The following is a 57,285-nucleotide window of genomic DNA, read 5'->3' as shown; positions in this document are numbered from 1 at the left end:
AATTGGTAGCGATACGGCGTTTCGCCGCTGACGTAGAGCCCGTCGAGTTTGAGTTGGCGAAGGCTCCAGACGCTTGAGGCCAGATCGCCGACTACCGCGTCGACCTCGTCGGTGGCCAGCGCCTGCAAGGTCGAGCTGACATTGGGCATGGGGACCAGATTGAGGTCAGGATGGTGGGTGCGCAGCAGTTCATGGGGGGCGTAGTTTTCCACGACGGCAACTTTCAGGCCGTAAAGGTCTTCCAGCTTGTGCGGCTGTGCACCTTTCACATGGGCCAGGATGACGATCGGAAAGTCCAGATAGGGCCGCGTGAACGCGAGGTAACTCTGCCGTTCGGGCGTCGACATGACGCCGGGCAAGAGGTCCAGCTTGCCTTGTTTGGCCTGTTCCAGAACTTCGGTCCAGCTCACAGGCTCAATCGGCGTGACCTTGATTGCCAGGCGATCACGCACGATGTTGATGTAGTCAGCGGCAAGGCCTTGATAGCGACCTTGTTCATCGCGAAATTCAAACGGTGGCCAGGAAGCGTCGACACCCAGGCGCAGTTCCGGGTGAGCAGCAAGCCAGGCACGTTCTTCGTCGGTCAGAGTCAGCGCGCCAGCCGTTGTGGTCCAGGTCATCAGCAATAGCAAAAGCATGGCCGGCAGTCTGGGCATAACGGTCTCGTTATGGCTTGGGGGGAATGTTTCGAGTGTAGACGGGCTATGCGGCGGGAGCGAAGCGGAGGGGATTTAATCTACAGAAAGCAAAACCCCCGGCAGGGCCGGGGGTTTTGTGATCACTCGTCGAGGAAGGAGCGCAAATGCTCGCTTCTCGTCGGGTGGCGCAGCTTGCGCAGCGCCTTGGCTTCGATCTGACGAATCCGCTCACGGGTAACGTCGAACTGCTTACCAACCTCCTCGAGGGTGTGGTCGGTATTCATGTCGATACCGAAGCGCATGCGCAGAACCTTGGCTTCACGGGCAGTGAGGCCGGAGAGAACTTCGCGAGTCGCTTCTTTAAGGCTCTCAACGGTAGCAACATCGATTGGCGACTGCATGGTCGAGTCTTCGATGAAGTCACCCAGATGGGAGTCTTCGTCATCACCGATCGGGGTTTCCATGGAGATCGGCTCTTTAGCGATCTTCAATACCTTGCGGATCTTGTCCTCAGGCATTTCCATGCGTTCGCCCAGCTCTTCCGGGGTCGGTTCGCGACCCATCTCCTGCAACATCTGGCGGGAAATGCGGTTGAGCTTGTTGATCGTCTCGATCATGTGCACCGGAATACGGATGGTGCGGGCCTGGTCGGCGATCGAGCGAGTGATCGCCTGACGGATCCACCAGGTGGCATAAGTCGAGAATTTGTAGCCGCGGCGGTATTCGAACTTATCTACCGCTTTCATCAAACCGATGTTGCCTTCCTGGATCAGATCGAGGAATTGCAGGCCACGGTTGGTGTACTTCTTGGCGATCGAGATCACCAGACGCAAGTTGGCTTCGACCATCTCTTTCTTCGCGCGGCGGGCTTTGGCCTCACCGATCGACATACGACGGTTGATGTCCTTGATCTCGGCAATCTTCAAGCCGGTTTCGGCTTCAAGTGCGGTCAGCTTCTGCTGGCAGCGAACGATGTCGGCCTGCAGGCGACCAATGGCTTCAGCGTATTTGCTTTTGCCCTTGGCCAGTGCTTCGGTCCAGCTTTCGTCAACTTCGTTGCCCGGGAACTGGCGCAGGAAGTCGGCACGCGGCATGCGTGCATCACGAACGCAAAGTTGCATGATCGCGCGCTCTTGCTGACGCAGACGATCCAGGGCGCTACGTACGCGCTCAACCAGGCCTTCGAATTGCTTCGGAACCAGTTTGATCGGCATGAACAGCTCAGCCAGCGCCAACATCTCGGCAATGGCCTGCTTGTTTTCACGACCGTGCTTTTTCAGCGCCTTGCGGGTGATTTCCATCTGATCGGCCACAGCGCCAAAACGCTGTGCTGCGATGACCGGATCCGGACCGCTTTCGGCTTCTTCTTCGTCGTCACTGGCTTCAGCGTCGTCGTCATCGGTGTCGTCATCCGCTTTCACGGCTTTCGGGTCGACAGGCGGCGGCACTTCTGCAGCAGGCGGCGCAATGCCGTCGTCCGGGTCGATATAACCGCTCAGGACGTCGGACAGGCGGCCACCTTCGGTGGTGACGCGAGTGTATTCGGAGAGAATGTGGTCAACCGTGCCAGGGAAGTGCGCAATTGCGCCCATCACTTCACGGATGCCCTCTTCAATACGTTTGGCGATTTCGATTTCGCCTTCACGTGTGAGGAGCTCTACGGTACCCATTTCGCGCATGTACATGCGCACTGGGTCGGTAGTGCGACCAATGTCGGTCTCAACCGCTGCCAACGCTGCCGCCGCTTCTTCTGCGGCTGCTTCGTCGGTATCGGCGTCGGCCAGCATAAGGGAATCCTTATCTGGCGCAACCTCGAATACGTTGATCCCCATGTCATTGATCATGCGGATGATGTCTTCCACCTGTTCCGGATCTGAAATATCCTCCGGCAGGTGGTCGTTGACCTCCGCGTAAGTCAGGTAACCCTGCTCACGACCAAGGGTGATCAACTCTTTGATACGAGACTGCTGTTGCGCTTTTCCGGACATAACACCCTATCCACTGAAGGTCTTGGCGGGCAAAAAACAAGCCGAGGATTATACCTTAGCTATGACCTCACGCGCCACTTGAGGTCGGGTTTGATGCGGAAACATTCCGTTTTAGTAGGTCGCGCATCTGATTTGCTATTTGATTCGCTTCCTCGGCAGTCAATCCTGGCTGCCGTGCTTTCTTGATGAGGTCGTCGAGGGTCTGCGTGTGCTGACCCGCTGATAACCTAGTAATGGTGTCTAAAAACTGTTGTTCAAGGTTGTCACCTTCAATTAACCACTCCTTTTCCGCGAGTGCTTTAAGCAGGCGTCCTTGCTCGGTTCCATGCCAGCGGGCCATTAGCTGGATAGAGTTTAGCTTAGGATTTTTTTGCACGGCCTCGATCAGGGCTATTAGCAGTTGCGCATAAGTGTTGCTTTCATTTGCAAAGTGGTCGGCGGTCTCAACTTTGCCGGCCAGTTGCGGGTGATGGATTAGTGTGCGCAACGCAATCAAGGTGGGGGCCTCGACAGCAATCGGGGTGCGGGGTGGACTTCGCTCGTCGCGTTTGCCTTTCTTGTCCCAGGGTTTGTTATCCCATTTCTTGCCGCCGCTGCCCGGTTTTTTCGGCGTCCACTCCTGCTGAGGCACATAGGCCTCTTGCGGTTGGTGGTAGTCGGAATAGTCCGGCATGGCGTCGTAATCGATGCCGGGGTCGTAGGCGGGAGGCGCATCCTGTGGTGCGCTGTGCACCAGCTGACTGACGGCTTCGCTGTTCAGGCCGGTAATTTCGGTCAGGCGCTGGCGCATCAGAGTGCGCAGGTTGGCCCCCGGGACTTTGTCGATCAGCGGCGCGGCGAGGGTGGCCATGTGGGCCTTGCCTTCGAGCGAGCGCGGATCGGACTCCTCGATCAACTGCTGAAAAAAATAGTCTGCCAATGGCTGGGCGTGTTGATTGATCCGCGCGCGAAAGGCGTCGGTGCCTTCAGAGCGGATCAGTGTGTCCGGGTCTTCGCCTTCGGGCAGGAACAGGAAGCGCGCACGCCGTCCGTCTTGCAGGCTCGTAAGCGTTGACTCCAGGGCGCGCCACGCGGCATTGCGGCCAGCCTGGTCGCCGTCGAAGCAGAACAGCACGTTGGGCACCACGCGAAACAGCCGCTTCAAGTGTTCTTCGCTGGTGGCGGTGCCGAGTGTGGCGACGGCATTGCGCAGGCCTTGCTGGGCCAGGGCGATGACGTCCATGTAGCCTTCGACGACGATGATCTCGTCGAGATTGCGGTTATTCTTGCGTGCTTCATACAGGCCGTAGAGTTCCTGGCCTTTATGAAATACCGGGGTTTCCGGTGAGTTCAGGTATTTCGGTTTGTCGTCGCCCAGTACTCGGCCACCAAACGCGATGATGCGCCCGCGGCTGTCGCGAATCGGGAACATCACGCGGTCGCGAAAGCGATCGTAGCGTTTGCCGGTTTCGGCGTTCTCGATCAGCAGGCCGGCGTCGATCATGGCTTTTTGTTGCAGGGTGTCGCTGCTCAGGTGCTTGAACAGATTATCCCAGCCCGGAGGTGCGAAGCCGAGGCCGAAATCGCGGGCGATCTCTCCGGTCAGGCCGCGACCCTTCAAGTAGTCGACAGCTGCTTTTCGCGCCGGATGGCTTTTCAGTGCCTGGCGGTAGAAATCAGCAGCGGCGGTCAGCAGTGGGTAGAGCGGCGAGTCGGTCGGTTGTCGCGGTTTATGCGGGCGACCGCTTTCCTCGCGGGGGATTTCCATGCCGGCGGCTTTGGCCAGTTCTTCGACAGCCTGGGGAAAATCCAGGTTGTCGTGGTCCATGATGAAGCCGAGGGCGTTGCCACCAGCGCCGCAGCCAAAGCAGTAATAAAACTGTTTGTCCGGGCTGACGCTGAAGGAGGGGGTTTTTTCTTTGTGAAACGGGCAGCAGGCGGTGTAGTTCTTGCCGGCTTTTTTCATTTGCAGGCGCGAGCTGACCACATCGACGATGTCGGTGCGGTTCAGAAGGTCGTCAATAAAGCTCTGGGGAATTAGCCCGGCCATGGCGTTCTCGTCATCACTGCGCTGAAAATCTAACCCGCGCGAAAGGCGGCCTGATGCTAGTCATTATGTTGAGGCGCGGAGGATGTGCGGCTCGACCAGGTATCGTCTGCGTATTCGCTGTCGGGAAGTGTATCTGCCGAAAATCCGCTGGCGTTAGTGCTCATCGGTATTCGACTGTTTGAAAGTGTTGCGCTGAGTCCGCATTGGCCAATGGGAGGCCTCGGATAGCTCAAAAGTGGGCACGCAAAATCGTGCCTTGGGCTGATCGTCGTGAGAGGAATCAGTAAAAGGTTGTGCTCGTCAGTAGCCTTGGAAGGCTCGTCAGAAGAGACGTGCACCGCTGGCAAAAGAGCCAGGTCTGACGTGTGAAGCAGGTTTGTCTCGGTCGCGTCTGCGGCTTTGACAGTGAAGCATCAAGCGATATCCGCAAATGCCATAAGCCCGGCTGAGGGCCGGGCTTGGCAGAAGCTTGCTACGAACGTCTGCGTATTAGTACAGACGAACGGCGCGGCGCTGCTCGCGCTGAACTTTCTTGGCGTGACGCTTAACAGCGGCTGCTGCTTTACGCTTACGCTCAGAAGTCGGCTTCTCGTAAAATTCGCGGCTACGAACTTCAGCCAGAACACCGGCTTTTTCGCAGGAGCGCTTGAAACGACGCAGAGCTACGTCGAAGGGTTCGTTCTCTTTAACTTTGACGGCTGGCATCCAGAGCTACCTTCATTCATTACCGGGGTCAACATCCTCGCGGCAAAAGTGCACTTGAAGACGTCGGTTTTTAAGGGTTGCGGATGTTAACCCCTCATCGCTCGGAATGCAAAGCCTCTGATCGAAAACCGCTGGTCGGGGCATCACGTGGCGACTATTATGCGCGCCTTCGAATTTAGCCTAAACAAGGCGCAAACCCATGCTAGTACTGGGATTAGAAACCTCCTGCGACGAAACCGGCGTCGCACTTTACGACAGTGAAAAAGGCCTGTTGGCCGATGCACTGTTCAGCCAGATCGACCTGCATCGCGCCTATGGTGGCGTGGTGCCGGAGCTGGCCTCGCGTGACCACGTCAAACGTATGCTGCCCTTGATTCGTCAGGTGTTGGCTGAAGCCGACTGCGTGCCGACCGAGATCGATGCCATCGCCTACACCGCGGGTCCTGGCCTGGTCGGGGCTTTGCTGGTGGGGGCTTCCTGCGCTCAGGCGCTGGCGTTTGCCTGGGGTATTCCAGCCTTGGGTGTGCACCACATGGAAGGCCACTTGCTGGCGCCGATGCTGGAGCCGCAACCGCCCGAATTTCCGTTCGTCGCTTTGTTGGTGTCCGGTGGTCATACCCAGCTGGTTCGAGTCGATGGCATCGGTCAATACGAGTTGTTGGGCGAGACGCTGGATGATGCTGCCGGTGAGGCGTTCGACAAGACGGCGAAGATGATGGGCCTCAATTACCCTGGTGGTCCGGAAATCGCACGATTGGCCGCGCAAGGCGTCGCCGGACGTTTCGTGTTCCCGCGTCCGATGTGTGATCGACCGGGTCTGGACTTCAGTTTCAGCGGCTTGAAAACCTTTGCCTTGAACACGTGGCAGCAGTGCGTCAGCGCTGGGGACGACGGCGAGCAAACACGCAGCGACATCTCGCTGGCCTTCCAGCAGGCAGTGGTGGAGACTCTGACCATCAAGTGCAAGCGTGCCCTGAAGCAGGCGGGCCTCAAGCGTCTGGTGATCGCTGGCGGCGTCAGTGCAAACAAGGCTTTGCGTGTGTCCCTGGAGAAAATGCTTGGCGACATGAAGGGCGACGTTTACTACGCACGTCCGGAGTTCTGCACCGATAACGGCGCGATGATCGCTTTTGCCGGGTGTCAGCGGTTACAGGCCGGTCAGCAGGAAAGTCTGGCGATCAGCGTGCAGGCGCGTTGGCCGATGGAGCAGTTGTCACCTGTGTAAAGACGGGTGAGCTAGGTTCGCACTCGGCAAGAGTATTTAAAAATGCCGTTCGCGCCCGGCAAACAGGTCGCGTAGATTGCCGCGATGGCGCCAGACGATCAGTGCTGTCAGTGCGCTCATGGGCAGCAATGCTCCCGGCTCCTGCCAGGCCAGCAGTGGCAGGGTCAGGGGCGTGGCGATCAGGGCGGCCAGCGAGCTGGTGCGTGTGAGGTAGAAGGTCAATAGCCATGCGCCGATAGCCAGAAGCGCCGCCGGAGGGTAAAGCCCCAGCAGCATGCCGGCAGCCGTTGCTACACCTTTGCCACCGCGAAAGCGGAAGTACAACGGATACAGATGGCCGATCACGGCATAGACGCCGACCCAGGCCTGTTGCTGTACCGAGAGGCCCGCAAGCCCTGCAATCAACACGGGTAGCAGGCCTTTGCAGAGGTCGCCGAGCAAGGTCAGGACGGCGAGTTTTTTGCCGGCCAGGCGTAACATGTTGGTGGCGCCGGCATTGCCCGAGCCACTCATTCGCGGATCGGGGTTACCGGTCAGGCGGCTGAGCAAAATGGCAAAGGACAGAGAGCCAAGCAGGTAGGCGAGGATCGCCAGTAACCAAAACATGCTAACTATTCCGGGCGAGGACGCCCTGATTCTAACGGCGCATTGCGCCCTTGTCGTGCTGCGGAGAAGAGTGCTTGGACAGAGTGTTTATCGAGGGCCTGGAAGTCGACACGGTGATCGGTGCCTACGACTGGGAGCGTGGCATCCGTCAGTGCCTGCGTCTTGATCTGAATTTCGCCTGGGACAATCGCCCGGCAGCGGCGGGTGATGACCTGGCCCTGGCGCTCGACTACGCCAGTGTGACAGCACGTATTCAGGCGTTTGCCGAGCAGGCGCAGTACCAACTGGTTGAAACCTTTGCCGAGCGTCTGGCCGAAGTCTTGATGAGCGAATTCAAGATTACCTGGCTGCGCCTCAAGCTGACCAAGCCGGGGGCTATCCCGGCTGCAACGGGCGTAGGCGTGGAGATCGAGCGCGGATGTCGCTAACTCAGGTATTTCTTGGGCTCGGCAGCAATGTCGAGCGCGAAGCTCATTTGCAGGCGGGGCTGGAAGCGCTTGCCGGTTTTCTGGTGGATATACGCTGTTCGGCGGTGTTCGAAAGTCAGCCGGTGGGGATCAAGAGCGGGCCTTTTTTCAATTTCGTGGTGTCGGCGTTTACCGATCTGCCGTTGATGGAACTGGACCGTCGGTTGAAGTTTATCGAGGCCGACAATGGTCGTTATGCCCCCGATCGCAAGGGCTTGCCGTTGGATATCGACGTGCTGCTGTATGGCGATCTGGTGGGTAATTTCGACGGATTGATCCTGCCTCGAGCGGAAATCCTGAAAAATGCCTTTGTGCTGTGGCCGTTGTCGCTTATAGCGCCGGACAGGGTGCATCCGGGTGTAGGTAAAAGTTTTGCCTCTCTGTGGAGTGAGGCGAAGATTGATCAGGTATTGGCGCCGGTTGCGTTTGAGTGGCGCGGTGAGCAGTTGACCCCTTCGAATCTGCTGTGACCTTGATGACGCCATTGCGGGCAAGCCTTGCTCCTACAGTATTGTGTCGTACGCCATTTACGCGCTCGGCATAGGTCTCGTAGGAGCAAGGCTTGCCCGCGATGCTTTTCAAGCAGACGCCGCCTCTTTGTAGGCCTTCAGCGCCTTGAGCCGTTCGCGCTTGAGCGCCTCGCCCAGCTCCGGGCCTTTGAATCCCTGCTCCAGCAATGGCTGAACCGCCACGGTGCGTGCGGCGGTCGCTGCGCCTCGCAAATAATCCGCTTGTGGATAACTTCTCTGTTCAAGACCTTTCCGGCCACGGGCATCCATTTCGCAGGCGTTGATGAATTCTTCAAAGCGCTGTGGCCGTCGGTAAACGTCGAAGCTCTGCAGCAATTCCAGCAATGTCGACGGCTTCAGTTCCAGTGCGCGGTGACCATGGGTGTGGTATTCGCCTACCAGCAACGCCAGCTCCTGGCAGTCGCGCGGGGCCTTGAAGCGCTCGTTGACCGCTTTGATCAGCCGCAGGCCCTTGTGCTCGTGAGCGATGTGTCTGGGCCACTGGCTCTCAGGTGTCAGGCCTTTGCCCAGATCATGCAGCAGGCAGGCCCAGCGCACGGTCAGCGGCTGCTTGTGCAGCGCGGCCTGTTCGAGAACGCTCAGGGTGTGGACGCCGCTGTCGATTTCCGGGTGGTGGGCTTCGGGTTGTGGCACACCGAACAGCGCGTCAATCTCGGGGATCAAGACTTTCAGGGCGCCACAGTCACGCAGAACCTGGATGAATACGCGCGGCTGATCTTCCATCAGGGCGCGGGAAATTTCTTTCCAGCTGCGCTCTGCGGTCAGCGCCTCAAGCTCGCCTGACTCGCTGAGCTGGCGCATCAGTTCCAGGGTCTCCGGGGCTACCGTGAACCCGAGCCCGGCATAACGCGCGGCGAAACGGGCAACACGCAGTACACGGAGAGGATCTTCGGCGAACGCGGGGGAAACGTGGCGAAGCAGGCGTGCTTCAAGGTCGCGCTGGCCATGATACGGATCGGTCAATCGACCGTGATCGTCTTCGGCCATGGCATTGATCGTCAGATCGCGACGAATCAGGTCTTCTTCCAGGGTGACTTCCGGGCTGGCATGGAAGGTGAAGCCGCCGTAGCCGCGTCCGCTTTTGCGTTCGGTGCGGGCAAGCGCATATTCCTCGCCGCTTTTGGGGTGAAGGAATACCGGAAAATCGGCGCCTACCGGGCGATAGCCCTTGGCGAGCATTTCTTCGGTGCTGGCGCCCACCACCACCCAGTCGATGTCGGTAACAGGCTTGCCGAGCAGGCGATCACGGACCGCGCCGCCGACTTTATAAATCTGCATAAAAAACCTCCGTTAGCCCGACAGGATAACCCTTGCGTCGAACTTTCGGAGGTCCGGCTGACATCAAAGATGAATGACGGCGAGGTCCATCCGGCCGTATTCGCCCTCGCTATGCTCGCCTTTGGGCGGGACATGATGGGTTTTCATGATCTGGTCGCCTTGCAGGGTTTCCAGGTGAATATCGAAGCCCCAGAGGCGGTGCAGGTGCTTGAGCACTTCCTCGGTGGAGTCCCCGAGTGGTTTGCGATCGTGTTGCTGGTGACGAAGCGTCAGCGAGCGGTCGCCACGGCGGTCGATGCTGTAGATCTGGATGTTCGGTTCGCGGTTACCCAGGTTGTACTGTGCTGCCAGGGTTTCACGAATGATTCGATAACCTTCCTCGTCATGAATGGCCGGCACCAGCAGGTCGTCCTTCTGGTCGTCATCGAGAATGCTGAACAGTTTCAGGTCGCGGATCACCTTGGGTGACAGATACTGCAGGATGAAACTTTCGTCCTTGAAGCTGCTCATCGCGAATTTGATGCTCGACAGCCAGTCGGTCCCGGCGATTTCCGGGAACCAGCGGTAATCCTCTTCGGTGGGCGCTTCGCACATGCGTCGAATGTCGCGGTACATGGAAAAGCCCAGGGTGTAGGGGTTGATGCCGTTGTAGTAAGGGCTATCGAACCCAGGCTGGAAGACCACGCTGGTGTGAGACGTCAGAAACTCCATCATGAAGCCGTCAGTCACCAGGCCCTCGTCGTACAGGTCGTTCACCAGGGTGTAGTGCCAGAACGTCGCCCAGCCCTCGTTCATGACTTGAGTCTGACGCTGTGGATAAAAGTATTGCGCGATCTTGCGCACGATCCGCACGATTTCCCGTTGCCAGGGCTCCAGCAGTGGGGCGTGTTTTTCGATGAAGTAGAGGATGTTCTCCTGCGGTTCTGCCGGAAAACGTGCGTTGTCCTTCTCGTTGTACTTGTCTGCGCCTTTTGGAATGGTGCGCCACAGGTCGTTGATCTGCTTTTGCAGGTGTTCTTCACGATCCTTTTGCCGGCGCCGCTCTTCTTCCGCGGAAATCGGGTAAGGGCGTTTGTAGCGGTCGACACCGTAATTCATCAGGGCGTGGCAGGAGTCCAGCAAGTCTTCCACAGCATCGATGCCGTGGCGTTCCTCGCATTGCATGATGTACTGCTTGGCGAACACCAGGTAATCGATGATCGAGCTGGCGTCGGTCCAGGTGCGGAACAGGTAGTTGCCTTTGAAAAAGCTGTTGTGGCCGTAGCAGGCGTGGGCCACCACCAGTGCCTGCATGCAGATGGTGTTTTCTTCCATCAGGTAGGCGATGCACGGGTCCGAGTTGATCACGATCTCGTAGGCCAGCCCCATCTGGCCGCGACTGTAGGACTTCTCGGTACTGAGGAAGTGCTTGCCATAGGACCAGTGGTGGTAACCCAGTGGCATGCCGACGGAGGCGTAGGCGTCCATCATCTGTTCGGCGGTAATTACCTCAATCTGGTTGGGGTAGGTGTCCAGCGCGTAGCGGGCCGCAATACGGCTGATTTCCCGGTCGTAGGCCTGAATCAGCTCGAACGTCCATTCGGAGCCGGTGGAGATGGGTTGGCGCTTCTGCTCTTTGGCGGTCATGTCACTAACCTGCGCTGGAAGAGTTCACGGAAGACCGGATAGATATCCCCGGCCGAAACCAGTTGCTGCTGGGCGAATGTGTCGGAAAAGGCTTCGCTGATACGCTCGTATTCGTACCACAACGCCTGATGTTCGCGAGGAGTGATTTCCACATAAGTGTAGTACTGCACGAACGGCATGATCTGGTTGATCAGAATGTCCCGGCAGATCGGCGAGTCATCGTTCCAGTTGTCGCCGTCGGAAGCCTGCGCGGCGTAGATGTTCCAGTCGTTGCTCGGATAACGCTCGGCCATGATCTCCTGCATCAGTTTCAGGGCGCTGGAAACGATAGTGCCGCCGGTTTCGCGCGAGTAGAAGAACTCTTCCTCGTCGACCTCCCGGGCGCTGGTGTGGTGGCGGATGAACACCACATCAATTTTTTCGTAGTTACGCTTGAGGAACAGATACAGCAGGATGAAGAACCGTTTGGCGATGTCCTTGGTGGCCTGGGTCATGGAGCCGGAAACGTCCATCAGGCAGAACATGACCGCCTTGGAGCTGGGGTTGGGCTGCTTGATCAGCAGGTTGTACTTGAGGTCGAAGGTGTCGAGAAACGGCACGCGATTGATGCGCGCGCTCAAGCGCTCGATTTCTGCCTCGATTTCCTGAATATCGCCGAAGTTGTCTGGTTCTTCCTGTTTAAGTCGCGCCAGTTCCTCTTTTGCTACCCGCAGTTTCTCCCGGCTGCTGCCTGAGAGTGCGATACGCCGAGCATGGGCCGAGCGCAGGGTGCGGATGATGTTGATCCGTGAAGGATTGCCTTCGTTGCTGATGCCGGCGCGCACGGTCTTGAAAGTGTCAGTGCCGCTCAGGTTGCGCTTGACCAGGTTTGGCAGCTCCAGGTCCTCGAACATGAACTCGAGAAATTCTTCCTGGGTGATCTGGAACACAAACTCGTCCATGCCCTCGCCGGAGTTGCCGGCCTTGCCGGGGCCTCTGCCGCCGCCACCTCCCGGCGGACGAGCAATATGCTCGCCGCTGGTGAACTCCTTGTTGCCGGGATGCACGATGGTCTGCTTGCCGCCGCGACCATGGTGAAGCACTGGCTCGTCGATATCGCGGCCAGGAATGCTGATTTGCTCACCGTGCTCCATATCGGTAATGGAACGCCGGCTGACCGCCTCTTCGACGGCCTTCTTGATGTGATCACGGTAGCGCCGCAGAAACCGCTGACGGTTTACCGTGCTCTTGTTCTTGCCATTAAGACGTCGGTCGATCACATAGCTCATGACTGCTCCTTAGAAGCTGTCTTGAGAAATCGCGAGCAAGTCTGGCGGTAATGGGCGCGGGGCAGGAGGCGCGATCTTGCGCCTCCCGTACCACCTGCGCGTTGCCTGGACTTCGCTGCCGATTTCCAAACACCTTCCTGAAACCTGTGTAACAGAAATTTGTCATGCAGGCTCCGGGCTAACGACAACCGGTCTGACCGGCAGCGTGTTTACTGCGATTTCCTGACCCGCAGGTACCACTCGGAGAGCAGTCGTACCTGTTTGTCGGTGTAGCCGCGCTCGACCATCCGTGTAACGAAGTCGTTGTGTTTCTGCTGGTCCTCTTTGCTGGCCTTGGCGTTGAAGCTGATGACCGGCAGCAGATCCTCGGTGTTCGAGAACATTTTCTTCTCGATGACCACCCGCAGCTTCTCGTAGCTGAGCCAGGTCGGATTCTTGCCGTTGTTGTTGGCCCGGGCACGCAGGACGAAGTTGACGATTTCGTTGCGGAAATCCTTCGGATTGCTGATGCCCGCCGGTTTCTCGATTTTCTCCAGCTCTTCGTTGAGGGCTACGCGGTTGAGGATCTCGCCGGTTTCCGGATCGCGGTATTCCTGATCCTGAATCCAGAAGTCCGCGTAGAGCACATAGCGGTCGAAGATGTTTTGCCCGTATTCGCTGTAGGACTCCAGGTAGGCGGTCTGGATTTCCTTGCCGATGAACTCGATATAACGCGGCGCCAGGTACTCTTTCAGGAAGCGCAGATAGCGCTCGCGGGTTTCCGCCTGGAACTGTTCCTGTTCGATCTGTTGTTCCAGCACATAGAGCAGATGCACCGGGTTGGCGGCGATTTCATGTGGGTCGAAGTTGAAGACTTTCGACAGGATCTTGAAGGCAAACCGGGTCGAAAGACCGTTCATGCCTTCGTCGACGCCAGCGGTGTCGCGGTACTCCTGAATCGACTTGGCCTTCGGATCGGTATCCTTGAGGTTTTCACCGTCATACACGCGCATTTTCGAGTAGATGTTCGAGTTTTCCGGCTCTTTGAGGCGTGAGAGCACGGTGAACTGGGCGAGCATCTTCAGGGTGTCGGGTGCGCAGTGGGCCTTGGCCAGGGAGCTGTTGAACAACAGCTTGTCGTAGATCTTCACTTCGTCGCTGACCCGCAGGCAATACGGCACTTTGACGATGTAGATCCGGTCGATGAAGGCTTCGTTGTTCTTGTTGTTGCGGAAGGTGTGCCACTCCGATTCGTTGGAGTGCGCCAGCAGGATCCCGGTGAACGGAATCGCGCCCAGGCCTTCGGTACTGTTGTAGTTGCCTTCCTGGGTGGCGGTCAGCAATGGGTGCAGCACCTTGATCGGTGCCTTGAACATTTCGACGAATTCCATCAGGCCCTGGTTGGAGCGGCAGAGTGCGCCCGAGTAGCTGTAGGCATCGGCGTCGTTCTGCGGGAATTCTTCCAGCTTGCGGATATCGACTTTACCGACCAGCGCCGAGATGTCCTGGTTGTTTTCGTCACCCGGTTCGGTCTTGGCCACGGCGATCTGGTTGAGAATCGACGGATAGAGTTTGACCACCCGGAACTGGCTGATATCACCGCCGAATTCGGCCAGGCGTTTGGTTGCCCACGGCGACATGATGGTGTTCAGGTAGCGCCGCGGAATGCCGAAATCCTCTTCGAGGATCGCACCATCCTCCGTGGCGTTGAACAGCCCCAGCGGCGACTCGAACACCGGAGAGCCCTTGATGGCATAGAAGGGCACTTTTTCGATCAGCTGTTTCAGTTTCTCGGCCAGGGACGATTTACCGCCACCGACAGGACCGAGCAGGTAGAGGATCTGTTTCTTCTCTTCCAGGCCCTGAGCTGCATGGCGGAAGTAGGAGACGATCTGGTCGATGCATTCTTCCATCCCGTGGAAGTCTTCAAAGGCCGGATACCGACGGATCACCTTGTTGGAAAAGATGCGTGACAGCCTCGAGTTGGTCGAGGTGTCCAGCAGTTCGGGTTCGCCGATTGCCAGCAGTAGACGCTCGGCGGAGGACGCGTAAGCGCTGCGGTCCTTTTTGCACAGTTCGAGATACTCCTGCAGAGAGAGCTCTTCCTGCCGTGTGGACTCGAAGCGTTGTTGGAAGTGGCTAAAGATACTCATGACGTCACCTCGCTCGATACGTGGAGCCGACGTCGGATCAGTCAGTGGATGCTGGCAAGCAACTGAAAGTGCAGCTGCCTTTTACCCCCCTGAACACCTTCAAAGCTATCAACCCTGAAAGCTACTCCCGATGATCCGCGCGCCGGTGTACCGGCTCTCCCCTGTTTTGGATGGCCTGAGGCTAAGGATAGTTCGGAATCCGCAAGGTAAAGGGGCAATGCGTAATTTGTTATGACTGACCGTTCGTCAGCCCACGGCGGGCGTGGGCTAGAGCGTGTAAAAAAATTATTCGGAAGTGCCTTGCGCCGTTTCCGAAGGATAAGTCGTACGCCACAGCTCAAAACCACCGTCCATGCTGTAGACATCGGAAAAGCCCTGACTGATCAGGTAAGCCGCAGCGCTCTGGCTGGAGTTACCGTGATAGCAGACCACCACGGTCGGCGCGTCGAGGTCGGCAGCGCGGATAAAGTCGGAGATGGAGTGGTTGTCCAGGTGCTTCGAACCGCTGATGTGGTTCAAGGCAAACGTCTGTGGATCGCGGACGTCGACTACCACCGCGCCTTGTTCGCGCAATGCCTGGGCTTGTTCTGGGGGGATGCGTTTGAATTCGCTCATGGCGGGCTCCTGTGGCCTGACTGAAAGCGCAGCCTAGCGCTTGGCGCTGGCCGACAATAGTTCGGGGGTCGTTGGGGGGACATACGGCAGGGTGTGGCCCTGGGCATCGCATTTGCAATGCAGGCGCTCGCCGGTATCAACGTTCATCAAGGTCATCGAGCCACCCCAGACACAACCGCTGTCCAGGGCGAAGATGCCCGGTTCATTACATTTACCTTCGAGCGCGGCCCAGTGGCCGAAAATGATCTTCTTTCCGCGGGTCTTGCGTTGCTGGTGTGAAAACCAGGGGGCGTAACCGGGTAGCGCGCTATCGAGACCTTCCTTGCTCTTGAGATCAAGCTTGCCGTCGCTGGTGCAAAAACGCATGCGGGTGAAGTAGTTGGTGATCACCCGCAGGCGGGCTACACCTTTAAGGTCGCCGTCCCACTTAAGCGGTTCGTTGCCATACATGCCATCGAGGTAGGGCGCGATGCGGTTGTCGTCACGCAATGCTTCTTCGACTTCGGCGGCGCACTTCAAGGCTTTGCGCAGGGACCACTGCGGCGGTATACCGGCATGGACCAACGCAATATCGCGCTGTTCGTCGTAGTGCATGAGCTTTTGCTGGCGCAGCCACTCAAGCAGGTCCTCGCGATCCGGGGCTTCGAGGATTTCGCGCAGGGTGTCGGCTTTGCGCAAGCGTTCGATGTTGTAGCCGGCAGCCAGCAAGTGCAGGTCATGGTTGCCCAGTACGCACACCAGCGATTCGCGGATGCTATAGAGAAAGCGCAGGGTTTCCAGCGATTGCGGGCCGCGGTTGACCAGGTCGCCGACCAGCCACAGATGATCCGTTGCAGGGTCGAAGGCAACCCGCTTGAGCAGGCATTGCAGTGGTTCGAGGCAGCCTTGCAGGTCGCCGACGGCGTACGTCGCCATCAGTGCAGGGCTCCGGGCACCGCCAGGCGGAAAGGCGCGATGATGGCGTCGAAGTGTTTACCGTCTTCGGCGAGCATTTGATAAGTCCCCTGCATGTTGCCAACGCGGGTGGTCATCACGGTGCCGCTGCTGTAGGTGTGGCTCTGGCCGACACCGATCAGCGGTTGCAGGCCAACCACGCCTGCGCCACGAACCTCTTCGACATGCCCGTCGCCATCGGTGATCACCCAGTGCCGCGAGAGCAACTTGGCCGGTAGCAGGCCGTTGTTCTGTACGGTAATGGTGTAGGCGAAGGCAAAGCGGTTCTGCTCGGGTTGCGATTGTTCTGCCAGATAGCGGGTGACGACGCTGACGTCGACCTGATAACGAGGATCGGACATGCAAGAGGCCTTAAAAGCAAAGCGGGACGCGGGGCGTAACTGATTGAGGTCAGTCTAGGCCAAGTATCGGATAGTAAACCAGACATGGGCGCTGGTGTCCTACCCGATAACGCTTCTGGCCTGTCAGATGTCGGCAGGCTGCTCGGCGACTTGCTCGCTGAGCTTGTCAGCCAGGCGGACGAAGGCCGCCAGATCGAGCTGCTCCGGGCGCAGGCTGCCGTCGACGCCGGCGGCTTCGATTTCAGCATTGCTCAGCAGGGCCTTGAGGGTGTTGCGCAGGGTCTTGCGGCGCTGGTTGAAGGCTTCGCGAACGACGCGCTCCAGCAAGCGATGGTCTTTGGCCGGGTGCGGCAGCATGGCGTGCGGCACCAGGCGGACGATCGCCGAGTCGACTTTTGGTGGCGGGTTGAAGGCGCCAGGGCCGACGTTGAACAAGTGTTCGACTCGGCAGTGGTACTGAACCATGATCGACAGGCGACCCCAATCGCCACCGCCAGGACCTGCGGCCAGACGCTCGACCACTTCCTTTTGCAGCATGAAGTGCATGTCGCGGATGATGCCTGCGTTGTTCAGCAGGTGGAAAATCAGCGGCGTGGAGATGTTGTACGGCAGGTTACCGACGACGCGCAGGCTGTTGGGTGCGGCATTCAAGCTGTTGAAGTCGAACTTCAGTGCATCGCCCTGGTGCAGGTTGAAATTGCTCTTGCCGGCGAATTGCTGGTTGAGGATCGGGATCAGGTCCTTGTCCAGTTCAACCACGTCCAGTTGGGCGCCGCTATTGAGCAGGCCTTCGGTGAGCGCGCCCTGGCCCGGGCCGATTTCCAGCAGACGGTCGTCGGGCTTGGCATGAATGGAGCGCAGGATGCGGTCGATAACGCCAGCATCGTGCAGGAAGTTCTGGCCGAAACGCTTGCGCGCCCGGTGTTGGTAATGCTCGGTCATAAACGGGTCTCGGCCATCTGGTAGGCGGTTTCCAGGGCGACTTGCAGGCTGCCGGTGTCGATTTTTCCGCTACCAGCCAGGTCCAGGGCGGTGCCGTGGTCGACTGAAGTGCGGATGATCGGCAAGCCGAGGGTCACGTTGACTGCCGCGCCGAAGCCTTTGTATTTCAGCACAGGCAGGCCCTGGTCGTGGTACATCGCCAGCACCGCGTCGCAGTGCTCCAGATATTTGGGGGTAAACAGAGTGTCGGCGGGCAGGGGGCCACGCAGGTCCATGCCTTCAGCGCGCAGACGCTCCAGGGTTGGTTCAATAATGTCGATTTCTTCGTGGCCCAGGTGTCCGCCTTCGCCGGCATGCGGGTTGAGTCCGCAAACGAGGATGCGTGGCCGGGCGATGCCGAACTTTTGTTGCAGGTCGGTGTGCAGAATCCGTGTAACCCGCTCCAGGCGTTCAGGGGTAATTGCATCGGCAATCTCCCGCAACGGCAGGTGCGTGGTAACCAGCGCGACTCGCAAGCCGTGTGTGGCGAGCATCATCACCACTTGAGGGGTGTGAGTCAGGTCTGCGAGGAACTCGGTGTGGCCGGAGAAGGCAATGCCCGACTCATTGATCACGCCCTTATGCACGGGGGCGGTGATCATTCCGGCGAAGTGCCCGTCCAGGCAGCCAACGCCTGCGCGGGTCAGGGTTTCCAGGACAAAGGCGGCATTGGCCTTGTCCAGTTGTCCGGCAGTAACCGGTGCGCTGAGCGGAGTATCCCAGACATACAGGCTGTTGGCCGGCGCAGGAACGTCCGGCCAGCTGTCCGGTGTTACCGGCAGCAGATCAACGACCACGCCCAGCTGCGCGGCCCGCTCAAGGAGCAGGTCGCGGCTGGTGATGGCAATCAGGGGGTGTGGCTGGGCTTGCGAGGCGAGTAGCAGGCACAGGTCAGGACCTATGCCGGCCGGCTCGCCGGGTGTCAGCGCAAAACGCTTGGGGTTCACTTCGCCGCCTGGTCGACGCCAGGGAGCTTGATTTCAACGTAGGCTTCGTCACGGATCTGACGCAACCAGGTTTGCAGCTCTTCGTCGTATTTGCGGTTACGCAGTACGGTCATGGCCTGCTGTTCACGGGCCTGGCTGGTGCTGTCGGTGGCGCGGCGGCCAAGGACTTCCAGAACGTGCCAGCCATATTGAGTCTTGAACGGCTTGGACAGCTGACCTTGTTGGGTCTTGGCCATTACTTCGCGGAATTCCGGCACCAGCGCGTTCGGGTCGATCCAGTTGAGGTCGCCGCCGTTAAGGGCAGAACCCGGGTCTTCCGAGTAGCTTTTTGCCAGTTCAGCGAAGTCTTCGCCCGCAGAAATACGGGTGTAGAGCGATTGAGCCAGAGCCTTGGTTTTTTCTTCGTCGCGGATCGGGCTCGGTTTGACCAGAATATGGCGAACGTGTACTTCGTCACGCACCTGGTTGCCGCCGCCGCGTTTTTCCAACACTTTGAGGATGATGAAACCGCCCGGTGTACGTGCCGGTTGGGTGACATCGCCCACTGACATGGCACTCAGCTCGCGGTCAAACGGAGGTGGCAGTTGAGCAGCTTTACGCCAGCCCATGTCGCCACCTTCCAGTGCGTTGTCGCTCGCGGATTTGGCGATGGCCAGTTGAGAGAAGTCAGCACCCTGCTTGAGTTGCTGATAGATCTCCATGGCCTGGCGCGCAGCGTTCTGAATCGCTTCCGAATTGGCGCTTTCCGGGGTCGGGATCAGGATGTTGGCCAGGTGCAGCTCTTCAGAGAGTTGCACTTTGCCCAGGTCGGAGGCGAGGAAGTTTTTCACTTCCTGCTCGGACACCTGAATTCGTTCGGCCACACGACGCTGACGAACACGGCTGATGATCATCTCGCGACGGATCTGGTCACGAGCGTCGTCGTAAGACAGGCCGTCGTGAGTCAGTGCCGCACGGAACTGATCCACAGTCATGTTGTTGCGCTGGGCAATGGTGCCGACAGCCTGGTTCAGTTCTTCATCGCTAATGCGGATGCCAGAGCGTTCGCCAATCTGCAGTTGCAGGTTTTCGACGATCAGGCGTTCGAGCACCTGCTGTTCCAGCACGCTGGTTGGTGGTGTGCCGCCACCGCGCTTGGCGATGGTTTGCTGAACTTCATGAACCCGCTGGTCCAGCTGGCTCTGCATGACCACGTCGTTGTCGACGATAGCCACCACTTTGTCGATGGACTGTACCGCGGCGTTAGCCGCGGTACCCAGGAACAGCGCGCCCAGCAGCAGCGGGCGCAGACAATCAGAAAGCTTGGTCTTCACGTTCACGATAACCTTGAATGCCTTTGTCGAGGAAGCTCTCTACCTTGGCGCCAGTAACGCCACCGAGACCTTTCAGAACAATTTGGAGGAAGACGCCATGGTCGCCTTTTTCGTTTTGCGGGGCTTCTTGACTGAACTCGTCATACGACACCCAGTAACGGTTGATCAGGCGCAGTTTCCAGCAGCAGTTGTCGTACTCGAAACCACCGAAGGCTTCCAGGGTGCGGTTGCGGTTGTAGTCGTACTGCCAGCGGCTGATGGCATTCCATTGCGGCACGACTGGCCAGATCACCGAGAAGTCGTGCTGTTTGATCTTGTAGTAATCCTTCACGAAACCAGGTGTGCCAGGGGTGCCATAGTCACCGCCACCCACAGTCCACTTACCAGTGGTCTGGTCGTAACGAACCTGGTCATTGCGATAGCGATAACCGGCGTTGATGACCTTGTTCGGGTTGTCTTCCGGCTGGTAGTGGAACATCGCGCTACCCGAGCGAGGTTTGCGGCTGTCCGGGTCCCAGTTGTAGTCAGCCGTGGTCCGCCAATCGCGGTTCCAGCGATATTCGTATTCCAGGGCATACGGCGAAACGTTGGACTGTGCATCGGCACGGGTTGTTGCATCGATACCTGGCAGCTGTACTTTGCGGTCCTTGAAGTACATGGCCTGGCCGACGCTGACGCGTTGACGTTCGAAACCGTTGTCTTCGATCCAGCGGTTGGTCACGCCCAGCGACAACTTGTTCTCGTCGCCGACGCGGTCGGAGCCCGAGAAGCGGTTGTCGCGGAACAGCGAGGCGTAGTTGAACGTGTACTCGCCTGTGTCGAATACCGGGATATTGCTCTGGTCTTTCTCGGGCACATAAAGATAGTACAGGCGAGGTTCCAGGGTCTGGCGGTAGTTCTTGCCGAACCATTGGGTGTTACGGTCGAAGTACAGGCCGCTGTCGATACTCGCGATAGGAACCGCACGACTCTGATTTCGGCTGTAGGTGCCGAGGAGGCGATCCTGCTCCGCGGTCTGGCCGGCGACCTGGCCTTTACCTGTGCTATCCAGGTCAAGATCGTACTGAGTGTACTGATACTTGAGCGTTGGTTTCAGGAAACCATAGGTCGTGTTGAGCGGAAGACTGATGCTTGGCGCCGCATTGAGGCGATTGCCGTTGGCGCGCGCCACGCCGAAGACGTTAGTGTCCAGACGAGGAGTGCCTATAGCATTGCCATTCGCATCAAAAGGACCACCATCCTGGTCGAAATACTTGCCAGTTTGCAGGCTCCGTTCAAACCGCACAGCTTCTGTTTCGTAGGCGAAGTTCAACCCACCCGGTTTTTGCGGCAGGAAACCATTGAAGGTGATCTGCGGCAGACGATTATAAGGCGTGATGTTCGAAATCGACGCCAGCTGGTAAGCCTGCAGGTTGAGGCGTGCATTGTAAGTGTCGCCACGGTAAGTGACCGAACCTTGCTGGTTCACGTAGTCGGAAACACTTTTGACGCCCAGTTGCCCGGTCTCCAGATCCTGGAAGTAGTACGGATCGCTGATCTTGGTGTAGTCGACCTGGGTGAATATCCGCGAATCCAGGCCACCCTTGTGCTGCCAGTTGTACATGTAGCGGGTTTTTTCGTAGTCGGACTGCAACTTGCGTTCGGTGTCGTCATCGTTGAGGTACGCGGCGCCGAACTGACCTTCGCTGGATTTGGTCAGGTAGCGGAACTCGCCTTCCATCAACATGCCACGCTTGCTCATGTAGCGCGGGTACACCGTGGCATCGTAGTTCGGTGCCAGGTTGAAGTAATACGGTGTTTCCAGCATGAAACCGGTTTTGGTGCTGGTGCTGAAGCTTGGCGGCAGGAAGCCGGACTGGCGACGGTTATCTATCGGGAAATAGATATACGGGGTGTAGAACACCGGAATGTCCTTGACCCGCAGTGTCACGTTGGTCCCGGTACCGAAACCGGTCGCCGGGTTCAAGGTGATGTTGTTGCCCTTGAGCTGCCAGGCGTTGCTGTTCGGTTCGCACGTGGTGTACGTACCATCCTTGAGGCGGATGATCGCGTTCTCGGCACGTTTGGCATACAGCGCGCTGCCGCGGACACGGGATTTGTGCATCACGTATTCGGCATTGTCGACTTGGGCTTCACCGGTATCGAGTTGCACTTCAGCGTGATCGCCGACGATCAGTGCGCCGTTGTCGCGCACGCGCACGTTACCGTTCAGATCGCCACGGTTTTCGGCTTGATACAGGTTGGCTTCATCGGCCTCGACCTGCATGCTGCCCTGGCGCATGACCACGTCACCGGCGAGGGTCGCCACCTGTTCATCCTGCTGGTAGCGGGAGGCTTTGGCGCCGATAAAGGTCGGGGCGTCACTTTTATTCGTCGTGTCATTCATGCCAGGACGAATTGGTTCGATATAGGAACCAGAGCAATAAGGACCTGTTTCAGCCAATTGGGCAGCGGTGAGCTTCTCACGCGGGACCCAGTCGAGGTGACTGTAGTCGGCACTGCGCGACTTCAGGGCGCGGCCCTTGGCTTCGGTGACCAGCACAGGCTTTTTGGTGGTTTCGCCACCTGCAGTGCTGCTCTCGGCCGTTGACTCGTTGCCCGAGCTGACCGCGCTGCCCTCATGTACAGGGCGCGGTGGTAATTGGGCTGCGTTGGCTTTTGGCGCGCAGTCCCAGGCACCCGAAGCAGAGACTGAGCAGTCATACTGTTCCGCGGCGACCACGAACGAAGTGGCTAGAGGTTGCAGGGCCAGCAAACTGCCGGTGACCAACAACGGAAATTTTTTACGAAACGCGGGGGATTTCAATGCCATCTTATTAGTCCGGGCTTCCTGCGTGCCATCTGCCCGCGGTGTGGGCCGCACGCCTCTCGATGGTCTGAAAAAGATGCTGGATAATAAAGCATGACCCGCTTGACGGCTAGCGCCGTCGGAGACCCTTGTAATGCCTGACCAAGATGTACGCTTGCAACACCTGAAAGTTTGGCTCGATGAGCAATTGGCAACGCTGTTTGCCGCACAAGGTTGGGGTGCCGTACCCCCGGCCACATTGACCGCGGCCAGCAGCGACGCGAGTTTCCGCCGTTACTTCCGTTGGGAAGGCGCCGGCCGCAGCTTCGTCGTGATGGATGCTCCACCGCCCCAGGAAAACTGCAAACCGTTCGTGGATATCGCCTTTTTACTGGCGAAATCCGGAATTAACGTGCCAAAAATCTACGCACAAGACCTTGAACGCGGTTTTCTTTTGCTCAATGACCTGGGCAACAAGACCTATCTGGACGTGATCGACAACGAAAATGCCGACGATTTGTTCAAGGATGCCTTGCAAGCGTTGCTGGCTTTTCAGCAGTTGCCGATGGATGCGCCACTGCCCAGCTATGACGTGGCACTGTTGCGTCGCGAGCTGGAACTGTTCCCCGAGTGGTACGTGAAGCGCGAGTTGGGCATCGAGTTCGATTCGGCGCAGCAAATGCTCTGGCAACAAGTCAGCGACAAGCTGATCGACAGTGCCCTGGCTCAACCGAAAGTGCTGGTGCATCGCGACTACATGCCACGTAACCTGATGCTCAGCGAGCCTAACCCCGGCGTGCTGGATTTCCAGGACGCGGTGTACGGGCCGGTGACTTATGACGTGACGTGCCTGTTCAAGGACGCCTTCCTCAGCTGGCCCGAGGAGCGTGTGCGTGCTTGGCTGGCGAACTACTGGCAGCAAGCGGGGGCTCTCGGTATTCCGGTTCAGCCCGATTTCGAAGACTTCCTGCGCGCCAGCGACCTGATGGGTGTGCAGCGTCACTTGAAAGTGATTGGCATTTTCGCCCGCATCTGCCATCGCGACGGCAAGCCGCGCTACCTCGGCGACGTGCCGCGCTTCTTTGCTTATATAGAGGCAGTGATCGCCCGTCGCCCTGAACTGGTGGAACTGGATGTGTTGCTGGCCAGTCTGCGCCAGTCGGTCGGAGTGACTGCATGAAGGCAATGATTCTGGCGGCCGGTAAAGGCGAGCGCATGCGCCCGCTGACCCTGACAACACCCAAGCCGCTGGTGCGCGTTGGCGGGGTGCCGCTGATCGAGTACCACCTGCGAGCGCTGGCGGCGGCAGGTTTCAGCGAAGTGGTGATCAATCACGCCTGGCTGGGACAGCAGATCGAAGATTACCTGGGCGATGGATCGCGTTATGGCCTGAGCATCCAGTACTCGCCGGAAGGTGAGCCGCTGGAAACGGGCGGCGGGATCTTCCGCGCCTTGCCGCTCCTGGGTGATGAGGCCTTTGTGGTGGTCAACGGTGATATCTGGACCGATTACGACTTCACGGCATTGCGTCAGCCGATGGTGGGCCTGGCCCACCTGGTGCTTGCCGATAACCCGGCGCACCACCCGACCGGTGATTTCAGCCTGGTCGACGGCCAGGTGCGCGATGGTCAGCCTGGTGCACAGACCCTCACCTACAGTGGCATCGCGGTGCTGCATCCGAAGCTCTTCGCGGCGTGCGCGGACGGTGCCTTCAAACTGGCCCCGCTGTTGCGCGACGCCATGGCGCAAGGGCAGGTGAGTGGCGAGCGACTGCACGGGCACTGGGTCGATGTCGGCACCCACGAACGTCTGGCTGAAGTTGAACACTTGATAGAAGCGAGCTACTGACATGTTGTGGCCAGGGACTCTGATCGGAGCCGGAGCGGGCTTTGCCATAGCCAGCATTCCGGGGGCCATGCTCGGCGCATTGTTAGGACAGGCGCTGGACCGGCGCTTGCAACTGCAAAGCCTCGGGCAGTTGCGTGAGCGACTCGGTGGTCGGCCGATGTTGCGTAACGATGAACTGTTGTTTGTATTGCTGGGACGTCTGGCCAAGAGCGATGGCCGGGTGGTGGATGGTCATATCTATCAGGCGCGTCAGGAAATGCGTTCGCTGGAAATGAGCGAGCCGGCGCAGAAGCGCGCAATCGCGGCGTTCAACCGTGGCAAATCGGGACATGATCGCTTGCGCGGTTACCTGTGCCGTTTAAGCGCGCAGCCGCATGCCGCCGAAGGTGTCTTGCGCGCCTGTTGGCGGATGGTCTGGGCCGACGGACGTGCCGGAAGCGCCGAGCGTGAGCTGATTTCGCAGTGGGGCAAGTGGCTCGGCTGGACGCCGGAGCAGGTGCAGGCCCTGGCCAGCGATTACGAACCACAAAAGAAGACTCTGGTTAACAGCGCGGCGGCGTATCAGGAGGCGTTGCGGGTGCTCGGGGTGTCTGCCACCAGCGAGCCGTCGCAAATCAAGCGTGCATATCGACGCCTGCTCAGTCGCCATCACCCGGACAAGATCGCCGGCACGGGGGCGACACCTTCCCAGGTGCGTGAAGCGACTGACAAGACTCGCGAATTGCACAACGCCTATAAGTTGATACGCGAGCGGCGGGATTTTCGTTAACGGCTAATGGAAGGAAAACCCTGTGGCGAGGGAGCTTGCTCCCGCTGGGGCGCGAAGCGGCCCCAAAACGACCACCGCATTCCGTCAGGGGTACCCAATGCGCAGAGTTTGCGACGGCTGCGCAGTCGAGCGGGAGCAAGCTCCCTCGCCACAGTTATAGGTCAGACGATAAATCTGTATCCGCCGATCAACTACCAGCGTTCTGCGGATTCAACCAGCCGCGCACACGCCGGAACAATTGTTCCTGTTCGGCAGCGCTGTTACCGGGCAAGGTCTTGAGTGCAAGCTGACTGAACGTCGAGGCCTTCAGGCGTTTGCTGGCCTGCAAGCGCTCCAGGGCAGCACTCTGCACCAGTGCCTTGTCCTTGTAGTAGATGTCGAAGGTGGCCAGTTTCAAGGTGGTGGTCAATTCCGCCAGTCCGGGCTTTGCGGCCACGGGTGTCTGCGCGGCGACCATCACGAATTTCGCGACTTGCGACGGTTGTTTTTCGCTCAGGTAGCGCGCGGCCCAATAAGCCCCTGTACCGTGACCGAGCAAGACAATGCTGCGAGCATTTTGTTGTTCGGCGAAAGCAATGGCTGCGTCGATCCGTGCGTAGATCCGCTCGGCGTCAGCCTTGGCTTGCTCTTCGCTGGTCTCGGCAACCGCGCGATCGGCGATATCTCCTTCACCGCCGGCCACTTGCTCGATGGGGGCCGCAGTGCTGGCGTCTTTGCTGCCGGTCTCGGGTTTGGCAGGCGCGGGTGCGACGTTGACGACGCGCGCTTGCGGGGCATTGCTTTGCAGGTCTGGCAGAGTAAGACTCAGGCTGCCCCAGTCGGCATCGGGCAGTTTTTGCCGCAAGGGACTGATCGCTTGAGGCCAATCAGCGGTTTCTCCAGCGCCGGGGATGATAATTACCGCACCTTTTGGGGTGCTGGTATTGGCCGGTTTCCACAGCGCGAGAAAGCTGTCACTGCCGGCCTGCAACGACTGTTGCTCTTGCGCGGGAACCGTTCGTTCGAGAGCGACGGCTTCTTCCTGGCTACGCTCTGGCAGAGGCTGGCGTTCGGCCGGTTTTGCTTCGGCGGGTTTTTCCGCGGTAGCGGATGCCGGGGCGGCAGCCTGAGCTGAAAAGGCACAAGGCAGGATCAGCGACAGGCACAATGCTGGCAGTGCCAAGCGGTAGACAGGGGGCATCGGATATTCCAGGCCAGAAGTAATCCCGGCAGCCTAATGGGTTGGTCAGTATTTGTCAGTGTGTGAGACTTAGGATGATGCGTTTTCGCTGCCTGTTGGTTATCGGCTGTTGCTGGCTTCCCTTGATGGCATGGGCGGCACCGGCGTTGCCTGCGCATGGAGTGCCGTTGAGCGTCGAGCAGCGCCAGTGGCTCGCTGAGCACAACGAACTGCGCGTGGGTGTGGTGCTGCAAGCACCTTTTGCACAGTACGACCGGCGCTTGCAGCGGTTGTCCGGAGCCAATATCGAATTGATGCAGTGGGTAGCCCGCTCGCTGAATATCGAGTTCTCGTGGCGCCACTTTCCTGATGTGGCGCAACTGGAAGAAGCCGTGCGCGAAGGTGAAGTCGACCTCGCGCCGGGTATGACCCAAACCCCCGCCGGCTTGCGTCTATGGCAATTCAGCGACCCGTACATGCGTGTGCCGCAACTGGTGGTCGGCGAACAGAAGGGCGCCGGTGCCATCGAACTGGAGAAACTCGACAGCCACTCGCGGGTCGCTGTACGCATGCCTGGTGCGATTGCCGACTATCTACGCAACACTTACGGCAATCTCAACTTGCAAGGCGTGCCGTCGGAGCGTGAGGCACTGCAACTGCTGCTGGCTCAACAGGCCCGCTACGCTGTCGTTGATGAAGCCCAACTCAGCCGTTTGTCGATCGAACCCGAATTCTCCGGGTTGGTGGTGGTCGGCGATATTGGCCTGCCGCAATTGCTACGGGTGGCGACCCGCCGCGACTGGCCGGAGTTGGCCGGCATCGTCGAAAGCGCCTTGCATGCGATTCCCGCCAAGGATCTTGAGCAGTTGCACGCGAGCTGGCTGCAACCCAAATACCCGCGCCTGACCGAGTCGCCGGGGTTCTGGCAAAACCTTTGCCTGTTGTTGGCTGTGTTGTTCCTCGGCAGCATGGCCATCGTGCTGTGGCAGCGCCGTCAGCAACATACCCTTGAGCAGCGTTTACTGGCGGCCCGCGAAGACATTGCCCTGCGCGAGGCCAGCGAAGAAGCGTTGCGCCTGACGCAGTTTTCGATTGATCAAAGCACGGTCGGGATCCTCTGGGTCAATTGGGACAGTCATGTGCGTTACGCCAACCGTGCGGCGGAGGCGATGCTCGGTTATGCACCGGGTGGTGTCATTGATCGGCCACTGATCGACTTCGAGCCCGGGTTGCACATGGACCGTTGGTTGAACCTGTGGAAGAGTGCCCGGGCCAGTGAAGACGCGCCACAAAGTTTCGAAACCAACTGCGTGCGTGCCGATGGCAGCATTTTGCCGGCCGACGTGTCGTTGAGTTTCCTGCGGTTTCGCGACAGCGAGTATCTGGTCGTTTACCTCAACGACGTTACCGAGCGCCGTCGGGCTCTGGCCGCCCTGCAGGAAAGCGAAGCCCGGTTGCAGGGGATTGCCGCCAACGTGCCGGGCCTGGTCTTTCGCCTGGAACGGGCGCCGGTGACCGGGCAAATCGACTTTGCCTACATCAGCGAGGGCAGCGAGAGCCTGGTGGGGTATTCACCGGCAACCTTGAGCCGTCGCGACATGGGCCTGCGCAGTCTGGTGCATCCGGATGACAAGGCGAGTTATCACCAGACCCAGGATTACGCATTGGACACCGACAGTGACTGGTCGTGGCAAGGCCGGATTCTCACTCGCCAGGGCGAGGAGCGCTGGGCCGAGATCAAGGCCATCACGCGTCGGCTCGACGATGGTGCATTCGTCTGGGACGGGATTGTCTGGGACATCAGCGAGAGCAAACGCATCGAGCTGGAACTGGCCAGCTCCCGCGAGCAATTGCGTGAACTGTCTGCGCACCTGGAAAGCGTGCGGGAAGAGGAAAAGGCCCGGATTGCCCGTGAAGTCCACGATGAGTTGGGTCAGATGCTGACGGTGCTGAAGCTGGAAACCTCGATGTGCGAATTGGCCTACGCCGATCTCGACCCAGGCTTGAGTGAGCGTCTCAACAGCATGAAGCGCCTGATCGCCCAACTGTTCCAGCTGGTGCGGGACGTGGCCACGGCCTTGCGCCCGCCGATTCTCGATGCCGGGATCGCGTCTGCCATCGAGTGGCAGGCCCGGCGTTTCGAAGCGCGCACGCAGATCCCGTGTCTGGTGCAAGTGCCGGATAACCTGCCGACCCTCAGCGATGCCAAGGCGATCGGTCTGTTCCGGATTCTTCAGGAGGCGCTGACCAATGTCATGCGCCATGCGCAGGCGCATACTGTTGAACTGACACTGGTGCAGGAAGGCGACGAGTTGTGCCTGACGGTCAGCGATGATGGCGTAGGCTTTGTCGCCCCCGAAGGCAGGCCGACTTCCTTCGGGGTGGTCGGCATGCGTGAGCGGGTGCTGATCATGGGCGGCCAGTTGTCGCTGGAGAGTGAGCCGGGCGAGGGCACGACCCTGTGCGTATGTGTGCCGCTGGATTGATGAAAGATTGGGGCGTACCTCTGTAGGAGTTGCCGCAGGCTGCGATCTTTAATGGCGCTCAACCCATCAATGAGGAGAAAAGCGTGATCCGTGTACTGGTAGCCGAAGACCACACCATCGTCCGTGAAGGCATCAAACAGTTGATCGGCCTCGCCAAGGATTTGCTGGTGGTGGGGGAGGCGAGCAATGGCGAGCAACTGCTCGAGACCTTGCGCCACATTCCCTGCGAGGTGGTGTTGCTGGATATCTCCATGCCCGGGGTTAACGGGCTGGAGGCGATTCCGCGGATTCGCGCACTGAACAATCCGCCGGCGATCCTGGTGCTGTCGATGCACGACGAGGCGCAAATGGCGGCTCGTGCACTGAAGGTCGGCGCTGCCGGTTATGCCACCAAGGACAGCGATCCGGCGTTGCTGCTGACGGCGATTCGCAAAGTCGCGGCAGGCGGGCGTTACATCGATCCGGAGCTGGCGGATCGAATGGTCTTCGAGGTCGGCCTGACGGATTCGCGGCCGCTGCATTCGTTGCTCTCGGAGCGCGAGTTCTCGGTGTTCGAGCGCCTGGCCCAGGGTGCCAACGTCAATGACATTGCCCAGCAACTGGCGTTGAGCAGCAAAACCATCAGCACCCACAAGGCGCGGCTGATGCAGAAGCTCAACATCACCTCCCTCGCCGAACTGGTGAAGTACGCGATGGAGCACAAGCTCCTCTGAACTCCCTGTTTACCCTGTAGGAGCAAGCTTTGCTCCTACAGAGGAACGTGTTGGCATGTCTATTTGCGACATGACAGAAAGCCCGGCCCCACCGGCTTTTGTGGCTTGCAGCCTGATGCTGGCCACTATCGTTTATCGACATACCCAATCCCGCCATCCTTGTAGGGCAATCCCTACACCCAACCTTCCATCCGGCTGAGGCGATTCTCTCCTGCACCCCGATTTGCGCGGTCTGCAGGCTCCACTAGGCTTAGTCCTCAGCAGTCCTACATATAAAGAATACAAAGGTGCAGGTATGAGCGAGGTCGATTCAAGCGCTGGGGCGAGTGATGTTCTGGTCAGCTTTCGTGGAGTGCAAAAGAGCTACGACGGCGAGAACCTGATCGTCAAAGACCTCAACCTGGAGATTCGCAAAGGCGAATTCCTCACCTTGCTCGGGCCGTCCGGCTCCGGCAAGACCACCAGTCTGATGATGCTCGCCGGTTTCGAAACGCCGACCGCCGGCGAAATCCTGCTGGCCGGACGTGCGATCAACAACGTGCCGCCGCACAAGCGCGACATCGGCATGGTGTTCCAGAACTATGCATTGTTCCCGCACATGACCGTGGCCGAGAACCTCGCGTTCCCGCTGACCGTTCGTGGTCTGAATAAAAGTGACGTCAGTGACCGGGTCAAGCGCGTGCTGAGCATGGTTCAGCTCGACGCGTTCGCCCAGCGTTATCCGGCGCAGCTTTCCGGTGGTCAGCAACAACGTGTGGCCTTGGCCCGGGCGCTGGTATTCGAACCACAACTGGTGCTGATGGACGAACCGCTGGGGGCACTGGATAAACAACTGCGTGAACACATGCAGATGGAGATCAAGCACCTGCACCAGCGCCTCGGCGTGACCGTGGTCTACGTGACCCACGACCAGGGTGAAGCCCTGACCATGTCCGATCGCGTGGCGGTCTTCCATCAAGGCGAAATACAGCAGATCGCGCCACCGCGCGAGCTCTATGAAAAGCCGAAAAATACCTTCGTCGCCAACTTCATTGGCGAGAACAACCGTCTCAACGGCCGTTTGCATAGCCACACTGGCGACCGCTGCGTGGTTGAGCTGGGGCGTGGTGAAAAGGTCGAAGCGCTGGCAGTGAATGTCGGCAAGACCGGCGAGCCAGTGACGCTGTCCATTCGTCCGGAGCGCGTGAGCCTTAATGGTGCAAGCGATCTGTGCGTCAACCGCTTCTCGGGAAGGGTGGCGGAATTCATCTATCTGGGCGACCACGTCCGTGTTCGCCTGGAAGTCTGCGGCAAGACCGACTTCTTCGTGAAACAGCCGATCGCCGAGCTTGATCCGGCGCTGGCAGTCGGAGACGTGGTACCGCTTGGCTGGCAGGTCGAACACGTTCGCGCGCTCGACCCACTTCTAGAGGCGAACTGATCGCCCCACCGCTTCACCAACACCAACCCGCACGTGGAGAGAATAATAAATGTTGAGATCCCTGAAGTTCACAGCCCTCGCACTTGGCATGATGGGCGCAGCGCACGCAATGGCCGGCCCAGACTTGACCGTGGTGTCGTTTGGTGGCGCGAACAAGGCGGCGCAGGTCAAGGCCTTCTACGCACCGTGGGAAGCCGCGGGCAACGGCAAGATCGTCGCCGGTGAATACAACGGTGAGATGGCCAAGGTCAAAGCCATGGTCGACACCAAGAGCGTGTCCTGGGATCTGGTAGAGGTTGAATCGCCAGAACTGTCCCGTGGTTGCGACGAAGACATGTTCGAGCCGCTTGACCCGGCACTGTTCGGCAAGTCCGAAGATTACGTGAAGGGTGCCATCCAGCCTTGCGGCGTGGGCTTCTTCGTGTGGTCGACCGTGTTGGCCTACAACGCCGACAAACTGGCAAGCGCTCCGACCAGTTGGGTGGATTTCTGGGACACCAAGAAATTCCCGGGCAAACGTGGCCTGCGTAAAGGCGCCAAGTACACCCTGGAATTCGCCTTGATGGCCGACGGCGTTGCGCCGAAAGACGTCTACAAAGTGCTGGCCAGCAAGGACGGTCAGGACCGCGCCTTCAAGAAACTCGATGAGCTCAAGCCAAGCATTCAATGGTGGGAAGCCGGCGCTCAGCCGCCACAGTATCTGGCTTCCGGCGATGTGGTCATGAGTTCGGCCTACAACGGCCGGATCGCTGCCGTGCAGAAAGAAAGCAACCTGAAAGTGGTATGGAACGGCGGCATCTACGACTTCGATGCCTGGGCTATTCCAAAAGGCCTGGATAAAACCCGCGCCGCCGCCGCGAAGAAATTCATCGCGTACTCGGTCATGCCGCAACAGCAGAAAACCTACTCGGAAAACATCGCCTACGGCCCGGCCAATACCCAAGCCGTACCGCTGTTGTCCAAAGACATTCTGAAAGACATGCCGACCACCCCGGAAAACATCGCCAACCAGGTGCAGATCGACGTCAGCTTCTGGGCTGACAACGGTGAGCAACTGGAACAGCGTTTCAACTCGTGGGCTGCGAAGTAAGCAGAGGGCTCGCCCTCCTGTGAGGGCGAGCTTTGTGGCGAGGGAGCTTGCTCCCGCTTGAGTGCGCAGCACTCACAAAATTGGTGGTTGTTAACAGCATTTTGGGGCCGCTTCGCAGCCCAGCGCGAGCAAGCTCGCTCGCCACAAAGGTCGCTCCCACATTAACGATTGATCCAAGAATTTCGGAGTTCGCCATGGCCATCGCCGTTCCCCTGAACGAGGGCACCAATCGCACCTTGAAGCAGCGCCTTGCGCGTGCCGAACGGGTCAACCGCTGGAAGGCCCAGGCCCTGATCGCGCCGTTGGTGCTGTTTCTGTTGCTGGTGTTTCTGGTGCCGATCGTGGCGCTGCTCTACAAAAGTGTCAGTAACCCGGAAGTGGTCGGCGGGATGCCGCGCACCGTGGCTGCCATTGCGACCTGGGATGGCCGAGGCTTGCCGGCAGATCCGGTCTTCAAGGCTGCCAGCGAAGACCTCCTTGAGGCCCGCAAAAATCAAAGCCTGGGCGATCTGTCCAAGCGATTGAATATGGAGTTGGCCGGCTATCGCAGCCTGCTGACCAAAACCGCGCGAGCGCTGCCGTTCAAAACTGAACCGGCCTCCTATAAAGATGCACTCGAAGCGCTGGATGAGCGTTGGGGCGACCCGGCCTACTGGCAAGCGGTACGCCGCAACACCAGCAGCATCACGCCGTATTACTTGCTGGCAGCGGTCGACCACCGGATCGACGACCTCGGCGAAATTGCCCCGGCGACCCCTGATCAGGCGATCTACCTCGAGATTTTTGCCCGGACTTTCTGGATGGGCCTGGTCATTACCGCGATCTGCCTGGTGCTCGCCTATCCGTTGGCGTATCTGCTGGCCAACCTGCCGTCACGTCAAAGCAACCTGCTGATGATTCTGGTGTTGTTGCCGTTCTGGACCTCGATTCTGGTACGGGTGGCGGCGTGGATTGTCTTGTTGCAATCGGGCGGGCTGATCAACAGCGCGTTGATGGCCATGGGCATCATCGATAAGCCGCTGGCACTGGTGTTCAACCGCACCGGGGTTTACATCTCGATGGTGCACATCCTGCTGCCGTTCATGATTCTGCCGATCTACAGCGTGATGAAAGGCATCTCGCCAACCTACATGCGTGCGGCGATTTCCCTGGGTTGCCATCCGTTCGCCAGCTTCTGGCGAGTGTATTTCCCGCAGACTTATGCCGGTGTCGGCGCTGGTTGCCTGTTGGTGTTCATCCTGGCGATTGGTTACTACATCACCCCGGCGCTGCTCGGCAGCCCGAACGATCAGATGGTCAGTTACTTCGTCGCCTTCTACACCAACACCAGCATCAACTGGGGCATGGCGACCGCACTCGGAGGGCTGCTGCTGTTGGCGACTGTCGTGCTCTATCTGATTTACAGCTGGCTGGTAGGCGCAAGCCGCCTGCGCTTGAGCTAAGGGGAGAATCGAAATGCTGAGTCCTTATGTGTCGCCCATTGAACGGGTGTGGTTCTACAGCTTGCGCATTCTCTGCGGGCTGATCCTGTTGTTCCTTATTCTGCCGGTGCTGGTGATCATCCCGCTGTCGTTCAACTCGGGGAGTTTTCTGGTCTACCCGCTGCAAGGGTTCTCGCTGCACTGGTACCAGGACTTCTTCGCCTCGGCCGAATGGATGCGCTCGCTGAAGAACAGCATGATCGTCGCCCCGGCGGCGACGGTGTTGGCGATGGTCTTCGGCACGCTGGCGGCGATTGGCCTGACCCGTGGCGACTTCCCCGGCAAGGCGCTGGTGATGGCGCTGGTGATCTCGCCGATGGTGGTGCCGGTGGTGATCATCGGGGTGGCCAGCTACCTGGCCTTCGCGCCGCTGGGATTCGGCAACAGCTTTATCTCGCTGATCGTCGTGCATGCGGTGCTGGGTGTGCCGTTCGTGATCATTACCGTGTCGGCGACGTTGCAAGGCTTTAACCAGAACCTGGTGCGTGCTGCCGCCAGCCTCGGAGCTTCGCCACTCACGGCGTTCCGCCGCGTGACCTTGCCGCTGATCGCACCGGGGGTGATTTCCGGGGCGCTGTTTGCCTTCGCGACATCGTTCGATGAGGTGGTGGTCACGTTGTTCCTTGCCGGCCCTCAACAGGCGACATTGCCACGGCAGATGTTCAGCGGCATCCGCGAAAACCTCAGCCCGACCATCGCCGCCGCCGCAACGCTGCTGATCGCCTTCTCGGTGTTCCTGCTGCTGACCCTGGAATGGCTACGTGGCCGCAGCGAGAAACTGCGTACCGCACAGGTGTAAGGATCTGCTTTTGTGGCGAGGGAGCTTGCTCCCGCTGGGCTGCGGAGCAGCCCCAAAAGCAACCACCACGGTTTATCAGAAAGTCCGCGTTGGAAGGCTTTACGACTGCTGCGCCCGAGCGCGGACCGGCCGACGGGAGCAAGCTCCCTCGCCACAGGTTTTAGGAGTAGCCCGCACATTCATTCGCGCAATAACAGACAAACCCCAATCCCCAGCTACTATTGTGCCCAGCTCCCCTATTCATAAGAGGCTGCGCACATGAGTATTTCCTCTTTCAAAATTGCTCACAAACTGCTCACCGGTGCTGGCGCCATTGAGCAGTTGGCCGCCGAGCTGACCCGTCTGGATGTCGACAACCCACTGATTGTCACCGATGCCGCGCTGGTCAAGTCCGGCACGGTGGAGCTGGCGCTGGCGCAACTGGGTGGACGTACTTACGAGATTTTCGATCGGGTGTTGCCCGACCCGGAAATCGCCATCGTTGAAGACTGCATGCGCGTCTACCGCGAAGGCGGGCATGACGGCCTGATCGGACTCGGTGGCGGCAGCGCCATCGACATCGCCAAAAGTGTTGCAGCCTATGCCGGTTACCACGGCGCGCTCGAAGACTTGTTTGGTATCGATCAGGTGCCGCGCAAAGGCCCACCGCTGATTGCGATTCCGACCACCGCCGGCACCGGTTCGGAAGTCACCAACGTGGCGATACTGTCCGACAGGGTCGCGCAGCTGAAGAAAGGCATCATCAGTGATTATCTGTTGCCGGACGTGGCGCTGGTCAGTCCGCAAATGACCCTGACGTGCCCGCGCAGCGTGACGGCCGCCAGTGGCGTCGATGCGCTGGTGCACGCTGTCGAATCCTACCTGTCGCTCAACGCCTCGCCGATCACCGACGCACTGGCCATCGGTGCTATCAAGCTGATCGTCAAGGCATTGCCCAAGGCCTACACCAATCCTTCGAACCTGCAGGCCCGTGAAGACATGGCCACCGCCAGCCTGATGGCCGGCATGGCGTTCGGCAACGCCGGGGTCGGTGCGGTGCATGCCTTGGCGTATCCGCTGGGCGGACGCTTCAACGTGACGCACGGTGTCAGCAACGCCTTGCTGCTTCCGTATGTCATGGCCTGGAACAAAATGGCGTGTATCGAACGCATGCAGGATATCGCCGAGGCGCTTGGGGTGAAAACGGCGCAGTTGAGCGCTGAAGAGGCGGCGGATAAAGCGGTCGAGGCCATGGCGCGACTCTGTGCCGCAGTGGAAATCCCTCAAGGCCTGCATAGCCTCGGCATACCAGAAGATGCAATCCCGGCGATGGCTGTGGAGGCCGCAGGAATAGAGCGATTGATGCGCAACAACCCGCGTAAATTGAGCACCGCCGATATTGAGAAGATCTATCGAGCGGCCTACTAGGGCCTGACCCAATCATCGCGGTCACGGTGCGCGCGTCAAGGCATGAGGTATACAATGCGCGCCATTGTGATTCTGCTCAAAAAAGGTGCGTCATGCAGCCCTTCGCTATTGCTCCGTCGATTCTCTCCGCCGACTTCGCCCGCCTGGGCGAGGAAGTGGACAACGTTCTGGCCGCCGGCGCCGACATCGTTCACTTCGATGTCATGGACAACCACTACGTGCCAAACCTGACCATCGGGCCGATGGTCTGCTCGGCATTGCGCAAATACGGCATCACCGCGCCGATCGACGCGCACCTGATGGTCAGCCCGGTAGACCGCATCATTGGCGACTTCATCGATGCCGGCGCGACCTACATCACCTTCCACCCGGAAGCCACGCTGCACGTCGACCGTTCCCTGCAAATGATCCGCGAAGGCGGTTGCAAGGCTGGCCTGGTGTTCAACCCGGCGACCCCGCTGGACGTGCTCAAGTACGTGATGGACAAGGTCGACATGATCCTGCTGATGAGCGTCAACCCGGGCTTCGGCGGACAGAAATTCATTCCCGGTACTCTCGACAAACTGCGTGAAGCGCGCGCGCTGATCGATGCGTCGGGCCGTGACATTCGTCTGGAAATCGACGGTGGCGTGAACGTGAACAACATCCGCGAAATCGCCGCGGCTGGCGCTGACACCTTCGTCGCCGGTTCGGCCATCTTCAATGCGCCGAACTATCAGGAAGTGATTGAGAAGATGCGCTCCGAACTGGCACTGGCTCGCCCATGAGTGGTTTTGAGCAGCTGTTCCCGGGGCGTCTGCCGCGGCTGGTGATGTTCGATCTGGATGGCACGTTGATCGATTCGGTTCCGGACCTCGCAGTGGCCGTGGATAACATGCTGCTCAAACTCGGGCGTGCCCCGGCAGGTCTCGACGCGGTGCGCGAATGGGTGGGCAACGGTGCACCGGTGCTGGTCCGTCGTGCACTGGCGGGCAATATCGATCATGCAAGTGTCGATGATGTCGAGGCCGAGCACGCGCTGGAGATCTTCATGGAAGCCTACGCGGACGGCCATGAACTGACGGTGGTTTACCCAGGTGTACGCGATACCCTGAAGTGGTTGCACAAGCAGGGCGTCGAAATGGCGCTGATCACCAACAAGCCGGAGCGTTTCGTCGCACCCTTGCTGGATCAGCTGAAAATCGGCCGCTACTTCCGCTGGATCATCGGCGGCGACACCCTGCCGCAGAAAAAGCCTGACCCGGCGGCGCTGTTTTTCGTGATGAAAATGGCCAATATTCCGGCCTCGCAATCGTTGTTTGTCGGTGACTCGCGCAGCGACGTGCTGGCGGCCAAGGCGGCCGGTGTGAAGTGCGTAGCCCTGAGCTATGGCTACAACCATGGCCGGCCGATTGCCGAGGAGTCGCCGGCGCTGGTGATCGACGATCTGCGCAAGCTAATTCCCGGTTGCCTGGATCCGGCCGCTGAGATAACGTTGCCCGACGCTGTTCAATCCCCTCCTGGAAACTCCATCGTGGTGGTCACTCGCAAACTCTGGATGAAAGTCATCAAGGCCCTGGCCCGCTGGCGTTGGCGCGCCTGACTCGATCCTGGCCGGCTATCCGGCGCGTTTGCACACCTGACCGTTAGACCCTCAAGCCACGAGGCACCTCATGATCCGCGAAGAATTCCTGCGTTTGGCCGCTGCCGGCTACAACCGCATCCCGCTTGCCTGCGAAACCCTTGCCGACTTCGACACGCCGCTGTCGATCTACCTGAAACTGGCCGACGAGCCCAACTCCTATCTGCTGGAGTCGGTGCAGGGCGGCGAGAAATGGGGCCGTTACTCGATCATTGGGCTGCCGTGCCGTACGGTGCTGCGGGTGCATGATCACCACGTCAGCGTGACGGTCGATGGCGCCGAGGTGGAAAGCCACGATGTCGAAGACCCGCTGGCTTTCGTCGAAGCCTTCAAGGCGCGCTACAACGTGCCGACCATTGCCGGTCTGCCACGCTTCAACGGCGGGCTGGTGGGTTACTTCGGTTATGACTGCGTGCGTTACGTGGAGAAGCGTCTGGGCAAGTGCCCGAACCCGGATCCGCTGGGCGTGCCGGACATTCTGCTGATGGTTTCCGATGCGGTAGTGGTATTCGACAACCTGGCCGGCAAGATGCACGCCATCGTGCTGGCCGACCCGTCGCAGGAAAATGCCTTTGAGCAAGGTCAGGCGCGTCTGGAAGAACTGCTGGAAAAACTCCGCCAGCCAATCACTCCGCGTCGCGGCCTGGACTTCAGCAAGCAGCAAGCGGCTGATCCGGTGTTCCGCTCCAGTTTCACCCAGGACGATTACGAACGGGCGGTGGACACCATCAAGGAGTACATCCTCGCTGGTGACTGCATGCAGGTGGTGCCGTCGCAACGGATGTCCATCGACTTCAAGGCTGCGCCGATCGATCTGTACCGGGCGCTGCGTTGCTTCAACCCGACGCCTTATATGTACTTCTTCAACTTTGGCGACTTCCATGTCGTTGGCAGTTCGCCGGAAGTGCTGGTGCGGGTCGAAGACAACCTGATCACCGTGCGCCCGATTGCCGGCACCCGCCCGCGCGGTGCCAACGAGGAAGCTGACCGGGCGCTTGAAGAAGACCTGCTGTCGGACGACAAGGAAATCGCCGAGCACCTGATGCTGATCGACCTTGGCCGCAACGACACCAGTCGCGTGTCGGAAATCGGTTCGGTGAAACTCACCGAGAAAATGGTCATCGAGCGTTATTCCAACGTGATGCACATCGTCTCCAACGTCACCGGCCAGTTGAAAGCCGGCCTGACCGCGATGGACGCACTGCGGGCGATTCTGCCGGCCGGCACGCTGTCGGGTGCGCCGAAGATTCGCGCGATGGAAATCATCGACGAACTGGAGCCGGTCAAACGTGGCGTTTACGGTGGCGCGGTCGGTTACTTCGCCTGGAACGGCAACATGGACACCGCGATTGCAATCCGCACTGCGGTGATCAAGAACGGCGAACTGCATGTGCAGGCCGGTGGTGGCATCGTGGCTGATTCGGTGCCTGCGCTCGAATGGGAAGAAACCCTGAACAAGCGCCGTGCGATGTTCCGCGCCGTGGCCCTGGCCGAGCAAACCCCACAAGGCTGAGCTGTAACGAAGGAGCTTGTTGTGGCGAGGGAGCTGGCTCCCGCTGGCCTGCGTAGCAGGTCCCTTCATGGCGACTGCTTCGCAGCCGAGCGCGAAGCAAGCTCGCACGCCACATCAGAGAGCACTCAAAAAAACGCGGCGCCTGTGAGGGCGCCGCGTTTTTTATGGCCTGCGGTTTAGAAGTCCAGGCTGACACCCACGTTGATGCCTTGTTGGGTGAAGTCGTCATCCTTGCGAATGTTGTAGCTGGCCCGTAGCGCCAGGTCTGGGGTCAACTTCTGGCTGACGCCCAGGTTCAGGCGGTTCAGGTTGGTTTGCGGGGTGTACCCCTGCAGTGTGAAACGGTTGTTGGGCAGGCTGTTGAGGTTGATGGTCAGGTCCTGGGTATCGTCCTTATATTCGCGCTCATGAGCGTATTCGCCGAACACCTGAGTCTGCGGGGTGATCTGATACTTGCCCTGCAAGCCGACGCCGAGGCGCTTCGAGGTGCGCTTCTGGTCACCGAAGGTCAGTGCCGTGGAGTCGTTGCCGTTCTCCGAGTAACCATCGACTTGTACCTTGGCGTAATCGGCGCTGATGAATGGCGACAAGTGCCACGGGCTGCTTGCCTGCTGCGCGATGTCGTAACCCAGGCGACCGGTGACAGCCAACACCGTGCCGTTGGTACTGCCTTTCTCCCCGCGTTCGTTGACGCCCAGGTCGAACTTGCGTTTGAGACTGTCGTAGTCCAGATGCCCAGCCGTCATTGCCGCATCAGCCCACCAGCGATTTTGCTGATATTGAGCGAACGCCGTTCCCATGTACGTGTTGAGTTTGTACTGCGAATTGTCGTTGCCCGCTTCCAGCTTCTGACGATAGAAGCCGGCAGCCACGCCAACACGCCAGGCCTCGTCGAGACGGTAGCTACCGCCAATGTTCAAGTTGTAGCCGTTGCCATCGGCACTGGCTGCACTGCGTTGATCGTCAAAACTGAGGTGCTGACCGCCGCCGGCGACAATCGCACGCCACTGACCGACGTTTTGCCAGTTTTCCCAGTCGGATTGCCATTGGTTACGCAGTTCATCCTGGTGCGCGCGTAGGGTGGCGTGGGCCATTTCTGGCAACAGCGTCAGTTCCCAAGGGGCTGCCAGTATGGAAAACGCGTAATCGGCGATCAGGCGTTGCCCGGCTTCAGTCGGGTGTACCGAGTCGTTGTAGATCAGCTTGGTCGGGTCGGGTGTGGCGCTGTTTATCCCGTACCGGGCGTTTTCAGTACAGCTATCGCCGCTGAAGCAGGTCGCGGTGAGGTTCTGGTCGGTGGCCAGGCCAAATTGCGCCGGGTTGGCGAAGGCCTCGTTGAGCAGCACCGGAATGTTGAGCGGGATGACTTCGGCATTGACGTGCTGCAACTGGCTGACCAGTTCGGTGTTGAACTGGGCGCTGAGCTGAGAGGTAAAGGCCTGCAACGGGCTGCCATTGATCGCCGGGGTCAGCCCGATATCAGGCAGTAGCCAGACCATGATGTATTTGGCGCCGGCCTGTTGCAGTGTTTGTACGCTGCTGACCAGGCGATCGGCTGCAGCGCTGGCCTGGTCGAGGCTGGTTACCCTACCCTGAAGGAAGTCGTTGCCCCCACCGGAGAGGTAGTAGAGCGCGTTCGGGTCGGCACGGAAGCCGTTGCTCCGCAGATAACCGGGGCGACTGCGCTCACCGGTGTCCGAGGTGGTGGTGATCGAGTCGAGGATCTCATCGGTGCGATATCCACCTACCGCCCAGTTATTGCCATCTGGCAGGCCTTGGCTGGCGCGGGCTGCCGAGGTCGAAGCGGCCGTCTGGTCAGGTGAAAACCCCAGTTTCCCCCCCAGCAACTGCGTCGAGTTGGCGGCGCGAACCTCGCCATTGCCATCCTTGTAGGTCGGTCCGACGCGGTTGGTGAACCGCTCGGTTGCGCCTGCGGGGCCGCCTGTATCGGTAAATTGCCCGGCGTCGTTCAGGCTGTCGCCAAAGACAATGAATTTCGTATAGGGAGCGGGGGCCGCAATCGCCTGGGCGCAGGCCATTGCAAGAACACAACTGGCGAGCGGTACAAACATCGTCTGTTTGATCATGAGCAAGTCCATTTATTTATTGTTGTAGTTAACGGAACGACAGTACCAAAAACTTTCGCGTTTTAGCTATGGCTAAAGGCTGCATCGGTTGCTTGCTCTGCGCCATATTGCACCCTCTGCTCAGCTAAGTTACTGTGCGGGAACGTATGAATGAGACCTTCCCCGTGTTGATCGTCAGCAAACTCTTGGATCAAGTCATCAAGGCCCACGCCCGTTGGCGTTGGCGCGCCTGAACTTTCTCTGCCGGCCCGGCCGGACCTGTGCCTGTTTGCCTTCTTTACCCGTATGAAATGCCGCTTTTGCCGGTTCCATTCCAGCAACTGACCGAGCGTTGCAAGACTGCGGGTAAATCATTCGAAGGCCGTCTCAAAAGTCAGTGAATTCAAGAGGTTTCAAACCATGTTGCTGATGATCGATAACTACGACTCTTTTACTTACAACGTTGTGCAGTACCTTGGTGAGCTAGGCTCCGAGGTCAAGGTTGTGCGCAACGATGAGCTGACCATCGCCGAAATCGAAGCGCTCAAACCCGAGCGCATCGTCGTCTCTCCCGGTCCATGCACCCCGACCGAAGCCGGCGTGTCCATCGAGGCCATCAAGTATTTCGCCGGCAAGCTGCCGATTCTCGGCGTTTGCCTGGGTCATCAATCCATCGGCCAGGCGTTCGGTGGCGATGTAGTGCGCGCCCGCCAGGTTATGCACGGTAAGACTAGCCCGGTATTCCACGAGGACAAGGGCGTGTTCGAAGGTCTTAATCGTCCACTGACGGTCACCCGCTATCACTCGCTGATTGTGAAGCGTGAAACTTTGCCCGATTGCCTGGAGCTGACCGCCTGGACTCAGTTCGAAGACGGCTCGGTCGATGAAATCATGGGGCTGCGCCACAAGACATTGAACATCGAAGGGGTGCAATTTCACCCCGAGTCAATCCTGACCGAGCAGGGCCATGAGCTGTTTGCCAACTTCCTCAAACAAACCGGCGGCACGCGCTAAGGACTTTCCATGGATATCAAGACTGCCCTGAGCCGTATCGTCGGCCATCTGGACCTGAGCACTGATGAAATGCGCGATGTGATGCGCGAAATCATGACCGGGCAATGCACAGACGCGCAGATTGGCGCGTTCATGATGGCCATGCGCATGAAAAGCGAGAGCATCGACGAGATCGTCGGCGCCGTTTCGGTCATGCGTGAGCTGGCGGACAAGGTCGAGCTGAAAACCCTCGACGGTGTTGTCGATGTAGTCGGCACCGGCGGTGATGGTGCGAACATCTTCAACGTTTCGACGGCTTCCTCGTTTGTGGTGGCGGCGGCGGGTTGCACCGTGGCCAAGCACGGTAACCGTGCGGTATCAGGTAAAAGCGGCAGCGCCGACTTGCTGGAGGCGGCCGGGATCTACCTGAACCTGACGCCGGTTCAAGTGGCGCGTTGCATCGACAACGTCGGCATCGGTTTCATGTTCGCCCAATCGCACCATGGTGCGATGAAACACGCTGCCGGCCCACGCCGCGATCTCGGCCTGCGTACACTGTTCAACATGCTCGGCCCGCTTACGAATCCGGCCGGCGTGAAACATCAGGTGGTGGGCGTGTTCAGTCAGGCGTTGTGCCGACCGTTAGCCGAAGTCTTGCAGCGCATGGGCAGCAAACATGTGTTGGTGGTGCATTCGAAGGATGGCCTGGACGAGTTCAGTCTGGCGGCGCCAACCTTTGTTGCTGAATTGAAGAATGACCAGATCAGCGAGTATTGGGTCGAGCCTGAAGACTTGGGCATGAAGAGCCAGAGCCTGCACGGCCTGGCGGTGGAAAGCCCGGCGGCTTCGCTTGAACTGATTCGCGATGCCTTGGGGCGCCGCAAAACCGAGAACGGTCAGAAAGCTGCTGAAATGATTGTGCTCAATGCTGGTGCTGCGTTGTACGCCGCTGATCATGCGGTCAGCCTGAAAGAGGGCGTTGCCCTGGCTCATGACGCGCTGCATACCGGCCTTGCGCGTGAAAAGCTTGAAGAACTGGGTGCGTTTACCGCGGTATTCAGAGTGGAGAATGAGGCATGAGTGTACCGACGGTTCTGGAAAAGATTCTCGCCCGTAAGGTCGAAGAAGTGGCTGAGCGCAGCGCTGGTGTAACGCTTGCCGAGCTGGAAGCGCTGGCCAAAGTGGCCGATGCACCGCGTGGTTTTGCCAAGGCGCTGCTCGCCCAGGCCAAGCTCAAGCACCCGGCAGTGATTGCTGAAATCAAGAAGGCTTCGCCGAGCAAGGGCGTGATTCGCGAGAACTTCGTGCCGGCCGAAATCGCCAGGGACTACGAGAAGGGCGGGGCAACCTGCCTCTCGGTGCTGACCGATGTCGATTTCTTCCAGGGCGCCGACATTTATTTGCAGCAGGCGCGTGCGGCGTGCAAGCTGCCGGTGATTCGCAAGGACTTCATGATCGATCCTTATCAGATCGTCGAAGCCCGTGCGCTGGGCGCTGATTGCGTGCTGTTGATCGTTTCCGCGCTGGATGACGTGAAAATGGCCGAACTGGCAGCCGTCGCTAAAGGTGTTGGCCTCGACGTGCTGGTCGAAGTTCATGACGGTGATGAGCTGGAGCGGGCCTTGAAGGTTCTCGATACTCCGCTGGTCGGCGTGAACAATCGCAATCTGCACACCTTTGATGTCAGCCTGGAAACCACGCTCGATCTGCTGCCGCGCATCCCGCGCGATCGCCTGGTCATTACTGAAAGTGGCATCCTCAATCGCGCCGATGTCGAGCTGATGGAAATCAGCGAGGTGTATTCGTTCCTGGTCGGTGAAGCATTCATGCGCGCCGAGAGCCCGGGCACTGAACTGCAACGCTTGTTCTTTCCAGAGCGTGGCGTGGCGGTCAGCGGTTCCACACTCGACTGAACCTGATTCAATGAAGAAGCCGGCGTTGCCGGCTTTTTTGTATCCACCGCAAAGGATTCGCACTGTCATGACTCACCCCATTGCTTTGACTGTCGAAGCCGGTCTGCGTGCCGAGCAGGATTTGTTGGCGACGGTCTGTGCCGGCGACCAGGAGTTTGGTTTGCTGTTCTGGCAGCCGAGCGATCGAGCGCTGGTCATGCCCCGGCGCTTGAGCCGTCTGCCAGGGTTTGAGGCCGCTTGCCAAGCGTCGGCGGCACATGGTTGGCCGGTTCTGTTGCGTGAAACCGGCGGTGAACCGGTGCCGCAGTCTGCCGCGACGGTCAATATCGCGCTGGTGTATGCACCGCCGCGCAGCGAAGGTGACCACGGTAGGATCGAAACCGCTTATCGGCGCCTGTGTGATCCGATTTGTGCGCTGCTGACGGAACTCGGTGGCAAGCCTTCATTGGGTGAAGTCGAGGGCGCTTTCTGTGATGGCCGTTTCAACGTCAATCTCGATGGCCGCAAAATGGTCGGCACCGCTCAGCGCTGGCGCCAGAGCAAGGGTGGTCAGCGTCCGGTGGGTTTGGTGCATGGTGCGCTGTTGCTGGACGACGAGCGGGAGTCAATGGTTGAGGCGGTGAACCGTTTTAACGAGGCTTGCAGTCTGGAGCAGCGGGTTCGCGCGCAGAGCCATATTGCCCTGCATGAACAATTCGCCGCCCCGGATGCCATCGCGCGGCTGGACACCTTGTATCGGCAAATGCTCGCCGAGGTGATGTCGGCTTAGCGGGTGCCGAAGACCACCATGGTCTTGCCTTTGACGTTGACCAGGTTGCGTTCTTCCAGGTCCTTGAGCACGCGCCCGACCATTTCCCGCGAGCAACCGACGATCCGGCCGATTTCCTGGCGGGTAACCTTGATCTGCATGCCGTCCGGGTGCGTCATGGCGTCGGGCTGTTTGCACAGCTCCAGCAAGCAGCGCGCAACCCGGCCGGTGACGTCGAAGAACGCCAGGTCGCCAACCTTGCGTGTGGTATTGCGCAGGCGCTGGGCAATCTGGCCACTGAGCACATAGAGAATGTCCGGGTCTTGCTGGGATAGCTCGCGGAACTTGCAGTAGCTGATCTCTGCCACTTCGCATTCGACCTTGGCGCGAACCCAGGCGCTGCGCTCCTGTTCCTGCCCGGCTTGTTCGAACAGACCCAGCTCGCCGAAGAAGTCCCCGGCATTGAGGTAGGCGATGATCATTTCCCGGCCATCGTCGTCCTCGATGAGAATGGTGACCGAGCCCTTGATGATGAAAAACAGCGTATCCGAACGATCGCCCGCGCAAATGATATTGCTCTTGGCCTGATAGCGACGGCGCTGGCAATGCATCAATAACTTGTCGAGGTTCTTGATTTTGGGTGTTGGGGTAATAGCAACCATGGTTGTATCCCGAAAAGACTGCACGGTGTGTTGTGGTTTTTTATGAATCGCTGATGATGGCCGAAAAACAGCAGGCTAAGTGCCATGAAATTGGCGCCAGCTTAACAGACGCATTCCGTCGTTATTCGATAATTTATCAATACTGTAAGTGTGTTGCTTGCGCTGATGCCAGTCGCTGTCAACCGAAGGCCCTGTGCTAAGCTGGCGACCCTTTTTTAACAGTGGAGTCTTGGCGATGAAGGCACGCATCCAATGGGCTGGCGAAGCCATGTTCCTCGGTGAGTCCGGTAGCGGTCACGTGGTGGTCATGGACGGTCCGCCTGATGCTGGCGGTCGGAACCTGGGTGTCCGTCCGATGGAAATGCTCCTGCTCGGTGTGGGCGGTTGCAGCAATTTCGACGTGGTCAGCATCCTGAAGAAGTCCCGCCAGGCCGTGGAGAGCTGCGAAGCCTTCCTCGAAGCCGAGCGTGCGACTGAAGATCCCAAGGTTTTTACCAAGATTCACATGCACTTCGTGGTCAAGGGCCGGGCGCTGAAAGAAGCCCAGGTCAAACGCGCCATCGAGCTATCGGCGGAGAAGTATTGCTCGGCGTCGATCATGCTCGGTGCGGCCGGTGTCGCCATCACCCACGACTACGAAATCATCGAACTCGGTTGATTCGACATTCAACTATCATAAATGCAGTGCAGACTCTGGCGATCATTGGCCCAGGTCTGCATAATGCGCCACTTTTTTCAGGGCCGTGATCGGTCAGCCGATAGATCACACACCCGAACAGACAACCAAAATCGCCATCGCGAAGAGGTGTTAACCGTCCTACGCTGGTGCGTCGTTCGCATCTGACGGGCATGCTTGATCACGCGGCCGGGCCGCATACATAGAGAGTTTTTAAACGGTGAAAAGCAAACTCAAGCTCCATGGGTTCAATAACCTGACAAAGACCTTGAGCTTCAACATCTATGACATCTGCTATGCGGAAACTCCGCAAGACCAGCAGGCTTACGTTGAGTACATCAATAAAGAGTACAACGCCAAGCGCCTGACGCAGATCCTCACAGAAGTTGTCGATATCATTGGTGCCAACATCCTGAACATCGCCAGTCAGGACTATGAACCCCAGGGCGCCAGCGTCACGATTCTGATCTCTGAAGAGCCGGTGACCCCGACCGACAGTCAGATTGAAGAGTCGCCGGGCCCGTTGCCCGAAATCATCCTGGCCCACCTCGACAAGAGCCACATCACGGTGCACACCTACCCGGAAATCCATCCGGTGGACGGTATTGCAACTTTCCGTGTGGATATTGATGTGTCGACTTGTGGCGTCATTTCACCGCTTAAGGCGCTCAACTTCCTGATTCACCAGTTCGATTCGGATATCGTGACCGTGGATTACCGCGTGCGCGGCTTCACCCGTGACATCGAAGGCAAGAAGCACTTCATCGATCACGAGATCAACTCGATTCAGAACTACCTCTCCGAAGACACTCGCGACGCGTATCAGATGACCGACGTGAACGTGTACCAGGAAAACCTGTTTCACACCAAAATGCTGCTGAAGAACTTCGAACTGGATAACTACCTGTTCGGCGACGCCACCAGCAACCTGTCCTCTGAGCAACGAGCTCAGGTGACTGAGCGGGTGAAACACGAAATGCTCGAGATTTTCTACGCCCGCAACATGTCGAGCTGATCTTTGAAATAAAGATCGAAGGCAAAAGAAAGGGCGCTGAGATAGCGCCCTTTTTTGTGCTCGAAGGTTTTATGGTTCAGATCCGGTAGGTACTTTTGGTCATGACTTTGGCCATCAGGCTCATGCCGAATTTTACCGGTGCCGGGAAGCGGAAGCCTCCAGCGTCCAGCGCGCTTTCGGCGTGCTGCTCTTCATCGATGCGCATCTGCTCAAGAATGGCCCGGGACTTCTCGTCCTCGACTGGCAGTTGCTCAAGGTGCTCGTTCAAGTGTTTGCACACCTGATCTTCAGTCGCTGCGACGAACCCCAGGCTGACTTTGTCGCTGATCAGTCCGGCGACGGCGCCGATACCGAACGACATACCGTAGAACAGCGGATTGAGGATGCTGGTGTGGCTGCCCAGTTGGCGGATGCGCTGTTCGCACCAGACCAGATGATCGATTTCTTCTTCGGCTGCGTGTTCCATTGCCTCGCGCACTCGCGGCAGCTTGGCAGTCAGGGCCTGGCCCTGGTACAGCGCCTGGGCACAGACTTCACCGGTATGGTTGATGCGCATCAGGCCGGCGACGTGCCGGGTGTCTTCGTCGCTCATTTTCGCCTCTGGCTGCACGATGGCCGGCGACGGGCGGCAAGGCTGGCCACTGAAGGGCAGCAACGTGCGCATGGCGGTGTCGGCTTGCAACAGAAGACGGTCAATCGGCGAGTAGTGACGTTGGGTAGTCATGCTGACCTCCGGGAAGAATCTCGGCGGCCAGTTTACCGCAATCGGCCGGGTTAGGTTTGCGCTGGGTCATTGCAGAAGACCACCTGGCATTTGCAGATACTGGCTTTGTGGCGAGGGAGCTTGCTCCCGCTCGGCCGCGAAGCGGTCGTTAAGTCAGTCCGCGAGTTTCATTGGGGAGCAGCAGAAAGGCGGGGGCTGCTGCGCAGCCCAGCGGGAGCAAGCTCCCTCGCCACAACAAGCTCAGGAGAAGGATCAGCCCGGTGGCCAGTGCATCTGGCGCTGACCCAGCACGTGCATATGAATGTGGTAGACGGTCTGGCCGCCCAGTTCATTGCAGTTCATGACCACGCGAAAGCCTTCTTCGCAGCCCAGCTCCAGTGCCAGGCGCTGGGCGGTGAACAGAATGTGCCCGGCCAGCGCTTTATCGTCCTCGGTGAGGTCGTTGAGCGTGCGCACCGGCTTTTTCGGGACTACCAGGAAATGCACGGGTGCCTGCGGGGCGATGTCGTGGAAGGCCAGGACCTGGTCATCCTCGTAAATGATCTTGGCGGGTATTTCTCTGTTGATGATTTTGGTGAACAGAGTATCCACAGCTGTTTCTCCATTGTGTTGGTCCGGGCTGAGTGTACTCACGGGAGATGCCCGAGCCCAGCCTGTTAGCTTTACTTTTAGTGATGCTCAGCGCGGACAGTGCGTCTTGTTGACCATGCCTACGATGGTTCGGGTCAGCCAGCGCGAGCCGAAGCGCGGCAACAGCGCGAACCAGCGATTGAAGCGTCCGGGAATGATGATCGCGCGGTTCTTCTCCAGCGCACGCACTGTGTAAAGGGCCACTTCCTCGGGGCTCATCAGCAGTTTGCTGTTGGCCAGATTGTCGGTGTCCAGTTGCGCGGTGCGGAAAAACGCCGTGCGCGTCGGGCCGGGGCAGAGGACCGAGACCTTGACCGCGCACTTCTTCAGCTCGACCCGCAAGCCTTCGGAGAAGTGCAATACATACGCCTTGCTGGCGTAATAGGTGCTCATCCATGGGCCGGGGTAGAAGGCGGCCATCGAGGCGACGTTCAGAATCTGCCCACCGCCCTGCAAGGCCATGCTGTTGCCAATGGCGTGGCACAGGCGGGTCAGGGCGAGGATATTCACTTCGATCAAGTCTTGTTCGGTCATCCAGTCCTGAGCCAGGAACGGGCCGCAGGTACCGATGCCGGCGCAATTGACCAGCAGGTCGATCTGTCGGTCACCCTCTTCGAGTTCCAGCAGAAAACCGGACAAGCGCAGCGGTTCACCCAGGTCACAGGCGCGGAACAGCACCTCGACGCCAAAGCGCTGGGTCAGTTCGATGGCAATACTTTCCAGCTGATCACGTTGACGGGCCACCAGAATCAGGCTGCGGCCGCGTCGCGCCAGCGCTTCGGCCATGGCCAGGCCGATGCCGCTGGAGGCGCCAGTGATCAGAGCGTAACGGGTCATGCAATTCTCCATCGCAACGGCTCGCAGCCTGTGGACAGAGATGTCACAGGAACCGAGCGCGTTTATTCTTTCTCATAGTCTACAGGGGGCTGAGCTGCTTTCGCCGCATCGTCTGCCTCAACCGCATCAGCCGGCTCACTGCTTCCATAACTGCTGGTCGTGGTGGTTTCGTACTCTTCGGTCAGGGTGCTGAGGCCACCGGCAAGTGCGCCGACAAAAACCACTGCGATCACCACCAGCCACAGCCCGCACAGAACTTTGACCGCCGTGCTGTTAGGGGGCTGCGGCGCGCCATAGCGATTCGCCCCGACGTTTCCTGGCAGCACCGCGAGTGCAAATGGGAACAGGCTGCCGATAAAGGGCACCAGATTCAGAAACCACAGCCAGCCGGACCAACCAAGATCGTGCAGGCGTTGCACGCTGATGGTGATGTTTATGTAGAGGTACGCCACGAACGCAACGACACAAACAATTGTGCTCAGCACTATTTGATTGCCGCTCAGCAGGCTGAGTCCAAAAACGCCAGCGATAGCGCCCATGATCAGTAGCGCCACCAATGACCACGCGAGATAACGCAGACGCCCGATTCGGCCCTGCACGCTAAACACCTTGAGTTCCGAAAACTCTGGCAGCGCTTCACCAACGGGCGCGCGAGGAGGGCTATAGGGCGATTCGTTGTCATTGAGCGTGGGCGCCGTGTAAGCGGCGGACGATGAATCGTGAACGTCGGTCAGATTGAGCTCGATCGATGGCTCGGCTTCAATGCGTGCATCGATGCCGGTTTTTGACAGGGCATTCAGATAGGTTTGTGCGTCTGCGTGGGACAGGTCGTGCTTGAGCGCGACAGGCTTTCCGCTGAACAGGCGTTCGATGGCCGCGACGTCGCTTTTGAACAGCTGGGCGAGATTGAGTTTCGCGGTGGTGATGTCAACGTCCGGAAGCAGGGCTCCGTCGAAGACGATCTTGAAACGGTTTTCGCTCATTCCAGGGCATCCTTGTCGCGAGTCCAGGGTTTGTACTCGGCAGTTTAAGCCAGCCAGAATCGGCTGGCCAAACCTTGTGCGTTAACGCGGCCACCGTTTGGGCAGTTGGGCTGCGAGTTCCAGCGCCTTGCGGTACTCGGCGTCCAGCCTTGCGACCAGTTGATCGACGCTTGGCAGGTCATCGATTTCACCCACGCCCTGGCCAGCGGACCAGACGGTTTTCCAGGCTTTGGCTTCATCGCTCAAGGGTTTGAGTTTGGCGCCGAAGTTGACTTCACCCTTGCCTTGCAGTGCATCTACGTCAAAACCGGCGTTTATCAGGCTTTGGCGCATGAAGCTTGCCGGCACCCCGGACACCGCTGGCGTATGGACAATGTCGGCGGCCCTGGAAGTCAGCAGCATCTCTTTATAGGCTTCAGGGGCATGGCTTTCGGTTGTGCCAATAAAGCGAGTGCCGAAGTACGCCAGATCCGCACCAAGCAGTTGCGCAGCGAGAATCTCGTGGCCATGGTTCAGGCAGCCGGCCAGCAGCAGGGTTTTGTCGAAGAACTGGCGAATCTCGGCAATCAGCGAAAACGGGCTCCAGGTCCCGGCATGGCCACCGGCGCCTGCCGCTACGGCGATCAAGCCATCGACGCCGGCCTCGGCAGCTTTTTCCGCATGGCGTCGAGTCGTCACGTCGTGGAAAACCAGGCCACCATAGCCGTGCACCGCATCGACCAGCTCTTTCACTGCGCCAAGGCTGGTGATCACGATTGGAACCTTGTGTTCGATGCAGATTGCCAGGTCCGCTTGCAGGCGCGGATTGCTGTTGTGAACGATCAGATTCACCGCATACGGCGCAGGATTTTCCAATAGCGCCAGACCCGCTTCAATTTCCTCCAGCCAGGCTTTGAAGCCGCTGCTTTCACGCTGGTTCAGCGCTGGAAAGCTGCCGACCACACCATTGCGGCAGCAGGCGAGTACCAGCTGTGGATTGGAAATCAGGAACATCGGCGCTGCCACGACAGGCAGACGCAAACGTTGTTCGAGCAAAGCGGGCAGCGACATTGGAAGTACCCCGATAAGTTGCGACTAATAAGGATTAGAACGGCCGTACGACGACCAGAATTACAATAGCCAGCAATATCAGAACTGGCACTTCATTGAACCAGCGATAAAAGACATGGCTGCGGGTGTTTTCGCCACGGGCAAAACGTTTTACCTGTGCACCACACATGTGGTGATAGCCGATCAGGATCACTACCAGGGTCAATTTTGCATGCATCCAGGCACCTTGTCCGAAGTAGGCGCTGGGGTTGAGACTGATCAGCCAGATCCCGAAAGCCAGTGTGGCGATCATCGCCGGGCCCATGATCCCGCGGTACAGTTTGCGCTCCATGATGCTGAAGCGTTCCTTGCTGATGCTGTCTTCACTTTGAGCGTGGTAGACAAACAGGCGTGGCAGGTAAAACAGGCCGGCAAACCAGCAGACCATGCTGACGATATGAAGCGCTTTGAGCCACAGATAAAGCATTTTTAGTTATTCCCAGGTTCACGGTAGCCCGAATAGTAGAGGCTTGGGCCTCCGTACGTCACCTTGACGGTTGTCGCAGGGCGGTGCGCGCCCTATTATCGACGGCTTTCCAGTGGGTTCGTTGAGGGCAGGTTTATGGTCAAGGTCGGTATCGTCGGCGGCACGGGTTACACCGGTGTCGAATTGCTGCGTCTGTTGGCGCAACATCCGCAAGCTGAAGTGGTAGTGATCACTTCCCGATCCGAGGCAGGCCTGGCCGTTGCCGACATGTACCCGAACCTGCGAGGCCACTACGACGGCCTGGCGTTCAGCGTTCCGGACATCAAAACCCTCGGTGCCTGCGATGTGGTGTTCTTCGCCACTCCGCACGGTGTAGCGCATGCGCTGGCCGGTGAGTTGCTGGCGGCCGGGACCAAGGTCATCGACCTGTCGGCAGACTTCCGTCTGCAGGACGCGGACGAATGGGCCAAGTGGTATGGTCAGCCGCACGGTGCGCCAGAGTTGCTGGAAGAAGCGGTCTACGGCTTGCCGGAAGTCAATCGCGAGCAGATCAGGCAAGCTCGTCTGATCGCGGTGCCGGGTTGCTACCCAACCGCCACGCAACTGGGCTTCCTGCCGTTGCTCGAAGCAGGTCTTGCCGATACTTCGCGTCTGATTGCTGACTGCAAGTCGGGTGTCAGCGGTGCAGGTCGTGGTGCAAGCGTTGGTTCGCTGTACTCCGAAACCTCCGAGAGCATGAAAGCCTACGCCGTTAAAGGGCATCGTCACTTGCCGGAGATTCGCCAGGGGCTGCGTCGCGCAGCAGGCAAGGACGTCGGCCTGACTTTCGTGCCGCACCTGACGCCGATGATTCGCGGTATTCACTCCACACTCTATGCAACCGTGGTCGATCGCTCTGTGGACTTGCAGGCGTTGTTTGAAAAGCGCTATGCCAACGAACCGTTCGTCGATGTCATGCCGGCTGGAAGCCATCCGGAAACTCGTAGCGTGCGGGGTGCCAACGTTTGCCGTATTGCGGTTCATCGTCCACAGGACGGCGATCTGGTGGTGGTGCTGTCGGTGATCGACAACTTGGTCAAAGGCGCGTCGGGTCAGGCGGTGCAGAACCTGAACATCCTGTTTGGTCTGGACGAGCGCTTGGGCCTGTCCCATGCAGGCATGCTGCCCTAAGCTTTTCCCCTCTCAGCAGAAAGGCCCGTTTAACGGGCCTTTTTGTATTCCGGGCTGACAATTGTGTTGATTGATATACCGTAACAATAGTTGACCGATTTTCTGGGAGAAGCGGATAATGCGCGTCATCACGCATTATGGCGGTGTAACACCGGGAGATAGTCAGCATGAGCGTCGAATCCTTCACCCCCACGGCTTTGCAATTCACCCACGGTGCCGCGCACAAGGTGAAGAGCCTGGTCGATGAAGAGGGTAATGATCGCTTGAAGCTGCGCGTATTCGTTACGGGCGGCGGTTGTTCAGGGTTTCAGTACGGCTTCACATTCGATGAAGAAGTGGCCGATGACGACACCATCGTCGAGCGCGAAGGCGTTAGCCTGGTCGTCGATCCAATGAGCTTCCAGTACCTGGCAGGTGCCGAGGTGGATTATCAGGAAGGTCTGGAAGGTTCGCGTTTCGTGATCAAGAACCCGAATGCCACCACGACCTGTGGTTGCGGCTCTTCGTTTTCGATCTGATCGCACCTCAGCGCATCACAAAATGCCGCATGGCCTCACGGCTTTGCGGCGTTTTGCTGTCTGGTGTTCAGGCGGGGTAGATGGCGCCGAGGACGCGTAATCCGCGAGCGCCGGTGACGCTTGGACGATTGGCCGGGATACTTTCGAGGCAGCAATGGGCCAACCAGGCGAAGGCCATGGCTTCGACCCAGTCCGGGTCTACGCCGTAGGCTGCAGTGCTGCTGACCTTGGCGTCTGGCAGCAGGCTGGCGAGGCGGTTCATCAGCGTCGCGTTATGGGCGCCGCCACCACAGACCAGCAGCTCTTGCGTATCGGCTTGTGCGGCTTGTAGCGATTCGACGATGGTCAGCGCCGTCAGCTCAAGCAGCGTGGCTTGCACGTCTTGTGCGGCAAATGGGGGCAGGCGCGCCAGGTGTTGTGTCAGCCATTGCAGGTTGAACACTTCGCGGCCGGTGCTTTTGGGGCCCTTGGTCAGGAAGAACGGATCGCTCAACAAGGCTTTCAGCAGTACAGGCTCTACGGTGCCGCTTGCAGCCCACTGGCCGTCACGGTCGAAGGTCTCACCGCGCTGCTGGTGAATCCAGGCGTCCAGCAGGACATTGCCTGGGCCGCAGTCAAAGCCCGAGACGGGTTTGTCGGTCTCGATCAGGCTGAGATTGCTGAAGCCGCCAACATTCAAGACTGCACGGTTGCCGCTGCGCTGTTCAAACAAGGCTTCATGGAAGGCTGGAACCAGCGGCGCGCCTTGCCCGCCTGCAGCCACGTCGCGGCTACGAAAGTCGCTGACGACAGTGATTCCGGTCAGTTCAGTCAATAGGGCAGGGTTGCCGATCTGCACGGTGAAGCCGCGTACGGGCTCGTGGCGAATAGTCTGGCCGTGGCTGCCAATCGCTCGGATGTCGTCAGGTTTCAGGTGTTGATCTGCAAGCAGGGTATTGATGCCCTGAGCGGCCAGCTTTACCCAGTTTTGCTGGACGATGGCGCTGCGGGCGATCTCGTCAGGCCCGCTGGCGCACAAGCCAAGCAGCTCGGCGCGCAGGGATTCGGGCATGGGAATGTAGTGCGTGGCGATCAGCTTGATCGCCGGTGCTTGCTCGATCAGCGCAATGTCCAGGCCATCAAGGCTGGTACCGGACATCACACCTATATAGAGCGCCATGGCTTAGCGTTTGCTCGAAGCCAGCAGGGTGGCTTTTTCTTGCTCCATGCGCGCCATCAGCGGCTGGCTTTGTTGCAGGAAGCGCGCGCGTTCAGCCTTGGCGATCGGATCGGCCATCGGCAGCTTCTGTCCCAGCGGGTCGACGTGAACGCCGTTGACCTGGAACTCGTAGTGCAAGTGTGGACCGGTAGAGAGGCCGGTAGTGCCGATATAACCGATCACCTGGCCCTGCTTGACGTTGCCGCCAGTCTTGATGCCTTTGGCGAAGCCCTGCATGTGACCGTACAGCGTGCGGTAGGTGTTGCCGTGCTGAATGATCACCGTATTGCCGTAACCGCCGCGACGCCCGGCGAGCAGCACTTTACCGTCACCGGCAGCCTTGATCGGCGTACCGCGAGGCGCTGCGTAGTCGACGCCTTTGTGCGCGCGAATTTTGTTCAGAATTGGATGCTTGCGACCCATGGAGAAACGCGAGCTAATACGGGCGAAGTCCACCGGCGTACGAATGAACGCCTTGCGCATGCTATTGCCTTCGGCCGTGTAGTAGCTGCTGTTGCCTTGCTTGTTGGTGTAACGCACGGCGGTGTACGTCTTGCCGCGGTTGGTGAAACGGGCGGAAAGAATGGGGCCATTGCCGACAGCTTTGCCGTTGACGACTTTCTGTTCGTAGATCACATCGAACTCGTCACCCTGGCGAATATCCTGGGCGAAGTCGACGTCGTAGCCAAACACGCTGGCCATGTCCATGGTGAGGCTGTGGGACAGCCCGGCACGCGCAGCGGATTGCGAAAGCGAGCTGTTGATCACACCGTGAACATAGGCGGAGCGCACGGTTGGCTTGGCTGTAATGCGGTTAAAGGTATAGCCCTTGGCGTTTTTGCTCAGGCTGATGCTTTCAGCGTCATTGATCTTGCTGTGCAGATTGGTCAACTGGCCGTCGCGGCCTAGTTCGAATTCGAGTTTCTGGCCGTGTTTAAGCTGGGTGAACTGCTTGGCTTGCTTGTCGCTGGCCAATACGTCGTGCACCGAAGCCGCTGGAAGCCCGACTTTCTCGAACAATGTGGAGAGCGTGTCGCCTTTGGCAACGATCACTTCCCGGTGGCCTGGCGCTTTCTTCTCTTCAACGGCTGGTGCCGGGGCTGCTTTAGCCGTTTCCTTGCTATCGTCGGTACTGTCTTCGATCTGGGCGAATGGAGATTCGACCGGCTCGTTTGTGGCTTGAACGGCGTCAGCAGCGTCTTGATCTTGTGTCAGTTGTTCTGCGGGACGTTCCAGTTCAAGACTCAGGGTTGTCTTTTTGGCTTCAACGTCACTGGAAGGGAATACCAGGAGCGCCAGGCTGAGGAGGGCAGCAATGCCACTTGCCGCGAGCAGGTGGGTCTTCGGATAAAGCGGCGGCGCTTTAGACGGTTCTGTGGTCATAGGTAATTTGACTTTGGAAAAGATGAATTGGAAAAGATGAATGACATGATGAAGATGAAATAACTGTATAAAATATAACCAAATCATCTCTTAAGCAAGTCGCGAATGCTCTGTTCGCAGATTGGCGTCCGTGCGCCGGGCAAAACTTGTATTTGGTGCGCGATCTTGTATGGTTGGTTCCCTTTGAATCTGAGCCTTGCGGGTCTGTTATGAAGTCGGTTGAAGAGCAGCTAGCGCTGATCAAACGTGGTGCGGAAGAACTGTTGGTCGAGTCCGAGCTGATCGAGAAGCTCAAGCGCGGCCAGCCGCTGCGTATTAAGGCTGGCTTCGATCCGACTGCGCCGGATTTGCACCTGGGCCACACGGTGCTTATTAATAAGCTGCGCCAGTTCCAGGATCTGGGTCACCAGGTAATCTTCCTTATAGGTGACTTCACCGGGATGATCGGTGATCCGAGTGGCAAGAGTGCTACCCGTCCTCCGTTGACGCGTGAGCAGGTTCTCGAAAATGCCGAGACCTATAAGACTCAGGTGTTCAAGGTTCTTGATCCGGCGAAAACCGAAGTGGCTTTCAACTCCACCTGGATGGATCAGATGGGGCCGGCGGACTTCATTCGCCTGACTTCGCAATACACCGTGGCGCGTATGCTTGAGCGCGATGACTTCAATAAGCGCTATTCGACCAATCAGCCAATCGCTATTCACGAGTTCCTGTATCCGCTAGTTCAGGGGTATGACTCGGTGGCATTGCGTGCGGATGTCGAGCTGGGCGGCACTGATCAGAAGTTCAACCTGCTGATGGGGCGTGAGCTGCAGCGCAGTTATGGTCAAGAGGCTCAGTGCATTCTGACCATGCCATTGCTCGAAGGGCTGGATGGCGTGAAGAAGATGTCCAAGTCGTTGGGCAACTACGTCGGTATTCAGGAAGCGCCGGGCGTCATGTACGGCAAGCTGGTTTCGATTCCTGATGTGCTGATGTGGCGTTACTTTGAATTGCTCAGCTTCCGCTCTATGGATGAGATCGATGCGTTGCGCGCTGATGTCCAGGCTGGCGCCAATCCGCGAGATATCAAGATCAAGCTGGCTGAAGAGATTGTTGCGCGTTTCCATGGTGAAGAAGCTGCGGCGAATGCTCACCGTGCTGCGGGTAACCGTATGAAGGAAGGCGAGCTGCCGGACGATCTGCCAGAGATCGAGCTGACCGCTACTGAGGATATGCCGATTGCAGCTGTGCTTAATAAAGCAGGGCTGGTAAAGAACTCGGCGGTCGCGCGCGACCTGCTCGGTTCGGGGGGCGTGCGTATAGATGGTGAAGTGGTTGATCGCGCCTTTATATATGCGCTGGGCGCGACCCATGTTTGCCAGGCCGGAAAGAAGGCGTTTGCGCGTATTACGCTTAAATCCGAGTAGAACTGAAATTAGGGGTTGACGGCGAATTATATCTGTCTATAATTCGCCCCACTTCCGGCGCAGTCGAAACGGAAAACTCCTTGGTAAACAAAGAGTTACGCAGTTTT

The 57,285-nt window shown here is 58.8% G+C and carries 52 protein-coding genes (1 of these 52 only partly in view); 25 read left to right on the top strand and 27 right to left on the bottom strand.

The annotated features are described in order from the left end of the window. The 4 genes from KRR23_RS19790 to rpsU all read right to left on the bottom strand — a co-directional run. Positions 1–656: the 5' end (the start) of a bifunctional diguanylate cyclase/phosphodiesterase gene (locus KRR23_RS19790; RefSeq protein WP_216743878.1), read on the bottom strand. 3,088 nt of this gene lie to the left of the window's left edge; 656 of the gene's 3,744 nt are visible here — the first part of the coding sequence; it begins with the start codon at positions 654–656; its stop codon lies beyond the left edge, outside the window. A 122-nt stretch (positions 657–778) separates the two neighbouring features. Further along, positions 779–2,626, bottom strand: a complete 1,848-nt coding sequence (gene rpoD / locus KRR23_RS19785) for an RNA polymerase sigma factor RpoD (protein ID WP_019693936.1) — start codon at positions 2,624–2,626, stop codon at positions 779–781. 67 nt (positions 2,627–2,693) lie between these two features. Further along, entirely contained in the window at positions 2,694–4,655 is a 1,962-nt protein-coding gene (dnaG, locus tag KRR23_RS19780; protein WP_054594323.1) for a DNA primase, read from the bottom strand. Positions 4,656–5,144: 489 nt separating this feature from the next. After that, positions 5,145–5,360 (bottom strand): 30S ribosomal protein S21, encoded by a 216-nt coding sequence (gene rpsU, locus KRR23_RS19775; protein WP_002551877.1) that lies wholly within the window; start codon positions 5,358–5,360, stop codon positions 5,145–5,147. A 199-nt stretch (positions 5,361–5,559) separates the two neighbouring features. Here rpsU and tsaD point away from each other — a divergent pair, with 199 nt between their 5' ends. Next, positions 5,560–6,585, top strand: a complete 1,026-nt coding sequence (tsaD, locus tag KRR23_RS19770; RefSeq protein ID WP_054594322.1) for a tRNA (adenosine(37)-N6)-threonylcarbamoyltransferase complex transferase subunit TsaD — start codon at positions 5,560–5,562, stop codon at positions 6,583–6,585. 36 nt (positions 6,586–6,621) lie between these two features. Here the strand turns inward: tsaD and plsY are convergent, their stop codons facing one another. Beyond that, positions 6,622–7,191: a glycerol-3-phosphate 1-O-acyltransferase PlsY gene (plsY, locus tag KRR23_RS19765; RefSeq protein WP_054594321.1), complete on the bottom strand. Its 570-nt coding sequence runs from the start codon at positions 7,189–7,191 to the stop codon at positions 6,622–6,624. 74 nt (positions 7,192–7,265) lie between these two features. Between plsY and folB the strand changes: the two genes are divergently transcribed. Continuing rightward, positions 7,266–7,619, top strand: coding sequence for a dihydroneopterin aldolase (gene folB, locus KRR23_RS19760; protein WP_054594320.1), 354 nt, complete (start codon positions 7,266–7,268; stop codon positions 7,617–7,619). Further along, entirely contained in the window at positions 7,610–8,128 is a 519-nt protein-coding gene (gene folK, locus KRR23_RS19755) for a 2-amino-4-hydroxy-6-hydroxymethyldihydropteridine diphosphokinase (RefSeq protein ID WP_103319629.1), read from the top strand. Before folB ends, folK begins: the two co-directional genes overlap by 10 nt. 108 nt (positions 8,129–8,236) lie before the next feature. On the opposite strand, the gene KRR23_RS19750 is transcribed toward folK, so the two are convergent. The 11 genes from KRR23_RS19750 to KRR23_RS19700 all read right to left on the bottom strand — a co-directional run bounded on the left by KRR23_RS19750 (position 8,237) and on the right by KRR23_RS19700 (position 22,455). Then, positions 8,237–9,466 (bottom strand): multifunctional CCA addition/repair protein, encoded by a 1,230-nt coding sequence (locus tag KRR23_RS19750; RefSeq protein WP_216743877.1) that lies wholly within the window; start codon positions 9,464–9,466, stop codon positions 8,237–8,239. A gap of 63 nt (positions 9,467–9,529) precedes the next feature. After that, positions 9,530–11,092, bottom strand: coding sequence for a SpoVR family protein (locus KRR23_RS19745; RefSeq protein WP_216743876.1), 1,563 nt, complete (start codon positions 11,090–11,092; stop codon positions 9,530–9,532). Beyond that, a complete protein-coding gene (locus KRR23_RS19740) occupies positions 11,089–12,360 on the bottom strand; it encodes a YeaH/YhbH family protein (RefSeq protein WP_054594316.1) in 1,272 nt (423 codons plus the stop codon). The genes KRR23_RS19745 and KRR23_RS19740 overlap by 4 nt, the downstream gene beginning before the upstream one ends. A 209-nt stretch (positions 12,361–12,569) precedes the next feature. Next, positions 12,570–14,492 carry a PrkA family serine protein kinase gene (locus KRR23_RS19735; RefSeq protein ID WP_123424092.1) on the bottom strand — a complete coding sequence of 641 codons (1,923 nt, stop codon included), beginning with the start codon at positions 14,490–14,492 and terminating at the stop codon, positions 12,570–12,572. A gap of 285 nt (positions 14,493–14,777) precedes the next feature. Next, positions 14,778–15,107, bottom strand: a complete 330-nt coding sequence (gene glpE / locus KRR23_RS19730; protein WP_216743875.1) for a thiosulfate sulfurtransferase GlpE — start codon at positions 15,105–15,107, stop codon at positions 14,778–14,780. A 33-nt stretch (positions 15,108–15,140) separates the two neighbouring features. Next, positions 15,141–16,022, bottom strand: a complete 882-nt coding sequence (locus KRR23_RS19725) for a symmetrical bis(5'-nucleosyl)-tetraphosphatase (RefSeq protein ID WP_216743874.1) — start codon at positions 16,020–16,022, stop codon at positions 15,141–15,143. Further along, on the bottom strand, positions 16,022–16,402 hold the full coding sequence (gene apaG, locus KRR23_RS19720) for a Co2+/Mg2+ efflux protein ApaG (RefSeq protein ID WP_216743873.1): 381 nt from the start codon (positions 16,400–16,402) through the stop codon (positions 16,022–16,024). The genes KRR23_RS19725 and apaG overlap by 1 nt, the downstream gene beginning before the upstream one ends. A gap of 123 nt (positions 16,403–16,525) precedes the next feature. Then, entirely contained in the window at positions 16,526–17,344 is an 819-nt protein-coding gene (gene rsmA / locus KRR23_RS19715) for a 16S rRNA (adenine(1518)-N(6)/adenine(1519)-N(6))-dimethyltransferase RsmA (protein WP_216743872.1), read from the bottom strand. Next, a complete protein-coding gene (gene pdxA, locus KRR23_RS19710; RefSeq protein ID WP_054594310.1) occupies positions 17,341–18,330 on the bottom strand; it encodes a 4-hydroxythreonine-4-phosphate dehydrogenase PdxA in 990 nt (329 codons plus the stop codon). The genes rsmA and pdxA overlap by 4 nt, the downstream gene beginning before the upstream one ends. Further along, complete coding sequence (gene surA / locus KRR23_RS19705) at positions 18,327–19,649, bottom strand: peptidylprolyl isomerase SurA (protein WP_173859940.1); 1,323 nt, start codon at positions 19,647–19,649, stop codon at positions 18,327–18,329. The genes pdxA and surA overlap by 4 nt, the downstream gene beginning before the upstream one ends. Continuing rightward, on the bottom strand, positions 19,624–22,455 hold the full coding sequence (locus tag KRR23_RS19700) for an LPS-assembly protein LptD (RefSeq protein ID WP_216743871.1): 2,832 nt from the start codon (positions 22,453–22,455) through the stop codon (positions 19,624–19,626). The genes surA and KRR23_RS19700 overlap by 26 nt, the downstream gene beginning before the upstream one ends. A gap of 130 nt (positions 22,456–22,585) precedes the next feature. On the opposite strand from KRR23_RS19700, the gene KRR23_RS19695 reads away from it, so the two are divergent. Genes KRR23_RS19695 through KRR23_RS19685 form a run of 3 tightly spaced genes read left to right on the top strand, consistent with a single transcriptional unit; the run spans position 22,586 to position 25,048 of the window. Continuing rightward, positions 22,586–23,611 carry an aminoglycoside phosphotransferase family protein gene (locus KRR23_RS19695; protein WP_216743870.1) on the top strand — a complete coding sequence of 342 codons (1,026 nt, stop codon included), beginning with the start codon at positions 22,586–22,588 and terminating at the stop codon, positions 23,609–23,611. Beyond that, on the top strand, positions 23,608–24,279 hold the full coding sequence (gene murU, locus KRR23_RS19690; protein ID WP_216743869.1) for an N-acetylmuramate alpha-1-phosphate uridylyltransferase MurU: 672 nt from the start codon (positions 23,608–23,610) through the stop codon (positions 24,277–24,279). Before KRR23_RS19695 ends, murU begins: the two co-directional genes overlap by 4 nt. A 1-nt stretch (position 24,280) precedes the next feature. Then, positions 24,281–25,048 (top strand): DnaJ domain-containing protein, encoded by a 768-nt coding sequence (locus tag KRR23_RS19685; protein ID WP_216743868.1) that lies wholly within the window; start codon positions 24,281–24,283, stop codon positions 25,046–25,048. Between the two features lie 187 nt (positions 25,049–25,235). On the opposite strand, the gene KRR23_RS19680 is transcribed toward KRR23_RS19685, so the two are convergent. After that, complete coding sequence (locus KRR23_RS19680; protein WP_216743867.1) at positions 25,236–26,228, bottom strand: alpha/beta hydrolase family protein; 993 nt, start codon at positions 26,226–26,228, stop codon at positions 25,236–25,238. A 74-nt stretch (positions 26,229–26,302) separates the two neighbouring features. Between KRR23_RS19680 and KRR23_RS19675 the strand changes: the two genes are divergently transcribed. The 10 genes from KRR23_RS19675 to trpE all read left to right on the top strand — a co-directional run bounded on the left by KRR23_RS19675 (position 26,303) and on the right by trpE (position 38,737). Next, complete coding sequence (locus tag KRR23_RS19675; RefSeq protein ID WP_216743866.1) at positions 26,303–28,693, top strand: transporter substrate-binding domain-containing protein; 2,391 nt, start codon at positions 26,303–26,305, stop codon at positions 28,691–28,693. 83 nt (positions 28,694–28,776) lie between these two features. Then, a complete protein-coding gene (locus tag KRR23_RS19670) occupies positions 28,777–29,406 on the top strand; it encodes a response regulator transcription factor (RefSeq protein ID WP_024265168.1) in 630 nt (209 codons plus the stop codon). A gap of 295 nt (positions 29,407–29,701) precedes the next feature. Continuing rightward, the gene (locus tag KRR23_RS19665; protein WP_216743865.1) at positions 29,702–30,826 is read left to right on the top strand and encodes an ABC transporter ATP-binding protein; all 1,125 of its coding nucleotides are present in this window, start codon (positions 29,702–29,704) and stop codon (positions 30,824–30,826) included. Positions 30,827–30,875: 49 nt separating this feature from the next. Beyond that, positions 30,876–31,916, top strand: coding sequence for an ABC transporter substrate-binding protein (locus tag KRR23_RS19660; protein ID WP_216743864.1), 1,041 nt, complete (start codon positions 30,876–30,878; stop codon positions 31,914–31,916). Between the two features lie 194 nt (positions 31,917–32,110). Next, positions 32,111–33,358: an ABC transporter permease gene (locus tag KRR23_RS19655; RefSeq protein WP_216743863.1), complete on the top strand. Its 1,248-nt coding sequence runs from the start codon at positions 32,111–32,113 to the stop codon at positions 33,356–33,358. A 13-nt stretch (positions 33,359–33,371) separates the two neighbouring features. Beyond that, on the top strand, positions 33,372–34,196 hold the full coding sequence (locus KRR23_RS19650; RefSeq protein WP_103319659.1) for an ABC transporter permease: 825 nt from the start codon (positions 33,372–33,374) through the stop codon (positions 34,194–34,196). A gap of 258 nt (positions 34,197–34,454) precedes the next feature. After that, positions 34,455–35,603 (top strand): iron-containing alcohol dehydrogenase, encoded by a 1,149-nt coding sequence (locus KRR23_RS19645; protein WP_216743862.1) that lies wholly within the window; start codon positions 34,455–34,457, stop codon positions 35,601–35,603. A 92-nt stretch (positions 35,604–35,695) separates the two neighbouring features. After that, the gene (rpe, locus tag KRR23_RS19640; protein WP_019693907.1) at positions 35,696–36,370 is read left to right on the top strand and encodes a ribulose-phosphate 3-epimerase; all 675 of its coding nucleotides are present in this window, start codon (positions 35,696–35,698) and stop codon (positions 36,368–36,370) included. After that, positions 36,367–37,185: a phosphoglycolate phosphatase gene (locus KRR23_RS19635; protein ID WP_216743861.1), complete on the top strand. Its 819-nt coding sequence runs from the start codon at positions 36,367–36,369 to the stop codon at positions 37,183–37,185. The genes rpe and KRR23_RS19635 overlap by 4 nt, the downstream gene beginning before the upstream one ends. 70 nt (positions 37,186–37,255) lie before the next feature. Continuing rightward, positions 37,256–38,737, top strand: coding sequence for an anthranilate synthase component I (gene trpE / locus KRR23_RS19630; RefSeq protein WP_216743860.1), 1,482 nt, complete (start codon positions 37,256–37,258; stop codon positions 38,735–38,737). A 176-nt stretch (positions 38,738–38,913) separates the two neighbouring features. Here trpE and estP read toward each other — a convergent pair whose 3' ends face one another. Continuing rightward, positions 38,914–40,824 carry an esterase EstP gene (gene estP, locus KRR23_RS19625; protein WP_216743859.1) on the bottom strand — a complete coding sequence of 637 codons (1,911 nt, stop codon included), beginning with the start codon at positions 40,822–40,824 and terminating at the stop codon, positions 38,914–38,916. A 399-nt stretch (positions 40,825–41,223) separates the two neighbouring features. Here estP and KRR23_RS19620 point away from each other — a divergent pair, with 399 nt between their 5' ends. The 4 genes from KRR23_RS19620 (at position 41,224) to KRR23_RS19605 (ending at position 44,478) form a co-directional block, all read left to right on the top strand. After that, on the top strand, positions 41,224–41,817 hold the full coding sequence (locus KRR23_RS19620) for an aminodeoxychorismate/anthranilate synthase component II (RefSeq protein ID WP_216743858.1): 594 nt from the start codon (positions 41,224–41,226) through the stop codon (positions 41,815–41,817). A 9-nt stretch (positions 41,818–41,826) separates the two neighbouring features. Continuing rightward, the gene (trpD, locus tag KRR23_RS19615) at positions 41,827–42,876 is read left to right on the top strand and encodes an anthranilate phosphoribosyltransferase (RefSeq protein ID WP_054594295.1); all 1,050 of its coding nucleotides are present in this window, start codon (positions 41,827–41,829) and stop codon (positions 42,874–42,876) included. Further along, positions 42,873–43,709 carry an indole-3-glycerol phosphate synthase TrpC gene (gene trpC / locus KRR23_RS19610; protein ID WP_216743857.1) on the top strand — a complete coding sequence of 279 codons (837 nt, stop codon included), beginning with the start codon at positions 42,873–42,875 and terminating at the stop codon, positions 43,707–43,709. The genes trpD and trpC overlap by 4 nt, the downstream gene beginning before the upstream one ends. 67 nt (positions 43,710–43,776) lie before the next feature. Then, positions 43,777–44,478, top strand: a complete 702-nt coding sequence (locus KRR23_RS19605) for a lipoate--protein ligase family protein (protein WP_216743856.1) — start codon at positions 43,777–43,779, stop codon at positions 44,476–44,478. Here KRR23_RS19605 and crp read toward each other — a convergent pair. Next, positions 44,475–45,119, bottom strand: a complete 645-nt coding sequence (gene crp, locus KRR23_RS19600) for a cAMP-activated global transcriptional regulator CRP (protein WP_054594293.1) — start codon at positions 45,117–45,119, stop codon at positions 44,475–44,477. The genes KRR23_RS19605 and crp overlap by 4 nt on opposite strands. Before the next feature lie 235 nt (positions 45,120–45,354). Here crp and KRR23_RS19595 point away from each other — a divergent pair, with 235 nt between their 5' ends. Both KRR23_RS19595 and speD read left to right on the top strand, forming a co-directional pair. Next, a complete protein-coding gene (locus tag KRR23_RS19595) occupies positions 45,355–45,777 on the top strand; it encodes an OsmC family protein (RefSeq protein WP_017138086.1) in 423 nt (140 codons plus the stop codon). A gap of 238 nt (positions 45,778–46,015) precedes the next feature. Beyond that, positions 46,016–46,810, top strand: coding sequence for an adenosylmethionine decarboxylase (gene speD, locus KRR23_RS19590; protein WP_054594292.1), 795 nt, complete (start codon positions 46,016–46,018; stop codon positions 46,808–46,810). Between the two features lie 76 nt (positions 46,811–46,886). On the opposite strand, the gene coq7 is transcribed toward speD, so the two are convergent. The 6 genes from coq7 to hemJ form a co-directional block, all read right to left on the bottom strand. Then, positions 46,887–47,534, bottom strand: coding sequence for a 2-polyprenyl-3-methyl-6-methoxy-1,4-benzoquinone monooxygenase (gene coq7, locus KRR23_RS19585; RefSeq protein ID WP_019693897.1), 648 nt, complete (start codon positions 47,532–47,534; stop codon positions 46,887–46,889). Positions 47,535–47,786: 252 nt separating this feature from the next. Further along, a complete protein-coding gene (locus KRR23_RS19580) occupies positions 47,787–48,125 on the bottom strand; it encodes a histidine triad nucleotide-binding protein (protein ID WP_007906873.1) in 339 nt (112 codons plus the stop codon). Between the two features lie 87 nt (positions 48,126–48,212). Beyond that, positions 48,213–49,001, bottom strand: coding sequence for an SDR family oxidoreductase (locus tag KRR23_RS19575; RefSeq protein WP_216743855.1), 789 nt, complete (start codon positions 48,999–49,001; stop codon positions 48,213–48,215). Between the two features lie 62 nt (positions 49,002–49,063). After that, complete coding sequence (locus KRR23_RS19570) at positions 49,064–49,984, bottom strand: DUF805 domain-containing protein (RefSeq protein ID WP_216743854.1); 921 nt, start codon at positions 49,982–49,984, stop codon at positions 49,064–49,066. Positions 49,985–50,065: 81 nt separating this feature from the next. Then, entirely contained in the window at positions 50,066–51,034 is a 969-nt protein-coding gene (locus KRR23_RS19565; protein ID WP_216743853.1) for a nitronate monooxygenase family protein, read from the bottom strand. A 34-nt stretch (positions 51,035–51,068) separates the two neighbouring features. After that, the gene (gene hemJ / locus KRR23_RS19560) at positions 51,069–51,500 is read right to left on the bottom strand and encodes a protoporphyrinogen oxidase HemJ (protein WP_019693893.1); all 432 of its coding nucleotides are present in this window, start codon (positions 51,498–51,500) and stop codon (positions 51,069–51,071) included. A 135-nt stretch (positions 51,501–51,635) separates the two neighbouring features. Between hemJ and argC the strand changes: the two genes are divergently transcribed. Both argC and erpA read left to right on the top strand, forming a co-directional pair. Continuing rightward, positions 51,636–52,670, top strand: a complete 1,035-nt coding sequence (argC, locus tag KRR23_RS19555) for an N-acetyl-gamma-glutamyl-phosphate reductase (RefSeq protein WP_216743852.1) — start codon at positions 51,636–51,638, stop codon at positions 52,668–52,670. 167 nt (positions 52,671–52,837) lie between these two features. After that, on the top strand, positions 52,838–53,188 hold the full coding sequence (gene erpA / locus KRR23_RS19550) for an iron-sulfur cluster insertion protein ErpA (RefSeq protein WP_007906865.1): 351 nt from the start codon (positions 52,838–52,840) through the stop codon (positions 53,186–53,188). 67 nt (positions 53,189–53,255) lie between these two features. Here erpA and KRR23_RS19545 read toward each other — a convergent pair whose 3' ends face one another. Then, entirely contained in the window at positions 53,256–54,347 is a 1,092-nt protein-coding gene (locus KRR23_RS19545) for an anhydro-N-acetylmuramic acid kinase (protein ID WP_216743851.1), read from the bottom strand. A 3-nt stretch (positions 54,348–54,350) separates the two neighbouring features. Further along, the gene (locus tag KRR23_RS19540; protein WP_216743850.1) at positions 54,351–55,769 is read right to left on the bottom strand and encodes a peptidoglycan DD-metalloendopeptidase family protein; all 1,419 of its coding nucleotides are present in this window, start codon (positions 55,767–55,769) and stop codon (positions 54,351–54,353) included. A gap of 209 nt (positions 55,770–55,978) precedes the next feature. Here KRR23_RS19540 and tyrS point away from each other — a divergent pair, with 209 nt between their 5' ends. Next, on the top strand, positions 55,979–57,178 hold the full coding sequence (gene tyrS, locus KRR23_RS19535; RefSeq protein WP_216743955.1) for a tyrosine--tRNA ligase: 1,200 nt from the start codon (positions 55,979–55,981) through the stop codon (positions 57,176–57,178). Positions 57,179–57,285: the final 107 nt, after the last annotated feature.

Origin of the sequence: Pseudomonas sp. CVAP#3, assembly GCF_018986375.1 — a bacterium.
GTDB classification, from domain to species: Bacteria; Pseudomonadota; Gammaproteobacteria; order Pseudomonadales; family Pseudomonadaceae; genus Aquipseudomonas; species Aquipseudomonas helvetica.
The sequence above is the reverse complement of the archived record's forward strand: the minus strand, read 5'-3'. Positions and strand labels throughout refer to the sequence as shown.

Coding starts and splice junctions, on each gene's coding strand:
- KRR23_RS19620 (WP_216743858.1), top strand. CDS start 41,224: ATGTTGCTGATGATCGATAACTACGACTCTTTTACTTACAACGTTGTG.
- KRR23_RS19740 (WP_054594316.1), bottom strand. CDS start 12,360: ATGAGCTATGTGATCGACCGACGTCTTAATGGCAAGAACAAGAGCACG.
- KRR23_RS19665 (WP_216743865.1), top strand. CDS start 29,702: ATGAGCGAGGTCGATTCAAGCGCTGGGGCGAGTGATGTTCTGGTCAGC.
- KRR23_RS19650 (WP_103319659.1), top strand. CDS start 33,372: ATGCTGAGTCCTTATGTGTCGCCCATTGAACGGGTGTGGTTCTACAGC.
- KRR23_RS19735 (WP_123424092.1), bottom strand. CDS start 14,492: ATGAGTATCTTTAGCCACTTCCAACAACGCTTCGAGTCCACACGGCAG.
- KRR23_RS19545 (WP_216743851.1), bottom strand. CDS start 54,347: ATGGCGCTCTATATAGGTGTGATGTCCGGTACCAGCCTTGATGGCCTG.
- murU (WP_216743869.1), top strand. CDS start 23,608: ATGAAGGCAATGATTCTGGCGGCCGGTAAAGGCGAGCGCATGCGCCCG.
- KRR23_RS19695 (WP_216743870.1), top strand. CDS start 22,586: ATGCCTGACCAAGATGTACGCTTGCAACACCTGAAAGTTTGGCTCGAT.
- erpA (WP_007906865.1), top strand. CDS start 52,838: ATGAGCGTCGAATCCTTCACCCCCACGGCTTTGCAATTCACCCACGGT.
- crp (WP_054594293.1), bottom strand. CDS start 45,119: ATGGTTGCTATTACCCCAACACCCAAAATCAAGAACCTCGACAAGTTA.
- KRR23_RS19745 (WP_216743876.1), bottom strand. CDS start 11,092: ATGACCGCCAAAGAGCAGAAGCGCCAACCCATCTCCACCGGCTCCGAA.
- KRR23_RS19725 (WP_216743874.1), bottom strand. CDS start 16,022: ATGGCGACGTACGCCGTCGGCGACCTGCAAGGCTGCCTCGAACCACTG.
- KRR23_RS19540 (WP_216743850.1), bottom strand. CDS start 55,769: ATGACCACAGAACCGTCTAAAGCGCCGCCGCTTTATCCGAAGACCCAC.
- tyrS (WP_216743955.1), top strand. CDS start 55,979: ATGAAGTCGGTTGAAGAGCAGCTAGCGCTGATCAAACGTGGTGCGGAA.
- rpsU (WP_002551877.1), bottom strand. CDS start 5,360: ATGCCAGCCGTCAAAGTTAAAGAGAACGAACCCTTCGACGTAGCTCTG.
- glpE (WP_216743875.1), bottom strand. CDS start 15,107: ATGAGCGAATTCAAACGCATCCCCCCAGAACAAGCCCAGGCATTGCGC.
- KRR23_RS19645 (WP_216743862.1), top strand. CDS start 34,455: ATGAGTATTTCCTCTTTCAAAATTGCTCACAAACTGCTCACCGGTGCT.
- rsmA (WP_216743872.1), bottom strand. CDS start 17,344: ATGACCGAGCATTACCAACACCGGGCGCGCAAGCGTTTCGGCCAGAAC.
- KRR23_RS19605 (WP_216743856.1), top strand. CDS start 43,777: ATGACTCACCCCATTGCTTTGACTGTCGAAGCCGGTCTGCGTGCCGAG.
- KRR23_RS19635 (WP_216743861.1), top strand. CDS start 36,367: ATGAGTGGTTTTGAGCAGCTGTTCCCGGGGCGTCTGCCGCGGCTGGTG.
- plsY (WP_054594321.1), bottom strand. CDS start 7,191: ATGTTTTGGTTACTGGCGATCCTCGCCTACCTGCTTGGCTCTCTGTCC.
- tsaD (WP_054594322.1), top strand. CDS start 5,560: ATGCTAGTACTGGGATTAGAAACCTCCTGCGACGAAACCGGCGTCGCA.
- trpE (WP_216743860.1), top strand. CDS start 37,256: ATGATCCGCGAAGAATTCCTGCGTTTGGCCGCTGCCGGCTACAACCGC.
- KRR23_RS19570 (WP_216743854.1), bottom strand. CDS start 49,984: ATGAGCGAAAACCGTTTCAAGATCGTCTTCGACGGAGCCCTGCTTCCG.
- KRR23_RS19655 (WP_216743863.1), top strand. CDS start 32,111: ATGGCCATCGCCGTTCCCCTGAACGAGGGCACCAATCGCACCTTGAAG.
- KRR23_RS19675 (WP_216743866.1), top strand. CDS start 26,303: ATGATGCGTTTTCGCTGCCTGTTGGTTATCGGCTGTTGCTGGCTTCCC.
- hemJ (WP_019693893.1), bottom strand. CDS start 51,500: ATGCTTTATCTGTGGCTCAAAGCGCTTCATATCGTCAGCATGGTCTGC.
- argC (WP_216743852.1), top strand. CDS start 51,636: ATGGTCAAGGTCGGTATCGTCGGCGGCACGGGTTACACCGGTGTCGAA.
- KRR23_RS19680 (WP_216743867.1), bottom strand. CDS start 26,228: ATGCCCCCTGTCTACCGCTTGGCACTGCCAGCATTGTGCCTGTCGCTG.
- KRR23_RS19565 (WP_216743853.1), bottom strand. CDS start 51,034: ATGTCGCTGCCCGCTTTGCTCGAACAACGTTTGCGTCTGCCTGTCGTG.
- trpC (WP_216743857.1), top strand. CDS start 42,873: ATGAGTGTACCGACGGTTCTGGAAAAGATTCTCGCCCGTAAGGTCGAA.
- KRR23_RS19700 (WP_216743871.1), bottom strand. CDS start 22,455: ATGGCATTGAAATCCCCCGCGTTTCGTAAAAAATTTCCGTTGTTGGTC.
- KRR23_RS19575 (WP_216743855.1), bottom strand. CDS start 49,001: ATGACCCGTTACGCTCTGATCACTGGCGCCTCCAGCGGCATCGGCCTG.
- rpe (WP_019693907.1), top strand. CDS start 35,696: ATGCAGCCCTTCGCTATTGCTCCGTCGATTCTCTCCGCCGACTTCGCC.
- trpD (WP_054594295.1), top strand. CDS start 41,827: ATGGATATCAAGACTGCCCTGAGCCGTATCGTCGGCCATCTGGACCTG.
- rpoD (WP_019693936.1), bottom strand. CDS start 2,626: ATGTCCGGAAAAGCGCAACAGCAGTCTCGTATCAAAGAGTTGATCACC.
- KRR23_RS19660 (WP_216743864.1), top strand. CDS start 30,876: ATGTTGAGATCCCTGAAGTTCACAGCCCTCGCACTTGGCATGATGGGC.
- estP (WP_216743859.1), bottom strand. CDS start 40,824: ATGATCAAACAGACGATGTTTGTACCGCTCGCCAGTTGTGTTCTTGCA.
- folK (WP_103319629.1), top strand. CDS start 7,610: ATGTCGCTAACTCAGGTATTTCTTGGGCTCGGCAGCAATGTCGAGCGC.
- coq7 (WP_019693897.1), bottom strand. CDS start 47,534: ATGACTACCCAACGTCACTACTCGCCGATTGACCGTCTTCTGTTGCAA.
- KRR23_RS19595 (WP_017138086.1), top strand. CDS start 45,355: ATGAAGGCACGCATCCAATGGGCTGGCGAAGCCATGTTCCTCGGTGAG.
- dnaG (WP_054594323.1), bottom strand. CDS start 4,655: ATGGCCGGGCTAATTCCCCAGAGCTTTATTGACGACCTTCTGAACCGC.
- KRR23_RS19685 (WP_216743868.1), top strand. CDS start 24,281: ATGTTGTGGCCAGGGACTCTGATCGGAGCCGGAGCGGGCTTTGCCATA.
- KRR23_RS19750 (WP_216743877.1), bottom strand. CDS start 9,466: ATGCAGATTTATAAAGTCGGCGGCGCGGTCCGTGATCGCCTGCTCGGC.
- apaG (WP_216743873.1), bottom strand. CDS start 16,402: ATGTCCGATCCTCGTTATCAGGTCGACGTCAGCGTCGTCACCCGCTAT.